Here is a 40,528-nt window from a genome sequence, read left to right as displayed (position 1 = left end):
TGCTTACTGAATGCATGGCCTGTTTCTATTATTGCTATTTTACCACGGTTGTATGGCAACAGGTGAAAAATGATTGCGATAATAAACAAAGCCTAGAGCGTTTGCCCTAGACTTTGTCTACAGTCTGGCGGCGCGCCTCTGACGGCGCGCCGTTTTTGTATGGCGAAAATCGGCTATTCGGGATCAGCGGGGACGGGCTGAGGATTTAAGACTTCCCCGATTCTTTGGCAGAACGGTGATCTCATGGTATAATAGAGCCGTATCAACATCATGCATTAGGAGAATTATGAAACCAACAACCCTTTATCTCGTGCGCCACGGCACGACAAAATACAACGAAGAAATGCGCCTTCAGGGCCGGAGCGATATTCCGCTCAACGATTTGGGCATGGCTCAGGGCAAACTGCTGACGGCTTATTTTAAAGACATTCCGATCGATATCGGCGTCACAGGGCCGCTGTCCCGGGCGCGCCAGACACTGGACTTTATTCTTGGGGACAAGAAAGACACGGTGCCTATTTTGATTGAACCGGATATCACTGAAATATATGGCGGCGTCGCCGAAGGCCGGCCCTTCGCCGAAATCAATGTGTTCTTCCCGGACCTGCTCGACGCGATGCGTGAAGCGCCAAGCCAATTTGCACCGCCGGACGGCGAAACCGGCCCTGAGGTGTACCGCCGGGTCACGACTGCCATCATGAAAATTCTACGGGCGCATCCGGGTAAAACCATTGCGATGGCGTCCCATGGCTTCGCCATTGACACGTTTTTGAATTACGCCGAAGGCCATCCGGAGAATCAAATGATCTCCCGGATCCTCGACAACGTCGCGGTTAGCAAATTTACCTACGATCCGGATACGGACCAATTGACAACAGATTATATCGGCGACAGCCACCACCTGACCGACGACTACCGCCAAAATTACGACTGGGATGAATTGTCGAAGCCGCTGCCGCTGTTCATTTACTACCCGAAATGTTCGACCTGTCGAAAGGCTAAAAAATTTCTCGATGACAGCGGCGTGGCTTATCAGTGGCGCGACATTGTGGCCGACCGCCTGAAGGCGCCGGAGCTTTTAGCGCTGATGGACCGCTCAGAGCTGCCAGTGCGGCGCTTTTTTAACACCAGCGGTAAATTGTACCGGGAGCGCGGCCTGAAAGATCAGGTCGGTCAGATGAGCCCGGAAGCAGCGGCGGCCTGTCTCGCGGAGGACGGCATGCTTGTCAAACGGCCGATTTTAGCCCTGCCCGACCGCGTGATCCTCGGATTTAACGAAGACAAATGGCGGGCGTTTTTAAACCTGTAATCTTAGAATAAACCCTTTACCACGAAGCGGAGGAATGACGATGAAAATCAGAAAATACGCGGAGCGGATTCCCCAATATACAGCCCGGGCCGTACTGCCTTTAGTCAAGCTGCCCAAACCACCGGTGCTCTCCGGTGTCAGAATGATTCGGCGTTTTCCGGAAGTCATCGCGATGACGGATGTCCGGCGCCTGCTGATCGTCTGCGACAAGGCGGCCGCAGAACAGCCTTTTTTAGCGCAGCTCAAGGAAGATTTGGCTGATCAGGATATCGCGTCAGTGGTGTACACGCAGGAGGCAGATGAACCGGAGCTTCACGACGTGTACAGCGCGGTGGACCGCTACCTGTCCGAGCTTTGCGACGGGGTCCTCGGCGTCGGCGGCGCATCCGCTATGCATTGTGCGAAGCTGACCGCGGCGCGGGTTACCAATATCAAGCCTGTGCCGAAAATGGCGGGGATCGGCCGCGTGTTCCACCGGTTGCCGCCGCTGTTCGCCGTGCCGATGACTTTCGGGTCCGGCTGCGAATCGTCGACGGGCGCTGAGGTTCTCGACGATGAAACGGGCAGCCGCATCACGGTGATCGATCCGAAGCTCTGCCCGATGGCCGTCTGCCTCGATCCGGAATTGACCTCGGCATTGAGCGCTGAACAGACCGCTGCAATGGGGATGGAGGCATTGTCCTTTGCGATTGAAGCGTATACCGGTTTGTTTGATACCGACGACGTGCGCACAGAGGCCCTGGACGCGAGCCGAATGGTTTTCGAAAACCTCAAAAAAAATGTGGCGGATTTAGAGGATTGGCACACCCGTTTAAATCTTCAGAAGGCGTCAGTCAAAGCGGGTGAGGCGTTCAGCCGCGGCATGGCGGGCTACACCTATGCGATTGCCAATGTACTCAGTGAAGCTTACGAACTGCCGAAAGCGTCTTTAAAAGCTGCGATTCTGCCGGCGGTGCTCGCGAATTCAGCGGATGCCTGCGCCGGCAAACTGGCGGAGCTGGCCTACAACGCTGGCCTCGGATCGGAATGGGACGAAGATGAAGAATTGGCTGAAGCGCTGATCGACCGCATTCATCGGATGAACGCCGATCTCGGTCTTCCGACAACATTCGCAGAAATTCGTCCTGGCGAGGTTCGGGAACTTGCCGCTCAGGTTGTCAGCGAAATGAATTCAGCTTATCCGGTTCCCAAGCTGATGGATCAGACCGAGGTGGCGGATTTGATCAGCGGGTTGATTGATTTAAACGCTTGAAAAGGTCATAGACCAGCCGAAGGTTAAGCAGCCTTCGGTATTTTTTATGGAAAGTCAAAGGTTCTATGGTATAATTTTGAAAATCTGTATTTTTAGGATCGACAAGATAAAATGAAACGAAAAAAATTACTCATTCTGATGAACGGTGTCGCCGGGACGGGCCTGGCCAATACGTACGCCCTCGATATCATTGCGGAATTCGCCAAGGATGGCTGCGAATCCACCGTCTACCCGATTCTGCCGTCGGAGGGCCTAACCGCAGAATCTATTTTGGCTGAAACCGACGGCCGCTTTGACGTCGTGGTCTGCTGCGGCGGCGACGGCACGTTGAATCACGCGATCAACGGCATGATGCACATGGCCCACCGCCCGATTCTCGGCTACATCCCCAGCGGTTCGACCAATGATTTCGCCAAGGGGATTGGGATTCCCGAAGGTCTGATCGATCAATGTCACACCATTGCGGGCCATCACACTGACCGCTACGATATCGGCCGCCTCAACGACAAGTATTTCAATTACATCGCGGCCTTCGGCGCGTTCACATCAGTGTCTTACGACACGAGCCAGACCTTTAAGAATGCCTTGGGCCATGCGGCGTACATGATGAAGGCGATTTTGACGATCCCTCAGAATTTCAAATACCGCAGCCGGTTTAAAATGATCCACGATGGCACAACCGAGGAGCGGGAAGTGCTTTTCGGCTGCATCTCCAATACGACGAGCATGGGCGGCTTCGAGATGCCCTTCTCTGATCGGGTGGAATTGTCCGACGGTGTTTTTGAGGTGATGCTCATTAAAGCGCCGCCGATGTGGATTGAAATCAACCAGATCTTAACGACGCTGCTGTCGGGCAGTACCGATAGCCCCTATATCGAGGTGTTCCAAACTCGGGGCATTACCTTTGAAATGGAAGAAGAGACGGCGTGGACCGTCGATGGCGAATTTGGGGGCAGTTTCAGCCGCGCCGATATCGCAGTGGCCCACCAGGCGATTGAAATCATGCTCCCGACGCCGCGGCAGAAAGAAAAAATGGATGCGGCCAATCAGCCCATTTTTCCCGAATAATCAACGATTGAAAGCAGGTGAATCCTCCAATGGATGACAACGAAATTAAAGCAATTATGGATAAATCCTGGCAGGACCGCGCGCGCTTTGAAGTGAACCGCGACAAGATGATGCGCGAACAGGCGGCCAGAGAAACGGCACCTTCTGAAGGCGGCACGGTGACTCTCGATATGATGGTCGCGGAGATTATCGAAGCGCACCCGTCAGCGGCGGATTATCTCGTCGCGGATTGGAACATGGCCTGCATATCCTGCCCGGCGTCTCAGAGCGAGACCCTGCGGGAGGCGGCCCAGGTGCACGAGCTCGATCCCGAAGATGTCTGCGAGGCCCTCAATGATTTTCTTGAGGACACCGCGATGATACAGGCCGAGGAGCTCGAATAACGTCATTTTGTTTCCAACTTAAAAAGAAGGCGCGAGGCCTTCTTTTTTTATGATGTGGATTTGTTTTGGAAGCGGTCTTTTACCCGGAGGAGCAACGCCGCGTTGATGACGACGAAGACAGAGCCGCAGTTGTGCCACAGGGCGCCGGTGATCGGGACGAGCAGGCCGAGGCCGGAGAGGACGATGGCCGTGAAATTGAGAATCATGGCGACGATGATGTTGAGCTTGATTTTTTTCATGGCGCGGCGGCCCATGTCGAACAGATGGGGCAGGCGTTTCAAATCGCCTTCGACGAGGACCGCATCGGCCGATTCGACGGCGATATCCGAGCCGATGCCGCCCATGGCGATACCGGCGTGAGCCGAAGACAGGGCCAGGGCGTCGTTGATGCCGTCGCCGGTCATGGCGACGCGGTGGCCGCGGGTTTCGAGATTTTTCAAGGCGGTCATTTTGTCTTCAGGCATCAGTTCACTTTTTACCTCGTCGATGCCAACGGCCGAGGCGATCCTTTCCGCCACTGCCTGGCGGTCGCCGGTGAGCATAACGGGGCGAAGTCCCAGAGATTTGAGGGCGCTAACAGCGGCTTTTGCGTCAGCGCGTACAGGATCGGCGAGGGCGATGAGGCCGACCGGCTCATGGTCGACACTGACAGCGATTGGCGTGGCGCCTTCGCTTTCGGCCCGTTCCATCGCAGCGTTAAGGATGTCGGATTCAAACAGGGCCGCCTTCCCAGCGAAGATGACATGGCCGTCAACTTTGCCGCGGATGCCCTGACCTGGAAGCACTTCAACGTTTGTGGATTCAGGCGGCGCGCCGCCAACCTCAGCGCGATAGTGCGCGGCGATGGCCTGGCCAAGAGGGTGCTCGGAATCTTGTTCGATGGCGGCGGCAGCGGCGAGGATATCATTTTCGCTCGCACCGCTTTTTAGGGCAGTGATGTGGACGACCGACGGCGCACCTTCGGTCAGGGTGCCGGTTTTGTCAAAGGCGATGGTGTCGACACCGGCGATGCGTTCGAGGGCGTCGCCGCTTTTGACCAGGACGCCGCATCGGGTGAGGTTGCCGATGGCGGCAGCGACCGCAGTTGGGGTCGCGAGAACGAAGGCACATGGGCAGAAGACGACGAGGACGGTGACGGCGCGGATGAACTGCCGGGTTAAAAGCCCGACGACCACAGCGCAGCACAGCGCCACGACGACCATCCACGTGGCCCACTTGTCCGCGAGGCCGACGATTGGCGCCTTGTTCGCGTCGGCTTCCCTTGCGAGGTCGATCATCCGCTGGAGGGTCGAATCGGCGCTCGCCTTTTTGGCGCGAATGTGAATGGGGCTGCCTTGATTGATCGTCCCGCTGAGGACGCCATCGCCCGCGCTTTTTTCGACGGGGATGGATTCGCCGGTCATGGCGGCTTGATTGACGGCAGTTTTGCCTGAGACGACGACGCCGTCCACCGGAATGGTCTCGCCTGCGCGAATCGCGAGAATGTCGTCGACCTGAATCGCTTCAACTGGAATGGTTGTGGCTTTACCGCCATTCACGCGTCGGGCGGTCTTTGGGGTTAGATCGATCAGCGCCGCGACACCCTGTCTCGCCCTTTCAGAGGTGAAGTCCTCGAGAAGGGAGCCGATCTGCATGATGAAGGCCACTTCTCCGGCAGCGAACCATTCCCGGGTGATCAGTGAAGCGATGAGTGCCAGGGAAACCAGAAGGTCAGCGGTGATGTCCTGCTCTGTCACAAGCGCTTCTGCCGCGCCGAAAACGATGGGCACTCCGCAGAGTACTGCCGCGATCCAGGCTGGGTCAAAAACGGAAAAGGCCGGAATCGGATGGAACCGGCTGAACAGACTTAATCCCAATGTGATTCCCGAAAGGACGACGCAGATCAGCGTCGGCCGGGCGTCGTTTCTTAACCATTTTGCAATCATGATGGATATCCTCCAATCTTTTATTTCGATTAAATTTATTGTAAAATAAATGGGATTTCGTTAAAATAATCAAAAAAGGCCGGTCATACACTACGGAACAAATTGACGAAAATGTCCGGCGCTTTCAGGACGAAGGGATTAGGAGGGAGAGCAGGGATGGCAAAAAGAGAGGACAGGCGTCAGCGCAGGAGCCGGCAGGCGATTATGTCGGCCTTTAGAACCCTGCTGACGCAAAAAACTTACTCGGCGATCACCGTCCAGAATATCATCGATTTGGCTGACGTTGGGCGCAGTACATTCTATGCCCATTTCGAGACGAAAGATACTTTGCTCGCGGCCTTGTGCGGCGACATTTCAGACCACGTCACGGCCAGGCATCAGCACGCTGAGTCGTCTCACGATTTTTCAGATGCCCGGCCCAACCCTCAAACCGTCATCACCCACATTTGCTACCATCTCCGAGACGACCACCGCAACCTCGTGATGATGCTGAAGGGGAGTTCACGCGCACTATTTCTGCATTATTTCAAAAATAGTTTGACCGAGACGTTCAAGGCGCTCTGGCGCGGTGAGATCGCGAAGGCGGCGCTGCCTGAGGATTTTCTGCTCAACCATATTACCGTTGCCTTTGTCGGCGCGCTGGACTGGTGGATTTCTCAGGATATGCAGGCTGAGCCGGAGACCATCGCCGCCTATTTTCTCAAGACGGTGGGGCCGGTGCTTTGTCCAACCCTGTAAGAAATGGCATGTGCGAACGAAATGGATCACCATATTTTTATAAGGAGGTTTTCATGATTTACAAAACACAGGGGACTTGTTCCCGCGCAATTGAATTCGACATCGATGACAAGGGCATCATCAACCATGTCGCCTTTGAAGGCGGCTGCGATGGCAACAGCAAGGGCGTCGCGGCACTCGTTGAAGGGCTTTCGGTGGACACGGTCATTGACAGACTGCAGGGAATCGATTGCCGCGGCCGCGGAACCTCCTGCCCGGATCAGCTGGCCAAGGCCCTTTCAGCCTGGAAAGCCGGAGAAATGGAGTAAGCTATGGATCTTTCAAACATCACGATTAACAGCCATTCGAGTATCAAGCTGGCGGGGAGCACGGTGGTCTACTGTGATCCCTTTCAGATTACAGACGCGTCCCGTGACGCCGACTTGGTCCTGATCACCCACGACCACTACGATCATTTCGATCCGGAAAGCCTCGACAAGGTCTGCAAAGACGACACGGCGTTCGTCGCACCGGCGACGTGCATCGACGAGGTTCAGGCGTACGCGGGAGATCGTCAGGCGATTGGGCTCGCGCCCGGACAGCAGGTTCTGATCGACGGCGTCCGCATTCAGGCGGTGCCGGCTTACAACGCAGCCAAGTCCTTTCACCCGAAAGACAACGCCTGGCTCGGCTACGTGCTCGATTTAGACAGCATGACGATTTACATCGCCGGGGATACGGACGGTTTAAGGGAAAACACGGCGATCACCGCCGACGTCGCCCTCGTGCCCATCGGCGGGACGTACACGATGGACGCAAAAGAAGCAGCGGACTTTGTCAACGCGCTGAAGCCGAAGGTCGCGATCCCGACCCACTACGGCGCGATTGTGGGCAATCCGACGGATGCCGATTTGTTCGAAGATCAGGTCAACAAACCAATCTCAGTGGTGCACAAACTGTTCGTCTAATTTAAATAAAAAACCAAGCCCTTGAGCAGATTTCATTTTCTGTTTAAGGGCTTATTTTTTTGCCGGCTGTCGTGAGAAATGCATTTACTATTGGAAAACTAAGTGAAAATCGATTTTGGCGTATTGGCATATACTTATAACTGTGATAAGATAAATGCGTATCAAATAATGCACGATTAATGCGAAAAGGGAGGAACCGATGCAGCTCACTGAACGCCAAAAACGTATTGCGGAAATTGTGAAGAATGAACAACCGATTACTGGCGAAAAAATTGCCCGCAGGCTGCAAGTGACCCGCAGCGCCCTTCGGGGGGATCTCGCGGTGCTGCTGTCGGGGCAGATTCTTTCAGCGCGGCGACATCTCGGCTATTATTACGTCGGCGGCGGCGAGGATCCGGTTCAGGAAAAGCTTGCGAGCCTGCGCATCCGGGATTACATGTCCGAGCCCATTGTCGTGCGTTCCGATTCCGATGTGGATTCGGCCATTTACCGCCTGTTCACTGAAGATATTGGGACGTTGTTCGTCGGAACACCGGAGGATGTCATCGGGGTGGTTTCCCGGAAGGATTTGATCAAGAGCGCCATGGGGCGGGACGATTTGTCGAAGATGCCGATCTCGATGGTCATGACGCCGCGGACGAAAATTGTTTTCGCGGATCCGAAAGATACGGTGCTTTCGGCGGCAGAAAAGCTGCTGCACAGCGAAGTCGACTGTCTGCCGATCGGCACGATCCACCGCGACGAGGACAGCGGCGACGAAAAATTTTCAGTCGTCGGGCGGCTTTCAAAAACGAATATTGTCAAAATCTTCGTCGCGCTCGGAGAAAAGCAGGCGGCGCGATAAAAGAGAACTGGAAAATTGAGGGCTCATCCTGAATGGGGTGATAGGCACATCATACGAAAACGGCGTACCCTTGCGGTGCGCCGTTTTTTTTGAATCATACATTACCGAGAAAAACACAGTTTAAATATTTCTTTGCAATGTCCTGAAGGGTGTGCAGTGCCGCGATGGGAGTTGGCGGCTTCGCCGCACGGTACATCGGAAAATACCGAGTCAAATGAAGGGGCAGGTCTGGGTCTATCGCTGCGAGCCACGCAGCCTCCTTTGCCATATCGCCGGGATCGTCGTTTAAGCCCGGGACGATCAGGGTTGTGACCTCGACGTGGCAATGGGCGGCTGCCAGAGCGATAAAGCGCTGTGTGGTTTTGAGATCGCCGCCGCAGGCGCTGTAGATTTCCGGCCGAAAGCCTTTGAGGTCGACATTGACCGCGTCAAAGCAGGGGAGCAGTTCGGAGGCCACCGCATCGGCGCACTGACCGTTGGTGACCAACGCGTTGATCATGCCGGCTCTGTGAATCAAGCGCGCCGTGTCCCGGACGTATTCGTAATTGATCAGCGGTTCGTTGTAGGTGTAGGCGACGCCGATATTGCCATGGCTTTCCTTGAGCGCCGCGGCTTTGGCCAAAACGTCTCGGGGCGAAATGCGGTGGGTGTTCTGATTTGGAGCCGTCTGGGAGATCGTGTAATTCTGACAGAACGGGCAGCGCATGTTGCAGCCGTAAAAACCGATGGATAGAATTTTTGAGCCGGGCATGAAGCGCGCAAAGGGTTTCTTTTCGATGGGGTCCAGAGCCATGGACGCGAGCACGCCGTACCCCGACGGGACGACGTGTCCTTTGCGATTCGTCCGCGCGCGGCAGTATCCGGTTTCACCGGGAGCGAGGCGGCAGCGATGGGGACAGAGCGTACAAGTCACCGGCGCGGTCATGTCAAGGCCTCGTGACGTACCACTTCGAAGCGCATGAGCGAAATCGGCTCATCCGGACGGATGCCGGCTTTCTGTCTCGAGATGGCGATCTGTTCAGCCGGGGTGTCGACGCCGTCAAGGTCGGGCAGCAGCAGCCCCCGCCGCGCGCCGTTTGTGACGATGACGCCGTAGCGCTTCGCGTCCAGCGCGTCGGTGGATTGAACGGGCTCTGGTGTCGTCAGCACGTCGACGGAAATCTCCAGCGCCGCCAGTTCAGACGGCGCAATCGGCCGAAATCGCGGATCCTCCGTTGCGGCAGCGGCCGCGTTGTGGATGATTTCCTCTGCGATATTTTGGCGGGTCGGCATGAAGGTGCCGATGCAGCCGCGCAGCTGTCCTTTTTCGTGAATCGAGACGAAGACGCCGGCACGGTCCTGAGCCATGGCCTTCGGCAGACCCTTCGGCGCAGCGATTGTGGTGCGGGTCTTCACATAAGTTTCGATGGCTTGCTTGGCCAGAGCGACGTAAGGGTCAAAAGCGCGGAAAATCCCGGTGCCGTAACCGACACCGAAGGTGTTTTGGTGGGAGAGGATCTGCGGTGTGACGGACAGATTGGAAAGGGCGCCGGCCATGATCGTAAAGGAGCGGTGGCCGCATTCTTCGGCGGCGTCTAAAAAAGCGGGCGTGAAGTGGAGCAGGGCCTCGAAATCGCCGCGGTCCATGACGTCCATCAGCCGTTTGTCGTACACCGGTCCCTGGGGGTGAAAGCCGTAAGGGCCGTCCGCCTTTTGACAGTGGGATAAATCACCGCTGGCGACGTAGACGCAGCGCCGGCCCGTTTGACGGACGGCTTCTGCGATGAGCTCGCCGAAATGCCAGTGATCCGCGAGGGACAGGCCGGATAATCCGAGACGCACGAGCTTAAAATCAGGGTACCGACGGCGAATGAAATACAGCGGCACAAGGGTGCCGTGGTCCGGCGTCAGCGACGAGGTGCGCGCGCCCACAGGACCGGCTGGGAAATTTTCACCCTCGGCCAAATGGACGAGGGCATCGCGCAGCTCGGTATCGTACGTCACATCAAAGGTGACCTCCGGCGCGCCGAATCGGCTGAAATCACCGGCGGCTTCGCGGTCGGGCGCAATGTGGAAATAATCGCGGTACATCGGCGCGTGGGGCGACGACAAAATAATGGTCTGCGGCGCGAGGGCGGCAATATCCCGCGCGACGGCGTCGCAGCCATTCAAGGTTTTCTGAATGATTTTCTCTTCGCCTTTGCCGATTTCAGGCACAGCAACAGGCGGATGTGGCAGCATATAGCCTGCTAAGATCGACATCGTAAGACCTCCCTTAAAAGTTTGTATCTGAAATTTTCTCAATTGTCTGTATTTTATCGCCGAAACATAAAATTTAGTTGAAGCGGGGGCAGCTTTTGTTCTGCGGAACATGGCTTTTATAGAGGGACCGTGTTAAAATAAGAGACAGCAAGCGTTCTCATTTGAGCGCGGAATCTGACACACACATGAGGGGAAGTTATGGATTTTTATCAATTTTATACCGGACATTGTTTCGATGCGCACACGTTTTTGGGCGCACACCTGACAGAAAACGGCGCCGTGTTTCGGACCTTCGCACCGGCGGCCGAGCGGATTGATCTGCGCCTGTGGCAGGAAGACGGCGAAATCACCGTGCCGATGCACGAAATCTACGACGGCAATTTTTACGAATGCGAGGTGGCGGGGGCAGCGCCGGGGGATCTTTACGCTTACGCCATTTATCACGGCGGCGGCTGTGTTGAGCACTGCGATCCCTACGGTTTCGGCATGGAGCTGCGGCCGGGGCACCGCTCCGTGATCCGCGATCTCAGCCATTATACGTTTGAGGACGAAAAATGGATGGCCGGGCGCAGTGGCGGCGAAGATCAGCCGATCAATATTTACGAAATGCATTTGGGATCCTGGCGAAAAAAGGGGGACGCGCCCGACGGCGGCTGGTACACTTACGCAGAAATCGCCGGACCGCTGATCGCGTATTTGAAACAATCCGGATACAACGCGGTCGAATTTCTGCCGCTGTCCGAACATCCGGCGGACGTCAGCTGGGGGTATCAAAACACCGGTTTTTTTGCACCCACAAGCCGCTACGGCGACGCAGAAGGGCTGATGACCTTGGTCGACGCGCTGCACCAAAACGATATTGCTGTGATCATGGACTTCGTGCCGGTGCACTTTGCAGTGGACGACTACGGCTTAGCCAATTACGACGGCACGCCCCTGTACGAATATCCCCATCAGGATGTGGGCAACAGCGAGTGGGGCAGCAAAAACTTCATACACTCCCGCGGGGAAGTCTGCAGCTTTCTTCAGTCCGCGGCTAATTATTGGCTGACTGCTTATCATTTTGACGGCCTCAGAATGGATGCGATCTCCCGGATCATTTACTGGCAGGGGGATGAAGCCCGGGGCGTCAATTACAACGCGGTGGATTTCATCAAGACGATGAACCAAGGGCTCAAAGCCCGTCATCCCAGCTGTGTGCTGATGGCGGAAGACTCCACCAATTTCGAAAAGGTGACTGCGCCGGTGGATGAAGGCGGCCTGGGCTTCGACTACAAATGGGATCTGGGCTGGATGCACGACACCCTTTCGTTCTTCCAATCCTCACCGGAGCAGCGCCTTGGGCGGTACCACAAGCTGACTTTTTCGATGATGTATTTTTACAACGAGCATTACCTGCTGCCCTACTCCCACGACGAAGTGGTGCACGGCAAGGCGACGATACTCCAGAAAATGAATGGCGGCTACGACGGCAAATTCCCACAGGCCCGGGCGATGTACGCTTATATGATCACCCATCCTGGGAAAAAGCTGAACTTTATGGGGAACGAAATCGGCCATTTCAGAGAGTGGGACGAAAAACGGGAACAAGACTGGAATCTTTTGGAATTCCCGATTCACGAAGCGTTTTACCATTATATCTGCGATCTGAATCATTTGTATTTAGAACATCCGGCCCTTTACGCGAAGGATTACGACAGGGACGGCTTCGAGTGGACACAGGTTCACGGGGAAGACCGGACGGTCTACGGCTTCGAGCGCCGCAGCGTCGGCGAGACGGTTCTCGCGCTGTTCAATTTCAGCGACAAGGGACACAGCGAAAAATTGCCAGGGCAGCCCGCGGATTACAAACTTTTGATTCACAGTAACGACGAAAAATACGGAGGAGCGGTCGAGAATCCAGAGCAATGTTTAAGCGTTCAGCAGGGCGAGCTGATTTGCGCCCTTCCGCCGTTTTCCGCAATCCTATTCTTAAAAAATCAAAATAAATTGTAATAAAGTGTTTGACAGAATTGGCCGCAGCTGATACAATCTCTATTGATGAAATAATAAACATGACAAAAACCGGCATTGCGCCGGATGTGAATGAGAAAGATAGAGGTGATGGACATGTTGTATATTATGGACCGGATGTCCGGTGCGGCTCAGTTTGGCGAAAAGGGCGGCGTGGGCGCGCTGCACGAGCAGCTTCAGACGGCGGACGCGGTTGTGATCGGCGCCGGCGCGGGGCTCTCCACAGCGGCCGGCATGACGTACTCGGGGAAACGGTTTGACGAGTATTTTTCGGATTTTGCTGAGAAATACGGCATTCGGGACATGTATTCCGGCGGGTTTTTCCCGTTTCCGACGGAAAACGAGCGCTGGGCGTGGTGGAGCCGGATGATTTACGTCAACCGTTACACCAAGGCGCCGTCGGACGTTTATCCCAATTTGTTAAAACTCGTTCAGGACAAAAATTATTTTGTACTGACCACCAATGTGGATCACCAGTTTCAAATGGCCGGCTTTGACAAAGACCGTTTGTTTTACACCCAGGGGGATTACGGTTTGTTCCAAAGTGTGAATCCGGCAGTTCGCAAAACTTACGACAATGCAGAACAAGTTATGGCGATGATGGCAGCTCAGGGGTTTGTAAAAAACGCAGCAGGCGTCTTTGTGCCGCCGGAAGATCAGACGGTGGCCATGACCGTCGCCGATGCATTGATTCCAGTTTGCCCGGATGACGGCTCGGCGATGACCATGAACCTTCGCTGCGACGACACCTTCGTTGAGGATGACGGCTGGCACACCGCCTGCCAGCGTTACAACGATTTTATTGACCACCTGGACGGTCAGCACGTGCTCTATTTGGAGCTCGGCGTCGGCATGAACACTCCGGTGATTATCAAGTACCCATTTTGGCGGCAGACCGCGGAAAATCCTCAGGCGTTTTACGCAGCGGTTAATCTCGGAGAAGCCGCCTGCCCTGAACGAATTGCGGACCGCTCCATCTGTTTGAACGCGGATATTGGCGCAGTCCTTCGGGAATTGTTGTATAGAAAAGATAAATAATCGAATCATTAGGCTTAAGGTCATTGTGATATGTACCCTCTTTACTGGACGTCCAGTAAGGAGGGTATTTTAATGCGATACAGCTACGAGCACAAAAGAAAGGCTGTAAATCAAGGAACCCAGAATTGAAAAAAGCAAAAACAAAGAAACCACCAGAACTTAATGAATCTGAACGTGAAGAATTAATCAAATTAAGAGCGGAAAATAAATATATGAAGGCGAAACATGAACACCAATGAAATCATATCTTATGACTTGTCGAAACATCCAAATCTTGATCAGATCAGAATGAAAACCGGAATGTTCTATGGCTATGAGAAGTGCTACGATTCGTTTGAAGCTTTCTCTGCTGCTGTGAGAGATTACATCGATTATTACAATAACGAACGGATTCAGAAAAAAACAAAATGGATGCCGCCTGTAAAGTATAGGCAAACATCCATGTGTTTGAGTAATTAATTTTTATACGTGTGTCCAGGATTTGGCGTACGTATCATTTTCTCTTAAGCCTTTTTTGTTGTAAGTTTACTGACGTTCTTTGACTTTTTCGTTCAAGAAGAACAAGCCGATTTTTTTGCCGCCGAAGGTTTCCATCAGTTGAACCATGCGGTTGGCGTTGACTTCTTCTTCGCCCTGTTCGTGGACGAACCACTGAAGGAATTCAACGGTCCGGTAGTCGTGGACATTCTGGGCGGCTGCCATGATGTCGTTGATGCAGCCGGTGATGTATTGTTCGTGGCCCAGAGCAGCTTTGACTGGTTCGAGAAAATCGCTAAAGGTCACGTCCGGGGCATCGATCTGTCCGAGCTTGACAGCCTGTCCGTTTTCGTGGAGATAGCGGTAGAACTTCATCGCGTGTTCTTCTTCTTCCTGTGCCTGTTTTTCATACCAGCCTGCATAGCCATCCAAACCGTGTTCGTCGAAATAAGCGGCGATTTGGAGATACAAATAAGCCGAATAGTATTCTTTTGTAATCTGATCGTTTAACATCGTATAGACTTTTTTGTCCAAAATCAAGGCCCCCTTAACGTCTTAAATTTATAAGGTATTATATCAAAGGCATTGTCATTTTTCAATGAGATGGCGTATAATATAAATGTAAAGATAACGCATTATTTATGTAAACTTTAAAGAAAAAGGAGAGTCAACGGATGCATCACGCTTATGTTTTTATGGCCGACGGTATGGAAGAAACGGAATGCTTAACCATTGTCGACCTGCTGCGCCGGGGCGGTGTCGATGTCACGACGGTCTCCGTCATGAAGGAGAAGACCGTTCGCTCTTCCCACGGGGTGAGCATTAAGGCAGATAAAAAATTTAAAAAGGTCGATTTCTCAGACGCCGGTCTATTATTTCTACCAGGTGGCGGGCTGGGCGTTCAAAATCTTTATGCCCACAAAGGGCTGCGCAAGCTGCTTAAATCCGCAGATCGCGAAAAGACGATTCTCGGTGCGGTGTGCGCCGGACCTTCAGTCTTGGGAAAGCTTGGGATTCTAAAAGGCTATCATGTCACCTGCTATCCAGGATTTGAAGACCAGCTCAAAGGCGCGGACTGCACTGGAGAGGGTGTTGTCGTCGACCGACGCATCGTCACGGGAATAGGTCTCGGCTATTGTGTTGATCTGGGTTTAAAACTTGTGGCACTGTTGGAAGGACAGGAAGTCAGCGATAAGGTCAAAGCTAAAATTCAACACCCAGATTGTGTCAAAACGATCGAAATTCATTAAGATTTATGAAGGAATCTCGGCCAGCACTTGAGCAATGCTCTCTTTTTATATATAATAAAACTGTATCTTTATAGATTGATAACAGATGTATTCAGAAAGAGAGATTATGAAAACAAAACGGAGTATCCAAACGAAATGGCTGATCACGGTTGTGGTCGCCCTGATGACGGTCATGCTCGTCAGCTTGTTCTGCCTGATGCGCGTGTACGCCGAGCCGGATAACCAGTCGAATCAAGATTTAACCCATGCTGTGGCGGTCGAACAGAAAAAAGACGGCAGCTCAGACTATAAAGTGATTTTCAAAGTCAATTCGGATACCGCGAAGGCAGGCGACTATTTTACGATCACGCTGCCGGACGGACTGACGATTAAGAATCAGGATCGTTTGAATCTGACGCCATCTTCCGACGACAAAACACCGTCGGCTTCCGTCAAGGTCGAGGGGAAAACCGTCACCGTTACCTTGACGGATTACGCGGCGTCCCATTACGATTTATCAGGAAGCTTGACTTTTAAAAACGCCCAGGGCGGTGATCCGTCGACAGAAGGCACCCTTTCGGGGACGGCTTACGGGACGCTGTCGATTCAAGACGCCGCCTCTGACGACGACAGCCTCGGCGTTTCCGGCGCACAGCTCGTCATTAAAAACAAAAACGATGGTTCAGTTGCGGCGACAGTAAAAACCGACAGCAGCGGCAAGGCCGAAGCGAATCGCCTCAAGGCCGGCGATTACACGGTCGAAACCCAGACGGCGGCTGCGGGTTATGAAAAATCCGAAGCGGCGGATGTGACGATCACATCAGGGGAAGCGCAGACCCTCAAGATCACGTCTGAACCGGAAAAAGTTGAGATTAAGGTGAACCAGATTTGGGACGACAACGACGATCAGGACGGCGTCCGCCCCAAAACAATCAAGCTAACCCTTTACGCGGAAGGCAGTGAGGCTCCGGTTGATGAAGCGACTGTTTCAGCTGATGCAGGTTGGGCCACAGCTTTCAACGCGCGAAAATACGACGCAGACGGCAAGGCGATCCGCTACACAGTGAAGGAATCACGCGTCACCGATTACGAGCTGTCGCAGATGGGCAGTATGAACGGCGGCTTCCTGCTGATTCACAAGCACACGCCGGAAACAGTAGACATCCCGGTGCGGGTCACTTGGACGGATCACAACAACCGTTACGATGACCGCCCGACCGCTGTTGTCGTGACCTTGCTTAAAAACGGCGAACCGGTGGACAGTCAAATCGTGATTGCCAATGCGTCGGGGCAGTGGAAGACGATGTTCGAAGGGGTCGACGAGTACGAAAAAGGTCAAAAGATCCAATACACCGTCACCGAAAACAAATTGAAGGGCTACACCACAAAAATTGACGGGACGAAAATTTCCAACCGATTAAAAACGGAAGCGCAGGACCAGATGATGGCGGCGGAAGCCAAACGCCAGCAGCAAAGCATCACGTTTCTGAAGGCGATGGTGCGCCACCCGATTCAAACTATATGGTCCTGGCTGAAATCTTTGTTTTAAATAAGGGGTGAACAACATGGCATTGTCGATGAATCGTTTTTTAACGGCACAGGAACGGGATTATCCAACTGCACTGAGAGAAATCCAGGCGGGGCGCAAGCAAAGCCATTGGATGTGGTACATCTTTCCGCAGATTGCGGGCCTTGGCTTCAGCGCAAAATCCCAATTTTACGCCATTGCCGATATGGCGGAGGCAAAGGCCTATCTGGCTCAGCCGGTGCTGCGCGCGCATCTGATTGAAATTTCAGAAGCGCTGCTGAAACTCGACACCCACGATGCCAGAGAAGTGATGGGCTTTCCTGACGATTTGAAGCTGCGCTCATCGATGACATTGTTCCATTTGACCGACCCGAGCATTGATGTATTCAAACAAGTGCTCGATCATTATTATGGCGGCGAAATGGATCAGCAGACCATTGATATTTTAGGCATTAAGCAAGATGAGGACCCTGAGCTCGAGGCCAAACAAGAGGCGGAGGAAGACAGGGAAGCGAAAGAAAAAGAATAATTCGGTAGACAACGGAATTTGCTGCTTCTGGTTTTTGTACGCCCAGCGCGATGAAAGCCGGAAGCTTTTTTAAGGTCAAAATCAAAATCAAGCAAAACGGAAAGAACGATGAGAAACAGAGGACACAGGCGATCAGCCTTGGCCGCGGCCTTGGTGTCGGCCCTTTTAATAGCGACGGGCTGCAGCGCGGCCTTTGGCACGTCGAATGAGCCGGTGAGCCGTCAAGTCATTGCGATGACGACGGTGATGAATTTAAAGGCTTACGGCAAAAACGCCGAAAAGGGGCTCGATGACGGCGAGAAGGAAATTAACAGATTGGATCAGCTGCTTTCGGTCGGCTCCGATACCAGTGAAGTCAGCCGACTCAATGGGTCCGGTGGCGGGACTGTCAGCGCAGATCTCGATACATTATTAAAGAAATCGCGCGCGGTGTATCGATCCACAGGGGGCGCCTTTGACATCACGGTTTACCCGCTGATGGATTTGTGGGGATTCACCAAGGTGTACAACGAGTCCGATGAGCTCGATCAGAACAAGCCGCGGAATATTCCGACGGCGTCGGCCATCGCGCAGACCCTCGAAAGGGTCGGCGCAGACAAGATCAGCTACGACGAGGGAACGAAGCGATTGGTCTTGCCGGCGGGCACACAGATCGATTTCGGAGGCATCGCAAAGGGCTACACCTCTCAGCGCATTGTCGACATCATGAAAAAAGACGGGGTGACAGCTGGCAATATTGAACTCGGCGGCAACGTTCAGGTCTTCGGGAAAAAGCCGGATGGCTCGCCCTGGACCATCGGCCTGACCGATCCGAAGAAAACCAGCCGGACCATGGGGGTGCTGACGCTGACGGAGGGCCGCGCGGTGGTGACTTCCGGCGGGTACGAACGCTACATTACCGGCAAGGACGGGAAACGATATCACCACATTCTCGATCCGAAGACCGGTTACCCGGCAAAGAGTGGAATTCAATCGGTCACCATTGTCTGTAAGGACGGCACGACGGCAGATGCCTTGTCCACAGCGATGTTCGTTTTAGGCAAAGATAAGGCCATCGCCTATTGGAAAAATCACGCAAAGGATTTTGAGATGATTCTGTTAGACGATGACAAGACCATGTGGGTGACTTCAGGCCTGAAGGGGCAGGTCGAGTCCACCCGATACAAGATGAAAATGATCACGAGGGGGAAATCATGAGTTTAAAAGAGAATGAATTGGAAAAGCCGAAAGCCAACGGCGTGGCACTGTTGCCGATTCTCGTTTTTCTGGTGCTGTATTTGGGCAGCGGCATTTATTTTGAATACATCCATCCGATTAAGGGGAAAATGGGCTTTTACATCATGTCGGTTGTCGTGGCCTTTGGCATCGCCCTGATTGTCGCGTTCATTCAGAATCCGAAGCTGTCTTTCAGCGACAAGATTCACGTCTGTGCTCAGGGCATTGGCGACGATAACATTACGATCATGCTGTTCATTTTTCTGCTGGCCGGCGCCTTCAGCGGCGTCGCGCAGGCGGCTGGCGGCGTGACGTCCACGGCGAACATGCTGCTCAATATCGTGCCGGCGCGTTTCGCTGTGCCCGGGCTTTTCATCATTGCCTGTTTGATTTCGATGGCCATGGGGACGAGCGTCGGGACGATTACAGTGCTGGTCCCCATTGCAGCGTCGGTGGCGTATACGGCCGGGTTGAATCTGCCAGTTTGTGTCGGCGCTGTGGTCGGCGGCGCGATGTTCGGCGACAACCTTTCCTTTATTTCGGACACGACCATTGCGGCGACCCAAACCCAGGGCGTCGAGATGAAGGATAAATTTAAAGTGAATTTCAAAATTGCGCTGCCGGCGGCCATTGCGACGCTGATTGTCACGGCGCTTTTGACTTTCCACGGCGCGCCGAGCCATCTCAGCCATTATCCTTTCCGCGTCGGGCTGGCCCTGCCGTATTTTGCGGTGCTGGCCGCGGCGCTCCTCGGCGTTAACGTGTTCATCGTGCTCGGCGCAGGGATCGTTTTGTTTCTCATTTTCGGCGCGGGCTGCGGCACTTTGACTTACGTGAAAGCTTTCTCGGCGATGGGCGACGGCACAAGCGGCATGTTTGAGACGATGATTGTCACGGTACTCGTCGCGTCGATCGCGGCGCTGATGCAGGAATACGGCGGATTCGAGGCGATCCTTCAGTGGATCCGCAAACATTTCAACGGCCCGCGGGGCGGCATGTTCGGCATCGCGCTCTTGACCGGGCTGATGGACATTGCGACGGCCAACAACACGGTGGCCATTGTTGTGGCTGCGCCGATCGCGAAGAACATCTCAGAAGAGTATGGCGTCGACCCGCGCGTAACGGCATCGCTCCTCGACACGTGCTCGTGCATTTTCCAGGGCATCATTCCTTACGGGGCGCAGCTGCTCATTGCGGCAGGTCTCTCGGGCATCTCCAGTGTTGAGATCATCCCCAATCTGTTCTATCCGTTCTTTCTGTTAATTAGCGTCGTCTTGTCAATAGCGTTCGGTAAAAAAAGCAGCAAGCCCCATAAGAAAAAACAGGCGTAAAAAAATACGAAGATCCATTTGGATCTTCGTATTACTTTTAATCGGAATGATTATTTGGCTTTGCCCTGATTGGCAACCGCATTGATCTTCGCGGCGATGACGTCGGGGTCGCCGATGTATTCCTTAGAAATGAACTTGCCTTCGTCGTCGAGGGTGTAAACCAGCGGCACACCGGTTGGAATGTTGAAGCCGAGGATTTCGTCTTCGCTCATCCCTTCAAGCGACATCGCGAGGGCGCGCAGGGAGTTGCCGTGTGCGGCGATGAGCACGCGTTTGCCGGCGAGCATCTGCGGCAGGATGGTTTCGTTGTAGTAAGGCATGACGCGGTCGATGGTCAGCTTCAAGCTTTCGCCCAGAGGCAGATCTTCTTTCGGAACACTGCGGTATTGTTCCTGAAGTGCTGGATTTCTCGGATCGTCTTCTTCCAGAAGTGGCGGTGTCGTTGCGAAGGAACGGCGCCAGATTTTAACCTGATCTTCGCCGTATTTTGCAGCAGTGTCGCTCTTGTTGAGGCCCTGCAGTGCGCCGTAGTGGCGTTCGTTCAAGCGCCAGGTTTTGTAAACCGGCAGCCAGCAGCGGTCCAGGCTTGTCAGTGCGAGATCCAACGTGTGGATGGCGCGTTTCAGATAAGATGTGTAGCAGACATCAAAATCAAATCCGGCTTCTTTGAGCGCTTTGCCGGCATCGGCTGCTTCCTGGCGGCCCTGATCGGACAGTTCGGCATCGTGCCAGCCGCAGAATTTATTTTCTTTGTTGTATTCGCTCTGGCCGTGGCGCAGAAGAACCAATTTCATCGTCATGGATATTACCTCTCATTCGTAAAAAATATAAAATTCAGCGATTAAACTATCATTTATTGTTATTGTAGCCAAAGGGCAGGTTTTCGTCAAGACAAAACGACAGCGGGTTCAGCCGCTGCTGTTAAAATAAAGATGCGCAAAAAAGGGGGAAAGCTTATGTTTTTGATGATCGGCGTTACAAATGGGCAGAAGGCACTGCCTGACCACCAGACAGGTGTCTGCCCGAGATGCGGGCAATTCACCGCTTACGAAGTGTTTATGACTTACACCCAGCTGCTTTTGTTTTTCATTCCGTGCTTCAAATGGCACAGACAGTATTTTGTCAGAATGCGCTGCTGCGGGGCGGTTTACGCCCTCGATGCGGAAATCGGCCGGCGCATTGCCCGGGGTGAGGCGGCTGCGATCCGTCCTGAAGATTTAGACGGGCCGATTGGCCCAGCCGTCGAGGACCATTTTCGTCGTGCGCCGCGGCATCGCTGCCGTTTCTGCGGCTACGAAACAGATGAAAATTTTGACTATTGCCCCAAATGCGGCCGGCGTTTTGAGGATTAAAGAAAATGCACTTCGAGCAAATGTGCAAAGTCAATGACATGCGGCGCATCCTGATCTGTAAACATCAGGGTGCGCTTTTTTAGATGGATAGAAAGGATTTTGCCGCGCCGCGTTCTGACATAGCCGGCATTTTCGATGTAAGGTGCAAAATAAGTCAGCGCAACGGGAACACCGCCTGATGGACAGGTACGCAGCTTTTCGCAAATCAATTTGAGCGCGGCGTCGAGGGCTGCTGCGGCGTCGTCGGAAAGTTCTGGACAGGCAATGGCCGTGTGATATGCCTCGCAGGCGCTTAAGGCCGTGTCGTAGGTGCTCAGTGCAGCAAAGGGGGCGAAAATTTTGGCCCGGTTCGCTGTGGACATCGGCGGATGACGGCGGCTGAAAGCGTCGCCGTCGTGCCGCGGGGCGCCCTGACGCAGTAATGTTTCGCGGTTCATGCGCGGTGCCCGCCGATCTCTTCATTGCGGGTCAGAGTTCTGGCATTTTCAAGCAAATCCATCCCGCGGAACAGGGCGTTCTTGCCGTAACGTTTCCGCACTGAGACGAAAGCCTGCTGCAGCGCGTGTTCCCGTTTGTCACTGTCGGGGTCGTCCCAGAAATTGCATTGAACGGTGGCCTTCGCCCTGGGCACGACGCGGTTGGCGGTCAGGGTCACCCGACGAACGGGCAGGTCGGGGTCGGCGATCTGCTCGAACAGACGCAGGACGTTCGGAACGATTTTGGAGGTCAATGCTGTCGGGCTGCCGAGGTCAGCGCTGCCGTGGGCACTTTTGGGAACCTTTCGGCCGTAGTGATCGATGTGGACCGGTCCGGTGTAACGTCCGCCATCCAGGGCGGTGCGGTCAAAGCCAATGTGCAGGGTAATGGAGGCGGTCACGAGGCCCTTGTCGACGAGGGTGAGCGCCAGCTGATCGGCCATTTCCTTGACGATGAGTGCAGCGTCTTTGTGAGGGTAAGGCTTGGGCAAAACTTGACCGGAGCCAAGAGAATGATCCTGAGGACAGTAGGCTTTGATATCAGCCATTGTGCAGGGCTCGATGCCCCAGGCGTGATCAATTAAGATCTGGGCGTCGACACCGAACAGCTGGTAGAGCAGTTCTTCGTTACGTCTGGACATTTCGGCAATATCGCCCATGGTCGTCATGCGGTAGCGGGCCAGTTTTTTTGAAGTGCCCGGCCCGATGCGCCAGAAATCCGTGAGCGGTTTGTGGTCCCAAAGTTGCTGACAGTAACGGCGCTCGTCGAGCTCGGCAATGCGCATGCCTTTGGCGTCGCCGTTTATGTGTTTGGCGACGATATCCATGGCAATTTTGGCGAGATAAAGGTTAGGGCCGACACCGGCGGTGGCCGTGATGCCGGTCGCGTCGTAGACATTCTGGATCAGATAGGCGGCCAGTTCCCGGGGCGTCATTTGCATCGCGTTTAAATAAGGTGCCGCGTCGATGAAGACTTCGTCGATGGAATAGACGTGGATGTCTTTCGGCGACAGGGTTTTCAGGTAGATGCCGTAAATTTGCGAAGACACTTCGACGTAGCGGTGCATCTGGGGCGGTGCGATGAGAAAAGGAATTTTGCGATGGCGTTTTTTTTCCATATACGCGATTTGCTGCTTGACCTCAAACAGCCGCGGCCGGCTGCTGACGCCAAGGGCTTTCAGCGCCGGCGAAACGGCGAGGCAGATGGTTTTGTCCGTTCGGGTCTCGTCGGCGACGACGAGGCGGGCGCGCAGCGGGTCGAGTCCACGCTGAACACATTCCACAGACGCGTAAAAGGATTTGAGATCGATGCAGAGATAAGCGGGTTTCATCCTTTTCCTCCATAATCAAAATAAAGATGGTCAGGAACAGTTAATATTTGTGAAAAACCGGGCATTGGGCACGAGGGGAACGCGAAGGTCCCAGCCCAGACGGGTCATTTCCTGAAGTTTGATGAGCACAAGGTTGACGTCGGTGCGCAGAATTTTGGCCATTTCGACGACATCTCGGCCGTCCTGGGCGAGCTCGTAGACCTGATCGTGATCCAGGAGCAGGTGTGCCGCAAAAGCGTTGGCTTCGTATTCGGTGTGGTCCACCGTATCGAACAGGGAATTTTCACTGAGGGCTTCTCCCTTTGCCAGATCGCGGTGAAGCTGGTCGTGCCCCAATTCGTGGGCGAGCACCATGCGGCGCAAATCCTCCGAAATGGAAGGATTGATCAAAATGATGCGGTGGCGCCAGCGCACGGTGTACATACCGAGGAGCTCGTCAAGATCGGGCACTTCGTAGAGGCGGATGCCGAGCTTCTGAATGATCAGCTCCAGACGGCGGTTGCCGTATTGGCGGATAAAATGTTGGGCACAGCGGTAGATGCCGGAAGAATCAATCATCGTCCTTCACCTTCCGCCGTTTTCTGCCGTATTTTCGGTTGTCTTCTTTACAATCGAAATAGGCTTTTTGCAGCGCGATCATGACGGCGTCCTTGTCCCGTTCAGAAAGTTCTCCGCCGGCGAAAAGGCCGGAAAGCTCCGCGACCAGCTCTTCGGCCTGCCGCTTGCCTCGGCTGCCGTAACGCTTGGCGGATTCTTCGACGAAGACCTCGTCTTCGGTGAGCAGATAGTTCAGTGAGCAGTTCAGGGTTCTGGCCAGGCGGCGGTAGATTTCCCGATTCCTCGGGTAGCGCCCTTCCTGTTCGTAGCCGATGTAGGTGCGTCTGGAAATGCCGACGGCTTCGGCCGCTTCGGCTTGGGTCATCGCGGCCCGATGCCGCATTTTTTTCAGTTTTTCTCCAAATTTCATAGGATCGCCTCAATTCGTAATAATCAATTTGCAATTGCATTATGCAATCTAATTGCACTTATCTTACACGCATCCTGCCGGGTTTGTCAAGGGTGTGTCTGAAAAAATGTTTAAGAAAAATTTGGGCTTGCTCCCCTATAATGCGCCTAGATGCATACAAAAAAATTGGAGGACACGATGAATAGAAAACCTGTTGCAATTAAGGACATCGCCGGAAAAATTTTGGAAGAGCTGCCCCAGGGCGTTCTGCTGACGACGAAGACAGCCGACCAAGTCAACACGATGACGATTGGCTGGGGCACGCTCGGCATCGAATGGAACAAGCCGATATTTGCCGCTTACATTCGCGAAGGGCGCTTCACCCGCGCTCTGCTGGATCAGCATCCCGTTTTTACGGTCAACATCCCGGCAGAACGCACCGCTGAAGTTCGGAAGATCGTGGGCCGCTGCGGTTCCTGTTCCGGACGCGATGTCGACAAAATTGCCGATACCGGTTTGACCCTCGTCGATGGCGAAAAAGTCGACGTGCCCGCTGTTAAAGAATTGCCGTTAACGCTAGAATGCAAAGTCGTCTTCAGACAGCGCCAGGATATTTCGGCGATTGATGACAAATTTGATCACTTTTATCCTCAGGACAAGGACAGCACCGCGAGCGGCGCGAATCGAGACGCACACATTGCCTATTACGGCGAAATTGTCGACGCCTATATGCTTGAAGATTAAAACAAAAAAATCCGCTGAGTTTTAATCAGCGGATCTTTTTTTGGACGGCCATTGCGGCTTCAACTCGGAAATCAGAACGGAGACAAATATGACGGCAAAGCCGACGAGCAGTCTCGGCGTCAGGCGCTCACCGTAAAACAGAACAGAGAAAAGCACGCCGAAGACGGATTCGAGACAGAGGATGATCGAGGCAGAAGTTGTGTTTTCGTGCTTGAGCCCGTAATTTTGACAGAGATAAGCGAGACCGGAGGCGAACAGCGCCAGATAAATCAGCTCGCCGAGACAAGACGCCGGAATGTGGGCTGGCCAGATCTCTGTGAAGCGTGCAATGATCCAGCAAAAGATAGCGGCAAATGCGAACTGCATGATGGTGATCAGGATGACGTCGATGGTCTGGCTGTAATGGGCGGAGGCGATGATGTTCAATGCGAAAAATACACCGCAGATTAAAGTCAGGCCGTCGCCCCAGCTGACGGTGAATTGCTGCGTCAGGCTGACGAGTCCGACGCCGGCAATACACAGGAAGACAGCGACGATGTTGGCGCGGTCCGGACGCTTCTTTTCGATGGCCCAGGATAAAAACGGGACGAATACACAGTAGACGGCGGAGAGAAACGAGTTCTTGGCCGGCGTCGTCCCTCTCAGGCCGATGGTTTGAAAAGCGTAAGCCAGACAAAAGGTCGCGGCGATGATGAAGCCTGCTTTCAGATGTTTGGGCTTGAGCTGTGCGACGCGCTTGTGAAAGATTGAGGCTAGCAGCGCGGCGGCGATGGTGAAGCGCAGCGCCAAGAGATAAAAAGTGGGAAAGACGGCGACGACGCGTTTCATCAAAAAGAAGGATGAGCCCCAGATGATGGCCGCCGCGAACAAAGCCAGCTGGGGCAGAAGATGCGGGTGTTTTTGGGTGAGCTTGAACATAGAACCTCCAGGGTGAAAGTGTACAAATTTTGAGCAATGCCGTTATTATATCACAACGCTTTTCGTTTTCAAAAGGTAAATGATGGCTTTAAAACTGCGGCCAAAAAGGCTATAATGGTCACATCAAGATTGTTATGTAAGTGAAAAAGGAGACGAGCGATGGCGTACATGGCGTTGTACCGGAAATACCGGCCGCAATCTTTCGATGCGGTGGTCGGCCAGGAAGTGACCATTCGGATATTGAAGAACCAAATTACGAGCGGCCGGATTGGCCACGCCTATTTGCTCACCGGGATCCGGGGGACGGGCAAGACGACAATTGCCAAGATTTTTGCCCGGGCGATCAATTGTCCGAACAATCAGGACGGCAACCCGTGCAACACCTGTGAAATCTGCCGGGAAATTGAACAGCCCGGTGTCATGGATATCATTGAGATCGATGCGGCCTCCAACCGCGGCGTCGACGAGATTCGGGACATCCGGGAAAAAGTCAAGTACCCGCCGACTCTCGGGCGCTACAAGGTCTATATCATCGACGAAGTCCACATGCTGACCCGCGAAGCCTTTAACGCGCTGCTCAAAACCCTTGAAGAGCCGCCGGCACACGTCGTCTTCATTCTAGCGACGACCGAGCCCAACAAACTGCCGATGACCATTCTCTCGCGCTGCCAGCGCTTTGATATCCGGCCGATCAGCCAGGAAGCCATTGTCGCCAGGATGGGTGAAATATTAGCGGATCTCGACGTTCAGATTGAGCCGGAGGCGCTGCAGTTTATCGCGGCCCGCGGCGATCACTCGATGCGCGACGCGCTGAGCATTCTCGATCAGGTCATCGATCTGCAGGAAGACGGCCAGCCGATCACCTACAGCCAGGTTTTGGATTTCCTCGGTATGGCCGATCAGCAGACGATACGCCAGCTCATCACGCACATTGCACAGCGGGACGCATCGTCGGCACTGACCCTGCTCAAAACGCTGAAGGAGCGCGGGCGGGACGCGGCGCTGATTCTCGACCAGATGATTGACGCCGTGCATCAGGCGCTGATTGTCCAAACGACAGGCGAGAGCGCCATGGCCATTCTCGGCATCGGCCAGGGCGATTTCGAATCGCTCCAATCGGCAGCCCAATTAGCGGGCAGCGGCCGGCTGTTTGAGATCATGGACGTTTTAATCGACGCGAAGGAAAAATTAAAATACAACGACATGGCGGAGATTGTGCTGGAAATGACGGTGCTGAAGCTGTGCAGCGAAGGGGCAGCGCCCGCGATGGAAGCGCCGCAGGTGCGCAACAGTGCGCCGAAAACTCAGCGGCCAGCTCAATCGGCGCCAAGACCTCAGCCAGAGTTGGCGCGGTCTGCGGCGCAGCCGCCGGCCAGAAGTGCAGCGCCGATCTCGGATACGCGCGACGGGCAAGCTGATGCAGTTCAAAAAGCTCAGGCGGCAGTGCAGCGGGAAAACACAGCAACTGCGCCGAAAGGCGCCGGCGTTGACGTCCAGGCTCTCAAGAAAAAGATGACTGCAGTCTTGAAAAAGAAAGCGCCGCTGGACGGCAAAATGTTTGAAAAAGGGCGGCTGATTCAAAAAGACGCGGCGCACTACGATTTGTGCTTCTTTGAAGACAGCGGCGATCAGATGGCCTGTGATCGGTGCACCCGCTCCCAGGCGAAGCTCGAAAAACTGGCCAGCGATATCGTCGGCCGGAAAATTCAATTGAAAATTAAAAGCGTAAAAAAAAACTTCAGTGACATGACGCTGGCGGAAAAGACGGCGGCGATCGTCGGCAATGTGCCAGTCGTCCGCAAATAAAAGAATATTTGTAAAAAATGCTGAAGTCTTGATCATAAACATGGTATAATGAAAAGGAACATCAAAGGAGAAATTAATGGGAAAAATGAAAAGACGCGCGCCACGGGGCGGCGGCAAAATGAATCAGAAAAATATGATGAAGCAGCTCCAGAAAATGCAGAGTGAAATGGCTCAAGCCCAGGCGAATCTCGAAGAACAGGAAGTTCAGGGAACCGCTGGCGGCGGCGCCGTGACCGTGACCATGGACGGCGCGAAGCGCGTCAAATCGGTGCACATCGATCCGGATGTCATTGACGAAGACGATATCGAAATGCTCGAAGACCTGATCGTCGCGGCTGTTAACGAAGCAGGCACGCAGGTCGACGCCATTACCAGCGATCAGATGGGACATCTGACCGAGGGGATCAATATTCCGGGGTTGTCCTGATTGAGCGTTTATCCAGAATCGATAGACCGGCTGGTCAGCGAATTGACAAAACTGCCGGGCATCGGCGAGAAGACGGCTCAGCGGCTGGCCTTTCACTTGATTGACGCTCCGCGGGACGACATCACCGCCCTGGCGGATGCACTGGTCGCAGTGAAGGACAAGGTCCACCTGTGCCCCGTCTGCTTTTCCATTACGGACAAGGCTACCTGTGATATCTGTGCCGATCCGAATCGGGACCGCAGCGTGATTTGCGTGGTCGAGCACACGCGCGACGTCTACGCGATTGAACGCACCCGCGAGTTCAACGGTTTGTACCACGTGCTGCACGGCGTCATTTCGCCGCTGGAGGGCGTCGGTCCTCAGGATATCCGCGCGCGGGAGCTGATCAAGCGCCTCAACGACGAAGCGGTGAAGGAAGTGATCATGGCGACCAATCCGACACCGGAAGGCGAGGCGACGGCCGTTTATTTAAGCAATTTGATTACGCCGGCGGGCATTCAGGTGACCCGGCTGGCAAAGGGTATTCCCATCGGCGCTGATGTGGAATACACCGATGAAGTGACATTAATCAAGGCCTTTGAAGGCCGCAAACAAATATAACCAACAAATGAGGGAGGTTTGCACGATGTTGAAAAAAGGAATTAACGCATCGCCGGGGATTGCCATCGCCCGGGCGATCGTTTACGTTAAGCAGGAACTTACGGTGGTCCAAAAGACGATTGACGACGTTCAGGCGGAGCTTGATCGCTTCAACGCTGCGGTAGAAAAGAGTAAAAATCAGCTCGATACGCTGAAGGAAAAAACAGCCAGCGAAATGAGTGAAGAAGAAGCGGCGATTTTCGAAGCACACAGCATGTTCCTCGAAGATCCTGAATTTGTCGGAGCCATCACCCAGGCGATCGAAAACGATAAAATCAACGCAGAAGCGGCGACAAAAGCTGTTGTCGATCAATTCTATGCGATGTTCGATGCAATGGATGATCCGTATTTTAAAGGGCGCGCCGCAGATATTCAGGATGTTGGCGACCGGCTTATGCGCAATCTGATGGGCATTGAAATCATGGATATCTCCCATTTGGATGAAGATGCCGTCATCGTCGCAGAAGACCTGGCACCGTCGGACACCGCAACCATGGATAAAGTCCACGTCAAAGGCTTTGCAACCGATATCGGCAGTCGTACCTCCCACACTGCGATTATGGCCAGAAGTTTGGAAATCCCGGCGATTCTCGGACTTCAGGATATCACCAAGACAGCGAAGACCGGCGAAATCATCATCATCGACGGCAGTACCGGCGAAGCCATTGTCGATCCGACGGATGAAGAATTGGCCGCATACAAAGAAAAACAGAAGGCATTTGAAGCCTACATGGCAGAATTGGCCGAACTTAAGGATCAAGAAGCTGAAACCACAGACGGCCGCAAAGTTAAAGTTGTGGCCAACATCGGCAGTCCGAAGGATGTCGAAGGGGTCGTCCGCAACGGCGGCAAGGGTGTCGGCCTGTACCGCAGCGAATTTTTGTACATGAATGCTGACGAAATGCCGTCAGAAGACAAACAATTCGCCGCGTACAAAACCGTCATCGAACAATTTAAGGACGGCGAAGGCGTCATCATCAGAACGTTGGACATCGGCGGTGACAAGAAACTGCCGTACCTGCCGCTTGAAGAAGAAATGAACCCGTTTTTGGGGCTTAGAGCCATCCGCCTTTGCCTCTCCAAACCGGACATGTTCAAGACACAGCTGCGGGCCATTTTGAGAGCTTCAGCCTTTGGCAAGACCCGCATCATGTTCCCGATGATCGGCAACGTCGATGAAGTGCGCCAGGCTAAAGCCATTCTCAAAACATGCATGCAGGAATTGGATGCAGAAGGCGTCGATTACGATCATGATCTCGAAGTGGGGATCATGGTGGAAATTCCGTCTGCGGCTATCACGGCGGACATTATTGCCGACGAAGTGTCCTTCTTCTCGATCGGGACCAACGATTTGTGCCAGTACACTTTGGCGGTGGATCGCATGAACCAGAATGTCTCTTATCTGTACGACCCGCTGCACCCGGCTATTTTAAGACTGGTGCAGAATGTCATCACCCAGTCTCACAATAAACCAGGGAAATTCACCGGCATGTGCGGCGAAATGGCCGGAGATCCGGTCGCCGCGCTGATTCTGCTCGGACTGGGCCTTGACGAATTCTCTATGAGCGCGTCGTCCATTCCGCAGGTTAAGAAAATTATCCGGTCAGTCAGTTTCGAACAGGCAAAGGCTGTTGCCGACAAGGCCATGACGATGCAGACCGGCGGGGAAATTCGTCAGTACGTTCAGGATAAGCTGAAAGAGCTTGGCATTCAGACCATGTAAATGTGAAGCATCACGAAAGGGGAAAAGCGCATGAAAAGAAAACAAGTAACCGTGACAAATAAGGCAGGCCTTCACGCGAGAGCGGCGTCGATTTTTGTCTCAGAAGCAGGACAGTTTGAATCCGATATTGATGTCATCAACGGTGAAACGCGGCTCAACGCGAAAAGTATTATGGGGCTCATGTCCGGCGGCATCGGCCAGGGCGCGACGATCACCATCGAAGCCAACGGCGACGACGAAGACGAAGCGGTAGACACTTTAGTGGAACTCGTTGAAAGCGGTTTTGAAGAAGAAGAATAAATAATTTTGAATGCCTAACCGATTTCGAGTGTCCATTCAGGTTTGCATATTAAAATTTTTAAAAATTACATGTCAAGGAGAATTGCAATGGCTAACAAGGAATCTTATTTCATCGGCGGAATATTCGCAGGCGCCGTGATCGGCGCGGCGGCGGCGCTGCTCTTTGCCCCATCGACGGGGGATGATCTGCGGACCAGCATCGCGAGCGGTGCCAAGGAAAGATGGGACGACCTGCAGGATCAGGTTAAGGAATACGGCCACAGCCTGAAAAATCAGATTCAGGACGCAACCGATACCCTGACCGACCGCGTCAATCAGTACCGCAGCGAAATTGAAGATAAAATCAACGACATCGAACAGGATGTCGACGATGATTTTGAAGCTTTCGAAGATGAATTCGGCGACGTCCTTCAAGACGAAGGAGAAGCAGATTCAAAAGAAGAGGCAGCTGAATGAATCAAATGATACCGCTGTCGGCTGTTTTTTGGATCATCATTGCCGTTTCAATTCTCTTCCTGGTCGTCTATTTAATTGGACTGATCGTCGAAACACGCAGGACGATGGAAAAAATCAACAGTCTGCTGGATGATAATTCAGAAAAAATTACCAATATCATTGACAACGCGGACGCGATGGTCACGGACGCAAAGACGTCGGTGGATACCGTCAAAGAGGGCGTCATTGAACCCCTTAGCGACACGTTGATCAAGCTCCAGAGCCTTTTCGGCAAGAACAAGAAAAGACGCCGGGTGGGCCTGCCAAAGCGCAAGAGAAAAGAAAGTGCCAAGTAATTTAAGCTGTTTAAAGAATCGAGCTGTGGATTTGCCGCAGCTCTTTTTTTTGTGCGCAATTTTAGGGATTGCCCCTCGGTCGTTACCGGGCACAAAAGATTTTTGCATAACCTTTACATTTTTGAAAGCTTTACAGGTTGAAAACAATCTCAATATTGGTTAAAATTAAATAAATAGACTTATCATATAGTTTTCAGGAGGAAGATTATGAAAAATTATCCGACAAAAAACATTCGCAATATTTTGCTTCTTGGTCATGGTGGAAGCGGGAAAACGACGCTTGTTGAAGCGATGGCTTTTAACGCCGGCGCAATCGACCGCATGGGCCGCATTGATGAAGGCAACACGCTTTCTGATTTTGACAACGAAGAAAAGAGAAGAATGTTTTCAATTTCTTCCTCAGTGATTCCAATTGAATACGGTGGACATAAACTCAACATTATCGACACGCCGGGTTACTTTGATTTCGTAGGGGAATCGGCGGCGGCTCTCGAAGTCGCCGATGCTGTCATCATTGTCGTCGATGCCTTGGCCGGTGTCCAAGTCGGCACCGAAAAGGCCATCGAAATGCTGAGACAAGCCGACGTCCCGGCTTTCATCGTGGTGAACAAAATCGACCGCGAAAACGCTAAAATCGGCAAGGTGGTCGAGGAACTCAAGGCGTCCTTCGGCAACAAAATCGTGCCGTTTATCCAGCCCTGGGGCGAAGGCAGTGAAATGCGCGGCATCGTCAATATCGTCGATATGACCGGCCGCGAAAGAAAAGACAACCGTTGCTTTGATGCCGAGGTGCCGGCAGATCTGATCAAGGTTCTGGAACCTTATCGTGAAATGATCATGGAATCAGTGGCCCAGACATCGGAAGATTTGATGGAAAAATATTTTGACGGCGAAGAACTGACCACAGAAGAAATTCACCACGGCCTGCGCCAAGGGGTGCTCGCCGGGGATTTGGTGCCGGTGATGTCCGCGTCAGCGGTTCAGAACATCGGGGTTGAAACCATTGAAAATATGATCATCGACTATCTGCCGTCTCCGGACGAAGGCAATGAAGTGGGCGGCATCGATCCGCGGGATTCCAAGGAAATCGAACGTCCGATTTCGAACGACGCGCCGTTCTCGGCCCGGGTCTTTAAAACTGTTGTCGACCCCTTCGTCGGGAAGCTCTCGATTTTCAAGGTCATGGGCGGCACCCTGAACAGCAGCACAGAAATTATCGACGCCAATCAGGACGCAAAGGTAAAGGCCAATCATATCTACGTACTGCGCGGCAATAAGCAGATTGAAGTCGACAGCTTAGTTGCCGGCGATATCGGCGCATTCAGCAAACTCACGGACGTCAAGACCGGCGATACGCTCTGCGATCCTGCCGATCCCATCGTCTATCCGCCCATCGATTTCCCGAAACCGGTCATCTCAATGGCCATCGACGCGAAGGACAAGGGCAGCATCGATAAGCTTTCCACCGGGCTGCACCGCTTAATCGAAGAAGACCCGACCATTACCGTGACCCGCAACAAAGAAACGAAGCAAACGGTCATTTCCGGCATCGGCGAAATGCAGCTGGAAATCATTTCCAATAAACTTAAACAGAAATTCGACGTTGACGTCGAACTTTCACCGATGAAGGTGCCGTATCGCGAAACCATCAAGAAGAGCGCGGACGCCGAAGGCAAACACAAGAAACAGTCAGGCGGCAGCGGTCAGTACGGGCACGTTTTTGTTAAGTTCGAACCAATGCCGGATCCGAACGACGATTTCCGTTTTGTCGACAAGGTTGTCGGCGGGGCGGTGCCACGCAACTTTATTCCGGCGGTCGAAAAAGGCCTCGAAGACTGTATGCAGCACGGCGTGTTGGCCGGCTATCCGGTTACCGGCGTTCAGGCCACTTTGTACGACGGTTCTTATCATCCGGTCGATTCTGACGAAATGTCCTTCAAGATGGCCGCTGCGCTGGCGTACCGCGAAGGGATGAAGAAGGCGAATCCGGTCATTCTCGAACCGATTTACAGTTTGAAAATTACCGTGCCGGAAGAATATATGGGCGACGTCATGGGCGATCTCAACAAAAAACGCGGCCGTATCATGGGGATGGAACCCGCTGTCGGCGGTTTGCAGGTGATTACGGCGGAAGCACCGCTGTCCGAATTGGAAAAATACGCGACAGAATTGCGCTCGATGACACAGGCCCGCGGCGAATTTGAAATGACGTTTGCCCGCTACGAAGAAGCGCCGGCGAGTGTCTCCGAAAAGGTGATCGCGGACGCTGCAGGCGGCGATACAGAGGATAAAGGCGCCAAGAAAGAAAAGGGCAAAAAAGATAAAAAGAAAAAGTAAAAAAATAGAATGAAACCAAGGGATCTTCGCTGCTGCGGGGATCCCTTATTTTTAAAATTAACGCAAAAGGGGAAAACATGCGAAAAAAGCTTCGCCTATTTTTTAACAACGCGCCGCTTAATGGGGCACTGCTTTATTTTTTCGCCGTTTGCGCCATATTCTTCGGTGTTGGACGGCTGCTGCCCGTCTCTATATGGACAGAAATAATTTTCAGGTTCGCCCTATTTGTGCTGATCGTCTTTTTTTTGCACACGATTTTTGGCTGGACCCTGAAGGATCTTGGGTTTTCCACAAAGGGAATGGGTGTGTCGATTTATTTAAGCTGGTCGGAATGGATCAAAGTAGTGATGTACGTGTCGCTTTTGGTCACGCTGGCTCATCCTCAGGCGATGCACCAGCTTGAGCAGGCCGGTGGCGCCTCAGCGCTCGTGCCGACACTGCGCGGCGTGGCCAAAAATCTCGCGGCACTGACACCGCAGAAGTTGGCGGTGACCATATTGTTTGGGGGGTCCGTTGGACTTTTTGAAGAAACCTTTTTCCGATTGGGGCTGGTGAATCAACTGCGCCTGCATTTCGGGGATGGCTTTCAAAGGGCCTGGTGCACCGTGCTCATCAGCGGCGGCTTATTTGCCGCCCTGCATTTTATGAATGCGCTGAATCAGCCCCTTTCGCTCACGGTCATGCAGGTGCTCCAGGCTTTTGGCACAGGTGTGCTCTGGGGTGCGATTTATTGGCGCAGCGGCAACGCCGTTGTCCCGGTGATTCTTCACAGCCTGACGGATATTTTAATTTTGACCGCGACGGCCGGCACCTCGGCCTCTGCGGCTGCAAGTTTCGGCGCTTCCGCGGCGTATATGGGCTTCGATTTTGCCCTGGCGGCCATCTATCTGCGGCCGAAAAAGACAAGACACAGCGGGATTCAGGCAAAGCCGTTGTGGTATAATGATCCCATAGAAGAAATAGAAGAAAATGAAGCGAATTTTTTGAAATAAACCAGAGGTGAAAATATCATGCAAGCACATAATCGCATTGGCGTCATCGACATCGGTTCCAACAGCGTCCACCTGGTGGTCGCCATTTATCACGAAGCTGACGGCTATTTTTCTGTGATTGACGATGCAAAGGTCAACGTTCGTCTGGGCGAGGGCATGACGCGGACGGGAAAATTGGATCCGGAACGAATGGACGTGGGCGTCGACACGATGAAAATATACAGAAGGATGATCGACGCCTACGAGCTCGATCAAGTCATTGCTACGGCGACGGCTGCGGTGCGCAAGGCGAAAAACGGCGATGATTTTGTGCGTCGGGTTAAAGAAGAAGCGGATATTGACATCAACGTCATTCCCGGCGAGCAGGAGGCGATGTACGATTACCTCGGCGTGGTCAACACCATTGATATTCAGAATGCGCTGTTGATGGATATTGGCGGCGGCTCAACGGAATTGGTTCTGATTCAGAATAGGGAAAAGAAAGCCGGCGTCAGTCTGCCCTTCGGCGCGGTGGACCTGGCTGAAAAATTTAACCTGACCGACAAACCGAAGAAATCTGATTTGGAAAAGCTGCGTGTTTTTTTAGAGGGCGCTTTTTCGCAATATCCCATGTTGGCAGAAGCCAAGGGCTATCCGGTGATCGGGGTTGGCGGAACGATCCGCAATATGGGGCGCATCCACCGCAGAATGATCGATTATCCCCTTGAAATTGCGCAGAACTACCGCATGAGCCGAAAAGATGTCAAGACCGTCTGTGAAAAAACGGCGGCGATGGATTATCAGGAACGGAAAAATATCAAGGGGCTTTCTAAAGCCCGGGCGGATATTTTCGTCGGTGCCAGTCAAGCCGTGCTTGAAATCATGGGGGCCATCGACTCCGACCAATTGATTATCTCCAAAGCGGGCCTCCGAGACGGGATGTTGTACGAATCCATCGGCTACGGCGAAGGCGAGCTGGTGCCGCAGGTCTTTGAATATTCGCTGATTAACGCCGCGCGCCAGTTGGATGTGAACTGCATCCACGCGTACCAGATTTACCGCATTTCCAGGAAGCTGTTTAACGAGCTCAGGCCCATTCACGGTCTGACATTGAGCCGGACGTTAGACAAATCCCTTCGAACGGCGGCCATGCTCCACGATTCGGGCATTAAAATCCAATACTCGAATCACCAGCTTCACAGCTTTTATTTGATTTTAAACGCTGGGATCAATGGTCTGACCCACGAAGAAATGTTAATTGCGGCGTTCACAGCGCTGAATCACCGGACCGGCAAGAAGGTACAAGTTGATGCTGAATACGCTAAAATGTTAACCAAGCAGGATCTCAACATCATCGACGTGTTCAGTGCCATTTTGCAGATTGCTGAATATTTGGACCGGGATATGGACGGCATTGTCCGCGATGTCAATTGTGTGATTTCTGACGACGCGGTGACCCTTGATGTGCTGTCCCAGGAACATTCTGTGTTTACCGATATGATTCTGGACGAATGCGGAAAGAAATTCAATCGGGTGTTTAAGCACACGCTGAATTTGGAAAATGAGATCATAAAATGATTAAACTGATTGCAACAGATGCGGACGGTACGTTATTTCCGGATTACGGTCAGGATTTACCAGTATCCTATTTTGATACGGTGCGGGTACTGATGGACCATGGTATTATTTTTGGCGTTTGCAGCGGTCGGCCGGCATCGAATCTGAGAAAGGTGTTCGCCCCCATTCAGGATCAGATTTTTTACATTACTCAGAATGGGGCGATGGCGTCGTATAAGGGAAAGACCATCTATAGAGAAGCGATTCCAATGGCAGATAGCCGTGAGATCATACGCGATATCCGAGCGCTGGACGGCTGCATGACCCTGTATGACACGGGCGAGGTGTGCTATTTTGAAAAGAGGGATGAAGAAGCATACCAGTTCACACGTGATGTCTATCATTTCGATTGTGAGCTAGTGGACGATTTGCTTGATCTCAAAGCACCATGTATTAAATTTTCGGTTTATCGTGCAGACCATGTCGAAGAAGTTACAGAAAAGGCATTTGCGCCAAAATGGCGGAAGAAAATGAATGTAGCCTGTGCAGGAGAACGTGTGGTGGATATGATGCCAAGGGCGGCGTCAAAGGGTTCGTCTTTGTCTAAGGTCCAGGCAATTTTTGGTGTTTCGATGGAGGAGACACTGGCTTTTGGCGATAACAGCAACGACATCGATATGCTAAATCAAGCGAAATACAGTGTGGCAGTCGACAATGCACGTCAGGAGGTTAAGGAAGTATGCCGCTACGTTGCCGACAGCAATATCAATGACGGGGAATTAAAAGTATTAAAAGCTCTATTAAAAGATCTTAACCATCCCGAAGCTGCATTGAGATCATTTGAAAAATAGAATCTATTCAGAAGTTTTTAGCAGAAACGCTCAACGATCGGCAGTTGGGTGTTTGTTTTAGACGCGTTAATGATGATTTTTGATCGACATGCAAATCTGAAGAATCAGAGAACAGACTTGGTAGTTTTGATTCTAAAATCAGCTAACGAGAGATTAAAAAATAAAGGAGACGCGGCAATGACAACGACACTTTATTTGGTGCGCCACGGCGAAACTTACGAAAATCACGATCACATTTTTCAAGGGGTGCTTGACACCAAATTGACGCCAAAGGGATTGGCGCAGACCGAAGGATTAGGCCGATATTTTAAAGCTATACCGATCGATAAGGCTTACACCAGTCCGCTTTCGCGGGCGAGGATGACAGCGGAAGGTGCACTGACTTATCATCCGGAAATCAAAGCAGAAATCGTCGATGATCTTCACGAAATCGAAGGCGGTGAACTGCAAGGCCTTGATTTTGATACCTGTAATCAGCGGTTTAACAACATCATGGTGACCTTTCGGAAAAATCCCTCGGCGTTTGATCCGCCGGGCGGCGAAAGCCTGCCTCAAGTCTATCGCCGTTTTACCAAAGCGGTGAATACATTGGTGAGGCAAAATCTGGGAAAAACCATTTTGATCGCGGCACACGGGACTGTGATTCAGACCTGGATCAATTACGCCTGGGGCCGTTCGGAAGATCAAATCAAGTTGGCTTTTCTGCCGAATGGATCGGTCAGCAAATTTACTTTTGACGATGAATTGAACGTAAAGATCGATTACCTTGGCGATGTGAGTTATATGGATACTCAAGCAGAGTGAGACGTTTTTGACATATAAAAATACGCATTGGGAAAACCAATGCGTATTTTTTTGCGGAAAAATTATCAGGGAAGAGAATCATTTATATAAGTGACCGGATTATTTAAATATTGGACAGAGACAACACTGCGATATTTTTGAAAAAAATGTAAATATGAAAAACATTATTAATGGCAATGAGTATGTTAGAATAAAAATGAAAATGATTTCTTAGTGGAAATAAGGTCTTTCATTCGCACAATGCGATCAATGTGATTTCGGGAAATCCTTATTTGAACTCACCTTGTTATTCACGAAAGCTATTAATCTGAACCAGCGACCTCTACCGTGTGAAGGTGTTTTTAAAAACTTTTAATAATTTTAATCTGATAAAAAACAACGCCCAACTGCCTTTGGCAGCTGGGCGTTGTTTGCATATACGCGCAATTATTTCTGATACCGGAAGGGGCCAACACCGCGGCGGTGTTTTTTGAGCAGCGTCAATTCGACCCACGGGATGCTTCTCAAATCTTCGCCTTGTTCAATGAGTTGGGGCAAATGTTTGAGCAGGCCTTCAAAGGCTTGGGTGGCCTTGTGCGCGGAGGAGATGATCTGCTGGACGCAGTAGTTGGCGCGGAAGACCGCAAACTGGATCTGAGAGTAGGCGATGCGATCAAAGGTTTTGTCGGCCGTATCGTTTTCCGGATCGCCGCTCACGCGCGTGCGGCGGGCAGCGGTGTCCATTTCGTCCTTCCAGACGTAGGTACGTTTGAGTAAGTCGCGGTAAGGCGCAGCGCCCTTTTCGTAGGCATTAAACTGATCCTGAACGAGGGCGACAACGTCGTCGACTTCCTTTTCACCGCGGTACCAGGCTTCGATGGGAGAGAAGGCCTGTTCGACAAGATGGATAAAAGCGTTGACGTCGTCGGAATTAATGGGCGCGCCATAATCTTCCGGCGTCGGCATCGCTTGTGGAAACGGCGTACTTTCTGTATTTTGAGATTCAGTCATCATTTCGGGTTCCTTTCTTATTTACGCAATTCTATTTTGATTATATGTATATGCTTTTTAAATGCCCTTATTATATCCGTAAGCTTCGCCATCGTCAACTTTAATATTCAAAATATGAAAGAAAAGATAAAGAGTGAAATGGCGCAGAAAAACCGCTTTTACAGCGGTTGCGCCCGGGTAAAAGCGGTTGGCGAATTTAAGAGGTTAAAGGTGGTGATTCGACCAGCTCGTCGTTGATGCGGTTCATGAATTGGTCGAGTGTTGCAAGTTCCTCTTCGGTGAACGTATGGCAAATGCGCTCCATGGTTTTCTCGTAGCCTCGGGTATTGATTTCATGAAAAGTCGAGAATTTATCCGTTACCACCAAGTGATATTCCCGGCGGTCTTCGGCGGAACGGACTTTCTTCAAATACCCTTTCTGCACCAGAGAATTGACCTTGTATGTCGCGTTGGGTGATGAGATATTCATGAACTGGGCGAAGGTGTTGATCGTTGGTTCACCCAGCGAGTAGATCGCTTCGAGACAGAAGGATTCAGAAAAGGTCAGCGTATTCTGGCTGCTTTGAAGGGCCACTTCGCGGTAAAAGTAGAGGCGCAGTTTTCTGTAAATCTCGGCTAAAGGTTCAGTAAACATTGCCGCCTCCATTTATGCTTCGGTGTCAGGATCCGACAGCGCGAAAGTGATTTCAGCCCGGGCGACGATTTTGCCGTCGACCTTGGCGACGCCTTTACCAGTGCCGAGGGGACCGCGGGTATTGGTGATTTCCGTCGTGATTTCGACCACATCGCCGGGGACGACCTGGCGCTTAAACCGGGCATTCTTGATGCCGCCGAAGAAAGCGAGCTTGCCCTTGTTTTCGGGAAGAGAAAGCATGGCGACGGCGCCGACCTGGGCCATGGCTTCGATCAAGAGCACGCCCGGCATTACCGGATAACCCGGAAAATGGCCGAGAAACTGCATTTCATTGTTGGAGACGCATTTGCGTCCGATAGCCATTTCGCCGGGAATGTAATCGAGGATGCGGTCGACGAGCAGGAAGGGGTAGCGATGGGGCAGGATAGCCTGAATCTGCGCTGCAGACAATTCTTGAGGTTCGCGGATCGTGTCGCTCATTTTAAGCCTCCCAGCGTTTCATGATGACGACGGCGTTGTGGCCGCCGAAGCCCAGCCCGTTGGACAGCGCGTAGTTCAGTGCGGCGTCACGCCCTGCGTTTGGAACGATGTCGAGGTCACAGTCCGGATCGGGGGTTTCGTAGTGAATGGTCGGCGGAACGAATTGATCGCGGAGGGCCATGGCCGTAAAAATGGCCTCGATCGCGCCGGTGCCGCCGAGGAGATGGCCGGTCATGCTTTTCGTGGAGCTGACCGCCAGATGTTTCGCGTGTTCGCCGAAGGCGGTCTTAATGGCCTTGGTTTCGATTTGATCGTTCATCGGTGTCGACGTGCCGTGGGCGTTGATGTAACCGACAGATTCCGGCGCGATGCCGGCGTCGTTCA

General features: G+C 52.7%; 44 protein-coding genes (1 of these 44 cut by a window edge). 30 read left to right on the top strand and 14 right to left on the bottom strand.

Annotated features, from left to right (window positions below):
* Positions 1 to 286: 286 nt before the first annotated feature.
* The 4 genes from FYJ52_RS10095 to FYJ52_RS02990 all read left to right on the top strand — a co-directional run bounded on the left by FYJ52_RS10095 (position 287) and on the right by FYJ52_RS02990 (position 4,012).
* The gene (locus tag FYJ52_RS10095) at positions 287 to 1,309 is read left to right on the top strand and encodes a Spx/MgsR family RNA polymerase-binding regulatory protein (RefSeq protein ID WP_235901503.1); all 1,023 of its coding nucleotides are present in this window, start codon (positions 287 to 289) and stop codon (positions 1,307 to 1,309) included.
* A 40-nt stretch (positions 1,310 to 1,349) separates the two neighbouring features.
* The gene (locus FYJ52_RS03000; protein WP_205960741.1) at positions 1,350 to 2,561 is read left to right on the top strand and encodes an iron-containing alcohol dehydrogenase; all 1,212 of its coding nucleotides are present in this window, start codon (positions 1,350 to 1,352) and stop codon (positions 2,559 to 2,561) included.
* Positions 2,562 to 2,672: 111 nt separating this feature from the next.
* Positions 2,673 to 3,629: a diacylglycerol/lipid kinase family protein gene (locus FYJ52_RS02995; RefSeq protein ID WP_154575773.1), complete on the top strand. Its 957-nt coding sequence runs from the start codon at positions 2,673 to 2,675 to the stop codon at positions 3,627 to 3,629.
* Positions 3,630 to 3,658: 29 nt separating this feature from the next.
* The gene (locus tag FYJ52_RS02990; RefSeq protein ID WP_154575772.1) at positions 3,659 to 4,012 is read left to right on the top strand and encodes a DUF1858 domain-containing protein; all 354 of its coding nucleotides are present in this window, start codon (positions 3,659 to 3,661) and stop codon (positions 4,010 to 4,012) included.
* A 47-nt stretch (positions 4,013 to 4,059) separates the two neighbouring features.
* Here FYJ52_RS02990 and FYJ52_RS02985 read toward each other — a convergent pair whose 3' ends face one another.
* Positions 4,060 to 5,937, bottom strand: coding sequence for a heavy metal translocating P-type ATPase (locus FYJ52_RS02985; protein ID WP_154575771.1), 1,878 nt, complete (start codon positions 5,935 to 5,937; stop codon positions 4,060 to 4,062).
* Positions 5,938 to 6,093: 156 nt separating this feature from the next.
* On the opposite strand from FYJ52_RS02985, the gene FYJ52_RS02980 reads away from it, so the two are divergent.
* From FYJ52_RS02980 to FYJ52_RS02965, 4 genes are all read left to right on the top strand, one after another.
* Entirely contained in the window at positions 6,094 to 6,675 is a 582-nt protein-coding gene (locus tag FYJ52_RS02980; RefSeq protein WP_154575770.1) for a TetR/AcrR family transcriptional regulator, read from the top strand.
* Positions 6,676 to 6,728: 53 nt separating this feature from the next.
* On the top strand, positions 6,729 to 6,983 hold the full coding sequence (locus FYJ52_RS02975; RefSeq protein WP_154575769.1) for a TIGR03905 family TSCPD domain-containing protein: 255 nt from the start codon (positions 6,729 to 6,731) through the stop codon (positions 6,981 to 6,983).
* A 3-nt stretch (positions 6,984 to 6,986) separates the two neighbouring features.
* Entirely contained in the window at positions 6,987 to 7,622 is a 636-nt protein-coding gene (locus FYJ52_RS02970) for an MBL fold metallo-hydrolase (protein ID WP_154575768.1), read from the top strand.
* 199 nt (positions 7,623 to 7,821) lie between these two features.
* A complete protein-coding gene (locus FYJ52_RS02965) occupies positions 7,822 to 8,466 on the top strand; it encodes a CBS domain-containing protein (protein WP_154575767.1) in 645 nt (214 codons plus the stop codon).
* Positions 8,467 to 8,560: 94 nt separating this feature from the next.
* Here FYJ52_RS02965 and FYJ52_RS02960 read toward each other — a convergent pair whose 3' ends face one another.
* Positions 8,561 to 9,391, bottom strand: coding sequence for a radical SAM protein (locus FYJ52_RS02960; protein WP_154575766.1), 831 nt, complete (start codon positions 9,389 to 9,391; stop codon positions 8,561 to 8,563).
* Positions 9,388 to 10,707 (bottom strand): AmmeMemoRadiSam system protein A, encoded by a 1,320-nt coding sequence (amrA, locus tag FYJ52_RS02955; RefSeq protein WP_154575765.1) that lies wholly within the window; start codon positions 10,705 to 10,707, stop codon positions 9,388 to 9,390. The genes FYJ52_RS02960 and amrA overlap by 4 nt, the downstream gene beginning before the upstream one ends.
* Before the next feature lie 198 nt (positions 10,708 to 10,905).
* Between amrA and glgB the strand changes: the two genes are divergently transcribed.
* The 3 genes from glgB to FYJ52_RS10330 all read left to right on the top strand — a co-directional run bounded on the left by glgB (position 10,906) and on the right by FYJ52_RS10330 (position 14,217).
* Positions 10,906 to 12,702: a 1,4-alpha-glucan branching protein GlgB gene (glgB, locus tag FYJ52_RS02950; protein ID WP_154575764.1), complete on the top strand. Its 1,797-nt coding sequence runs from the start codon at positions 10,906 to 10,908 to the stop codon at positions 12,700 to 12,702.
* A 114-nt stretch (positions 12,703 to 12,816) separates the two neighbouring features.
* Positions 12,817 to 13,758 carry an SIR2 family NAD-dependent protein deacylase gene (locus tag FYJ52_RS02945; protein WP_408003694.1) on the top strand — a complete coding sequence of 314 codons (942 nt, stop codon included), beginning with the start codon at positions 12,817 to 12,819 and terminating at the stop codon, positions 13,756 to 13,758.
* A 225-nt stretch (positions 13,759 to 13,983) separates the two neighbouring features.
* Entirely contained in the window at positions 13,984 to 14,217 is a 234-nt protein-coding gene (locus tag FYJ52_RS10330) for an IS3 family transposase (protein WP_154575763.1), read from the top strand.
* A gap of 66 nt (positions 14,218 to 14,283) precedes the next feature.
* Here FYJ52_RS10330 and FYJ52_RS02935 read toward each other — a convergent pair whose 3' ends face one another.
* Positions 14,284 to 14,769: a ferritin gene (locus FYJ52_RS02935; protein ID WP_154575762.1), complete on the bottom strand. Its 486-nt coding sequence runs from the start codon at positions 14,767 to 14,769 to the stop codon at positions 14,284 to 14,286.
* 140 nt (positions 14,770 to 14,909) lie between these two features.
* Between FYJ52_RS02935 and FYJ52_RS02930 the strand changes: the two genes are divergently transcribed.
* From FYJ52_RS02930 to FYJ52_RS02910, 5 genes are all read left to right on the top strand, one after another.
* A complete protein-coding gene (locus FYJ52_RS02930; protein WP_154575761.1) occupies positions 14,910 to 15,485 on the top strand; it encodes a DJ-1 family glyoxalase III in 576 nt (191 codons plus the stop codon).
* A 106-nt stretch (positions 15,486 to 15,591) separates the two neighbouring features.
* Positions 15,592 to 17,013, top strand: a complete 1,422-nt coding sequence (locus FYJ52_RS02925; protein WP_205960740.1) for a Cna B-type domain-containing protein — start codon at positions 15,592 to 15,594, stop codon at positions 17,011 to 17,013.
* A gap of 16 nt (positions 17,014 to 17,029) precedes the next feature.
* A complete protein-coding gene (locus FYJ52_RS02920) occupies positions 17,030 to 17,521 on the top strand; it encodes a DUF1810 domain-containing protein (RefSeq protein WP_154575759.1) in 492 nt (163 codons plus the stop codon).
* A gap of 108 nt (positions 17,522 to 17,629) precedes the next feature.
* Positions 17,630 to 18,718: an FAD:protein FMN transferase gene (locus FYJ52_RS02915; protein ID WP_154575758.1), complete on the top strand. Its 1,089-nt coding sequence runs from the start codon at positions 17,630 to 17,632 to the stop codon at positions 18,716 to 18,718.
* The gene (locus tag FYJ52_RS02910; protein ID WP_154575757.1) at positions 18,715 to 20,067 is read left to right on the top strand and encodes a Na+/H+ antiporter NhaC family protein; all 1,353 of its coding nucleotides are present in this window, start codon (positions 18,715 to 18,717) and stop codon (positions 20,065 to 20,067) included. The genes FYJ52_RS02915 and FYJ52_RS02910 overlap by 4 nt, the downstream gene beginning before the upstream one ends.
* Before the next feature lie 50 nt (positions 20,068 to 20,117).
* Here the strand turns inward: FYJ52_RS02910 and gpmA are convergent, their stop codons facing one another.
* Positions 20,118 to 20,861 carry a 2,3-diphosphoglycerate-dependent phosphoglycerate mutase gene (gpmA, locus tag FYJ52_RS02905; protein ID WP_205960744.1) on the bottom strand — a complete coding sequence of 248 codons (744 nt, stop codon included), beginning with the start codon at positions 20,859 to 20,861 and terminating at the stop codon, positions 20,118 to 20,120.
* Between the two features lie 162 nt (positions 20,862 to 21,023).
* Between gpmA and FYJ52_RS02900 the strand changes: the two genes are divergently transcribed.
* Complete coding sequence (locus FYJ52_RS02900) at positions 21,024 to 21,419, top strand: zinc ribbon domain-containing protein (protein ID WP_154575755.1); 396 nt, start codon at positions 21,024 to 21,026, stop codon at positions 21,417 to 21,419.
* Here FYJ52_RS02900 and FYJ52_RS02895 read toward each other — a convergent pair.
* From FYJ52_RS02895 to FYJ52_RS02880, 4 genes are read right to left on the bottom strand one after another with little or no spacing between them, the layout of a single operon-like run.
* A complete protein-coding gene (locus FYJ52_RS02895; RefSeq protein WP_154575754.1) occupies positions 21,416 to 21,856 on the bottom strand; it encodes a hypothetical protein in 441 nt (146 codons plus the stop codon). The genes FYJ52_RS02900 and FYJ52_RS02895 overlap by 4 nt on opposite strands.
* Positions 21,853 to 23,226: a Y-family DNA polymerase gene (locus tag FYJ52_RS02890; protein WP_154575753.1), complete on the bottom strand. Its 1,374-nt coding sequence runs from the start codon at positions 23,224 to 23,226 to the stop codon at positions 21,853 to 21,855. The genes FYJ52_RS02895 and FYJ52_RS02890 overlap by 4 nt, the downstream gene beginning before the upstream one ends.
* A gap of 30 nt (positions 23,227 to 23,256) precedes the next feature.
* On the bottom strand, positions 23,257 to 23,784 hold the full coding sequence (locus FYJ52_RS02885) for an ImmA/IrrE family metallo-endopeptidase (RefSeq protein WP_154575752.1): 528 nt from the start codon (positions 23,782 to 23,784) through the stop codon (positions 23,257 to 23,259).
* Positions 23,777 to 24,193 (bottom strand): helix-turn-helix transcriptional regulator, encoded by a 417-nt coding sequence (locus FYJ52_RS02880; RefSeq protein WP_154575751.1) that lies wholly within the window; start codon positions 24,191 to 24,193, stop codon positions 23,777 to 23,779. The genes FYJ52_RS02885 and FYJ52_RS02880 overlap by 8 nt, the downstream gene beginning before the upstream one ends.
* A 177-nt stretch (positions 24,194 to 24,370) precedes the next feature.
* Between FYJ52_RS02880 and FYJ52_RS02875 the strand changes: the two genes are divergently transcribed.
* Entirely contained in the window at positions 24,371 to 24,916 is a 546-nt protein-coding gene (locus FYJ52_RS02875; RefSeq protein WP_154575750.1) for a flavin reductase family protein, read from the top strand.
* Positions 24,917 to 24,937: 21 nt separating this feature from the next.
* Here the strand turns inward: FYJ52_RS02875 and FYJ52_RS02870 are convergent, their stop codons facing one another.
* The gene (locus FYJ52_RS02870; protein ID WP_154575749.1) at positions 24,938 to 25,834 is read right to left on the bottom strand and encodes a DMT family transporter; all 897 of its coding nucleotides are present in this window, start codon (positions 25,832 to 25,834) and stop codon (positions 24,938 to 24,940) included.
* A 159-nt stretch (positions 25,835 to 25,993) separates the two neighbouring features.
* Here FYJ52_RS02870 and dnaX point away from each other — a divergent pair, with 159 nt between their 5' ends.
* The 12 genes from dnaX (at position 25,994) to FYJ52_RS02810 (ending at position 38,040) form a co-directional block, all read left to right on the top strand.
* The gene (gene dnaX, locus FYJ52_RS02865; protein ID WP_154575748.1) at positions 25,994 to 27,640 is read left to right on the top strand and encodes a DNA polymerase III subunit gamma/tau; all 1,647 of its coding nucleotides are present in this window, start codon (positions 25,994 to 25,996) and stop codon (positions 27,638 to 27,640) included.
* A 76-nt stretch (positions 27,641 to 27,716) separates the two neighbouring features.
* Positions 27,717 to 28,067 (top strand): YbaB/EbfC family nucleoid-associated protein, encoded by a 351-nt coding sequence (locus tag FYJ52_RS02860; protein WP_154575747.1) that lies wholly within the window; start codon positions 27,717 to 27,719, stop codon positions 28,065 to 28,067.
* Positions 28,068 to 28,667 (top strand): recombination mediator RecR, encoded by a 600-nt coding sequence (recR, locus tag FYJ52_RS02855; RefSeq protein WP_154575746.1) that lies wholly within the window; start codon positions 28,068 to 28,070, stop codon positions 28,665 to 28,667.
* A gap of 25 nt (positions 28,668 to 28,692) precedes the next feature.
* Positions 28,693 to 30,429, top strand: a complete 1,737-nt coding sequence (gene ptsP / locus FYJ52_RS02850; protein WP_154575745.1) for a phosphoenolpyruvate--protein phosphotransferase — start codon at positions 28,693 to 28,695, stop codon at positions 30,427 to 30,429.
* A 30-nt stretch (positions 30,430 to 30,459) separates the two neighbouring features.
* On the top strand, positions 30,460 to 30,729 hold the full coding sequence (locus FYJ52_RS02845; RefSeq protein WP_154575744.1) for an HPr family phosphocarrier protein: 270 nt from the start codon (positions 30,460 to 30,462) through the stop codon (positions 30,727 to 30,729).
* Positions 30,730 to 30,816: 87 nt separating this feature from the next.
* Complete coding sequence (locus FYJ52_RS02840; RefSeq protein WP_154575743.1) at positions 30,817 to 31,185, top strand: YtxH domain-containing protein; 369 nt, start codon at positions 30,817 to 30,819, stop codon at positions 31,183 to 31,185.
* Positions 31,182 to 31,520 (top strand): DUF948 domain-containing protein, encoded by a 339-nt coding sequence (locus FYJ52_RS02835; protein WP_154575742.1) that lies wholly within the window; start codon positions 31,182 to 31,184, stop codon positions 31,518 to 31,520. The genes FYJ52_RS02840 and FYJ52_RS02835 overlap by 4 nt, the downstream gene beginning before the upstream one ends.
* A 207-nt stretch (positions 31,521 to 31,727) precedes the next feature.
* Complete coding sequence (gene fusA, locus FYJ52_RS02830; protein ID WP_154575741.1) at positions 31,728 to 33,857, top strand: elongation factor G; 2,130 nt, start codon at positions 31,728 to 31,730, stop codon at positions 33,855 to 33,857.
* A gap of 305 nt (positions 33,858 to 34,162) precedes the next feature.
* Positions 34,163 to 34,849: a CPBP family intramembrane glutamic endopeptidase gene (locus tag FYJ52_RS02825; RefSeq protein WP_205960739.1), complete on the top strand. Its 687-nt coding sequence runs from the start codon at positions 34,163 to 34,165 to the stop codon at positions 34,847 to 34,849.
* An 18-nt stretch (positions 34,850 to 34,867) separates the two neighbouring features.
* Entirely contained in the window at positions 34,868 to 36,406 is a 1,539-nt protein-coding gene (ppx, locus tag FYJ52_RS02820; protein WP_154575739.1) for an exopolyphosphatase, read from the top strand.
* Positions 36,403 to 37,236, top strand: a complete 834-nt coding sequence (locus tag FYJ52_RS02815; protein ID WP_154575738.1) for an HAD family hydrolase — start codon at positions 36,403 to 36,405, stop codon at positions 37,234 to 37,236. Before ppx ends, FYJ52_RS02815 begins: the two co-directional genes overlap by 4 nt.
* Positions 37,237 to 37,413: 177 nt before the next feature.
* Positions 37,414 to 38,040: a histidine phosphatase family protein gene (locus FYJ52_RS02810; protein ID WP_154575737.1), complete on the top strand. Its 627-nt coding sequence runs from the start codon at positions 37,414 to 37,416 to the stop codon at positions 38,038 to 38,040.
* 426 nt (positions 38,041 to 38,466) lie between these two features.
* Here FYJ52_RS02810 and FYJ52_RS02805 read toward each other — a convergent pair whose 3' ends face one another.
* The 4 genes from FYJ52_RS02805 to fabF form a co-directional block, all read right to left on the bottom strand.
* Complete coding sequence (locus FYJ52_RS02805; protein WP_154575736.1) at positions 38,467 to 39,033, bottom strand: hypothetical protein; 567 nt, start codon at positions 39,031 to 39,033, stop codon at positions 38,467 to 38,469.
* Positions 39,034 to 39,226: 193 nt separating this feature from the next.
* Entirely contained in the window at positions 39,227 to 39,664 is a 438-nt protein-coding gene (locus tag FYJ52_RS02800) for a MarR family winged helix-turn-helix transcriptional regulator (protein ID WP_154575735.1), read from the bottom strand.
* A gap of 12 nt (positions 39,665 to 39,676) precedes the next feature.
* Positions 39,677 to 40,144, bottom strand: a complete 468-nt coding sequence (fabZ, locus tag FYJ52_RS02795; protein ID WP_154575734.1) for a 3-hydroxyacyl-ACP dehydratase FabZ — start codon at positions 40,142 to 40,144, stop codon at positions 39,677 to 39,679.
* Between the two features lies 1 nt (position 40,145).
* Positions 40,146 to 40,528, bottom strand: partial view of a beta-ketoacyl-ACP synthase II gene (fabF, locus tag FYJ52_RS02790; protein ID WP_154575733.1) — the 3' portion only. Its footprint extends 865 nt past the window's final position; only the last 383 of its 1,248 coding nucleotides appear in the window; the start codon falls outside the window, past its right edge — the gene reads right to left on this strand; it ends in the stop codon at positions 40,146 to 40,148.

Source organism: Pseudoramibacter porci, from assembly GCF_009696145.1.
GTDB classification, from domain to species: Bacteria; Bacillota; Clostridia; order Eubacteriales; family Eubacteriaceae; genus Pseudoramibacter; species Pseudoramibacter porci.
Note: the sequence above shows the minus strand (reverse complement) of the source record. Positions and strands in the feature narration are given on the sequence as shown.

Bases quoted from the DNA above. Each gene is read 5' to 3' on its own strand.
- FYJ52_RS02880 (WP_154575751.1), bottom strand. From the start codon at position 24,193: ATGAAATTTGGAGAAAAACTGAAAAAAATGCGGCATCGGGCCGCGATG.
- FYJ52_RS02985 (WP_154575771.1), bottom strand. From the start codon at position 5,937: ATGATTGCAAAATGGTTAAGAAACGACGCCCGGCCGACGCTGATCTGC.
- FYJ52_RS02845 (WP_154575744.1), top strand. From the start codon at position 30,460: ATGAAAAGAAAACAAGTAACCGTGACAAATAAGGCAGGCCTTCACGCG.
- ppx (WP_154575739.1), top strand. From the start codon at position 34,868: ATGCAAGCACATAATCGCATTGGCGTCATCGACATCGGTTCCAACAGC.
- FYJ52_RS02840 (WP_154575743.1), top strand. From the start codon at position 30,817: ATGGCTAACAAGGAATCTTATTTCATCGGCGGAATATTCGCAGGCGCC.
- FYJ52_RS02810 (WP_154575737.1), top strand. From the start codon at position 37,414: ATGACAACGACACTTTATTTGGTGCGCCACGGCGAAACTTACGAAAAT.
- ptsP (WP_154575745.1), top strand. From the start codon at position 28,693: ATGTTGAAAAAAGGAATTAACGCATCGCCGGGGATTGCCATCGCCCGG.
- FYJ52_RS02835 (WP_154575742.1), top strand. From the start codon at position 31,182: ATGAATCAAATGATACCGCTGTCGGCTGTTTTTTGGATCATCATTGCC.
- FYJ52_RS02815 (WP_154575738.1), top strand. From the start codon at position 36,403: ATGATTAAACTGATTGCAACAGATGCGGACGGTACGTTATTTCCGGAT.
- FYJ52_RS02895 (WP_154575754.1), bottom strand. From the start codon at position 21,856: ATGAACCGCGAAACATTACTGCGTCAGGGCGCCCCGCGGCACGACGGC.
- FYJ52_RS02975 (WP_154575769.1), top strand. From the start codon at position 6,729: ATGATTTACAAAACACAGGGGACTTGTTCCCGCGCAATTGAATTCGAC.
- dnaX (WP_154575748.1), top strand. From the start codon at position 25,994: ATGGCGTACATGGCGTTGTACCGGAAATACCGGCCGCAATCTTTCGAT.
- FYJ52_RS02915 (WP_154575758.1), top strand. From the start codon at position 17,630: ATGAGAAACAGAGGACACAGGCGATCAGCCTTGGCCGCGGCCTTGGTG.
- FYJ52_RS02925 (WP_205960740.1), top strand. From the start codon at position 15,592: ATGAAAACAAAACGGAGTATCCAAACGAAATGGCTGATCACGGTTGTG.
- FYJ52_RS02990 (WP_154575772.1), top strand. From the start codon at position 3,659: ATGGATGACAACGAAATTAAAGCAATTATGGATAAATCCTGGCAGGAC.
- FYJ52_RS02995 (WP_154575773.1), top strand. From the start codon at position 2,673: ATGAAACGAAAAAAATTACTCATTCTGATGAACGGTGTCGCCGGGACG.
- FYJ52_RS02960 (WP_154575766.1), bottom strand. From the start codon at position 9,391: ATGACCGCGCCGGTGACTTGTACGCTCTGTCCCCATCGCTGCCGCCTC.
- FYJ52_RS02860 (WP_154575747.1), top strand. From the start codon at position 27,717: ATGGGAAAAATGAAAAGACGCGCGCCACGGGGCGGCGGCAAAATGAAT.
- fusA (WP_154575741.1), top strand. From the start codon at position 31,728: ATGAAAAATTATCCGACAAAAAACATTCGCAATATTTTGCTTCTTGGT.
- fabZ (WP_154575734.1), bottom strand. From the start codon at position 40,144: ATGAGCGACACGATCCGCGAACCTCAAGAATTGTCTGCAGCGCAGATT.
- FYJ52_RS10330 (WP_154575763.1), top strand. From the start codon at position 13,984: ATGAACACCAATGAAATCATATCTTATGACTTGTCGAAACATCCAAAT.
- FYJ52_RS02805 (WP_154575736.1), bottom strand. From the start codon at position 39,033: ATGATGACTGAATCTCAAAATACAGAAAGTACGCCGTTTCCACAAGCG.
- FYJ52_RS02885 (WP_154575752.1), bottom strand. From the start codon at position 23,784: ATGATTGATTCTTCCGGCATCTACCGCTGTGCCCAACATTTTATCCGC.
- amrA (WP_154575765.1), bottom strand. From the start codon at position 10,707: ATGTCGATCTTAGCAGGCTATATGCTGCCACATCCGCCTGTTGCTGTG.
- FYJ52_RS02910 (WP_154575757.1), top strand. From the start codon at position 18,715: ATGAGTTTAAAAGAGAATGAATTGGAAAAGCCGAAAGCCAACGGCGTG.
- FYJ52_RS02980 (WP_154575770.1), top strand. From the start codon at position 6,094: ATGGCAAAAAGAGAGGACAGGCGTCAGCGCAGGAGCCGGCAGGCGATT.
- FYJ52_RS02930 (WP_154575761.1), top strand. From the start codon at position 14,910: ATGCATCACGCTTATGTTTTTATGGCCGACGGTATGGAAGAAACGGAA.
- glgB (WP_154575764.1), top strand. From the start codon at position 10,906: ATGGATTTTTATCAATTTTATACCGGACATTGTTTCGATGCGCACACG.
- gpmA (WP_205960744.1), bottom strand. From the start codon at position 20,861: ATGAAATTGGTTCTTCTGCGCCACGGCCAGAGCGAATACAACAAAGAA.
- FYJ52_RS02970 (WP_154575768.1), top strand. From the start codon at position 6,987: ATGGATCTTTCAAACATCACGATTAACAGCCATTCGAGTATCAAGCTG.
- FYJ52_RS03000 (WP_205960741.1), top strand. From the start codon at position 1,350: ATGAAAATCAGAAAATACGCGGAGCGGATTCCCCAATATACAGCCCGG.
- FYJ52_RS02920 (WP_154575759.1), top strand. From the start codon at position 17,030: ATGGCATTGTCGATGAATCGTTTTTTAACGGCACAGGAACGGGATTAT.
- FYJ52_RS10095 (WP_235901503.1), top strand. From the start codon at position 287: ATGAAACCAACAACCCTTTATCTCGTGCGCCACGGCACGACAAAATAC.
- FYJ52_RS02800 (WP_154575735.1), bottom strand. From the start codon at position 39,664: ATGTTTACTGAACCTTTAGCCGAGATTTACAGAAAACTGCGCCTCTAC.
- FYJ52_RS02875 (WP_154575750.1), top strand. From the start codon at position 24,371: ATGAATAGAAAACCTGTTGCAATTAAGGACATCGCCGGAAAAATTTTG.
- FYJ52_RS02945 (WP_408003694.1), top strand. From the start codon at position 12,817: ATGTTGTATATTATGGACCGGATGTCCGGTGCGGCTCAGTTTGGCGAA.
- FYJ52_RS02870 (WP_154575749.1), bottom strand. From the start codon at position 25,834: ATGTTCAAGCTCACCCAAAAACACCCGCATCTTCTGCCCCAGCTGGCT.
- FYJ52_RS02890 (WP_154575753.1), bottom strand. From the start codon at position 23,226: ATGAAACCCGCTTATCTCTGCATCGATCTCAAATCCTTTTACGCGTCT.
- FYJ52_RS02965 (WP_154575767.1), top strand. From the start codon at position 7,822: ATGCAGCTCACTGAACGCCAAAAACGTATTGCGGAAATTGTGAAGAAT.
- FYJ52_RS02900 (WP_154575755.1), top strand. From the start codon at position 21,024: ATGTTTTTGATGATCGGCGTTACAAATGGGCAGAAGGCACTGCCTGAC.